The sequence below is a fragment of the Caulobacter sp. 602-2 genome (assembly GCF_011043625.1).
Lineage (GTDB): Bacteria > Pseudomonadota > Alphaproteobacteria > Caulobacterales > Caulobacteraceae > Caulobacter.
Genome location: NZ_JAAKGT010000013.1, coordinates 53,755 through 109,255, shown reverse-complemented (window position 1 = coordinate 109,255; position 55,501 = coordinate 53,755). Strand labels below are relative to the sequence as shown.

52 protein-coding genes, 1 tRNA gene and 2 pseudogenes (1 of these 55 cut by a window edge) are annotated in these 55,501 nt (G+C 69.1%); 13 read left to right on the top strand and 42 right to left on the bottom strand.

Annotated features, from left to right (window positions below; all coding sequences use genetic code 11):
- Window positions 1-529: 529 nt before the first annotated feature.
- The 4 genes from G5B46_RS21160 to G5B46_RS21145 all read right to left on the bottom strand — a co-directional run bounded on the left by G5B46_RS21160 (window position 530) and on the right by G5B46_RS21145 (window position 4,548).
- The gene (locus G5B46_RS21160) at window positions 530-2,788 is read right to left on the bottom strand and encodes a TonB-dependent receptor (protein ID WP_165262155.1); all 2,259 of its coding nucleotides are present in this window, start codon (window positions 2,786-2,788) and stop codon (window positions 530-532) included.
- Between the two features lie 350 nt (window positions 2,789-3,138).
- A tRNA-Thr gene (locus G5B46_RS21155) sits at window positions 3,139-3,213 on the bottom strand.
- A gap of 87 nt (window positions 3,214-3,300) precedes the next feature.
- The gene (locus G5B46_RS21150) at window positions 3,301-4,080 is read right to left on the bottom strand and encodes a thioesterase family protein (protein ID WP_346764958.1); all 780 of its coding nucleotides are present in this window, start codon (window positions 4,078-4,080) and stop codon (window positions 3,301-3,303) included.
- 63 nt (window positions 4,081-4,143) lie between these two features.
- On the bottom strand, window positions 4,144-4,548 hold the full coding sequence (locus tag G5B46_RS21145; protein ID WP_165262151.1) for a VOC family protein: 405 nt from the start codon (window positions 4,546-4,548) through the stop codon (window positions 4,144-4,146).
- Window positions 4,549-4,644: 96 nt separating this feature from the next.
- On the opposite strand from G5B46_RS21145, the gene pcaF reads away from it, so the two are divergent.
- Window positions 4,645-5,841, top strand: a complete 1,197-nt coding sequence (gene pcaF / locus G5B46_RS21140; RefSeq protein WP_165262149.1) for a 3-oxoadipyl-CoA thiolase — start codon at window positions 4,645-4,647, stop codon at window positions 5,839-5,841.
- Window positions 5,842-6,016: 175 nt separating this feature from the next.
- Here pcaF and G5B46_RS21135 read toward each other — a convergent pair whose 3' ends face one another.
- From G5B46_RS21135 to fliL, 5 genes are read right to left on the bottom strand one after another with little or no spacing between them, the layout of a single operon-like run.
- Entirely contained in the window at window positions 6,017-8,890 is a 2,874-nt protein-coding gene (locus tag G5B46_RS21135; RefSeq protein WP_165262147.1) for an endoglucanase, read from the bottom strand.
- 18 nt (window positions 8,891-8,908) lie between these two features.
- Window positions 8,909-9,691, bottom strand: a complete 783-nt coding sequence (locus G5B46_RS21130; RefSeq protein WP_165262145.1) for a MotE family protein — start codon at window positions 9,689-9,691, stop codon at window positions 8,909-8,911.
- A complete protein-coding gene (locus tag G5B46_RS21125; protein ID WP_165262143.1) occupies window positions 9,688-10,302 on the bottom strand; it encodes a DUF6468 domain-containing protein in 615 nt (204 codons plus the stop codon). The genes G5B46_RS21130 and G5B46_RS21125 overlap by 4 nt, the downstream gene beginning before the upstream one ends.
- Window positions 10,299-11,453, bottom strand: a complete 1,155-nt coding sequence (gene fliM / locus G5B46_RS21120; RefSeq protein ID WP_058349208.1) for a flagellar motor switch protein FliM — start codon at window positions 11,451-11,453, stop codon at window positions 10,299-10,301. Before fliM ends, G5B46_RS21125 begins: the two co-directional genes overlap by 4 nt.
- Window positions 11,454-11,480: 27 nt before the next feature.
- Window positions 11,481-12,095, bottom strand: coding sequence for a flagellar basal body-associated protein FliL (gene fliL, locus G5B46_RS21115; RefSeq protein WP_165262141.1), 615 nt, complete (start codon window positions 12,093-12,095; stop codon window positions 11,481-11,483).
- A 222-nt stretch (window positions 12,096-12,317) separates the two neighbouring features.
- Between fliL and flgF the strand changes: the two genes are divergently transcribed.
- The 5 genes from flgF to G5B46_RS21090 all read left to right on the top strand — a co-directional run bounded on the left by flgF (window position 12,318) and on the right by G5B46_RS21090 (window position 15,974).
- The gene (gene flgF / locus G5B46_RS21110; protein WP_109099099.1) at window positions 12,318-13,055 is read left to right on the top strand and encodes a flagellar basal-body rod protein FlgF; all 738 of its coding nucleotides are present in this window, start codon (window positions 12,318-12,320) and stop codon (window positions 13,053-13,055) included.
- A gap of 13 nt (window positions 13,056-13,068) precedes the next feature.
- Window positions 13,069-13,857 (top strand): flagellar basal-body rod protein FlgG, encoded by a 789-nt coding sequence (gene flgG, locus G5B46_RS21105; protein ID WP_101712695.1) that lies wholly within the window; start codon window positions 13,069-13,071, stop codon window positions 13,855-13,857.
- A 4-nt stretch (window positions 13,858-13,861) separates the two neighbouring features.
- Complete coding sequence (gene flgA / locus G5B46_RS21100; RefSeq protein WP_165262139.1) at window positions 13,862-14,623, top strand: flagellar basal body P-ring formation chaperone FlgA; 762 nt, start codon at window positions 13,862-13,864, stop codon at window positions 14,621-14,623.
- Window positions 14,624-14,640: 17 nt separating this feature from the next.
- Window positions 14,641-15,372 carry a flagellar basal body L-ring protein FlgH gene (gene flgH, locus G5B46_RS21095; protein ID WP_116567427.1) on the top strand — a complete coding sequence of 244 codons (732 nt, stop codon included), beginning with the start codon at window positions 14,641-14,643 and terminating at the stop codon, window positions 15,370-15,372.
- Window positions 15,373-15,512: 140 nt separating this feature from the next.
- Window positions 15,513-15,974: a hypothetical protein gene (locus G5B46_RS21090; protein ID WP_165262137.1), complete on the top strand. Its 462-nt coding sequence runs from the start codon at window positions 15,513-15,515 to the stop codon at window positions 15,972-15,974.
- Between the two features lie 47 nt (window positions 15,975-16,021).
- Here the strand turns inward: G5B46_RS21090 and G5B46_RS21085 are convergent, their stop codons facing one another.
- The 12 genes and pseudogenes from G5B46_RS21085 to G5B46_RS21030 all read right to left on the bottom strand — a co-directional run bounded on the left by G5B46_RS21085 (window position 16,022) and on the right by G5B46_RS21030 (window position 28,615).
- Entirely contained in the window at window positions 16,022-17,533 is a 1,512-nt protein-coding gene (locus tag G5B46_RS21085) for an alpha/beta hydrolase (protein ID WP_165262135.1), read from the bottom strand.
- A gap of 206 nt (window positions 17,534-17,739) precedes the next feature.
- Window positions 17,740-19,659, bottom strand: coding sequence for a 1-deoxy-D-xylulose-5-phosphate synthase (gene dxs / locus G5B46_RS21080; protein WP_165262133.1), 1,920 nt, complete (start codon window positions 19,657-19,659; stop codon window positions 17,740-17,742).
- A gap of 17 nt (window positions 19,660-19,676) precedes the next feature.
- The gene (locus G5B46_RS21075; protein WP_058349198.1) at window positions 19,677-20,558 is read right to left on the bottom strand and encodes a polyprenyl synthetase family protein; all 882 of its coding nucleotides are present in this window, start codon (window positions 20,556-20,558) and stop codon (window positions 19,677-19,679) included.
- Window positions 20,555-20,917: a tRNA-binding protein gene (locus G5B46_RS21070; protein WP_101712702.1), complete on the bottom strand. Its 363-nt coding sequence runs from the start codon at window positions 20,915-20,917 to the stop codon at window positions 20,555-20,557. Before G5B46_RS21070 ends, G5B46_RS21075 begins: the two co-directional genes overlap by 4 nt.
- Window positions 20,917-21,171, bottom strand: coding sequence for an exodeoxyribonuclease VII small subunit (locus G5B46_RS21065; RefSeq protein ID WP_058349196.1), 255 nt, complete (start codon window positions 21,169-21,171; stop codon window positions 20,917-20,919). The genes G5B46_RS21070 and G5B46_RS21065 overlap by 1 nt, the downstream gene beginning before the upstream one ends.
- 65 nt (window positions 21,172-21,236) lie before the next feature.
- Entirely contained in the window at window positions 21,237-21,857 is a 621-nt protein-coding gene (locus G5B46_RS21060; RefSeq protein ID WP_165262131.1) for a histidine phosphatase family protein, read from the bottom strand.
- 41 nt (window positions 21,858-21,898) lie between these two features.
- Window positions 21,899-22,819 (bottom strand): histone deacetylase family protein, encoded by a 921-nt coding sequence (locus G5B46_RS21055; RefSeq protein WP_165262129.1) that lies wholly within the window; start codon window positions 22,817-22,819, stop codon window positions 21,899-21,901.
- 100 nt (window positions 22,820-22,919) lie between these two features.
- Window positions 22,920-23,032: pseudogene (locus G5B46_RS21050) on the bottom strand (hypothetical protein); the annotation flags it as partial.
- Between the two features lie 24 nt (window positions 23,033-23,056).
- Complete coding sequence (locus G5B46_RS21045; protein ID WP_165262127.1) at window positions 23,057-23,674, bottom strand: glutathione S-transferase; 618 nt, start codon at window positions 23,672-23,674, stop codon at window positions 23,057-23,059.
- 62 nt (window positions 23,675-23,736) lie between these two features.
- Window positions 23,737-25,020 carry a nucleoside transporter C-terminal domain-containing protein gene (locus tag G5B46_RS21040; protein WP_165262125.1) on the bottom strand — a complete coding sequence of 428 codons (1,284 nt, stop codon included), beginning with the start codon at window positions 25,018-25,020 and terminating at the stop codon, window positions 23,737-23,739.
- Window positions 25,021-25,286: 266 nt separating this feature from the next.
- Window positions 25,287-26,225, bottom strand: coding sequence for an EF-hand domain-containing protein (locus tag G5B46_RS24770; protein WP_165262123.1), 939 nt, complete (start codon window positions 26,223-26,225; stop codon window positions 25,287-25,289).
- A 320-nt stretch (window positions 26,226-26,545) separates the two neighbouring features.
- The gene (locus G5B46_RS21030; protein WP_165262121.1) at window positions 26,546-28,615 is read right to left on the bottom strand and encodes a S46 family peptidase; all 2,070 of its coding nucleotides are present in this window, start codon (window positions 28,613-28,615) and stop codon (window positions 26,546-26,548) included.
- Between the two features lie 237 nt (window positions 28,616-28,852).
- Here G5B46_RS21030 and G5B46_RS21025 point away from each other — a divergent pair, with 237 nt between their 5' ends.
- The 5 genes from G5B46_RS21025 to G5B46_RS21005 all read left to right on the top strand — a co-directional run bounded on the left by G5B46_RS21025 (window position 28,853) and on the right by G5B46_RS21005 (window position 34,395).
- On the top strand, window positions 28,853-29,995 hold the full coding sequence (locus tag G5B46_RS21025; protein ID WP_165262119.1) for an FtsX-like permease family protein: 1,143 nt from the start codon (window positions 28,853-28,855) through the stop codon (window positions 29,993-29,995).
- Window positions 29,996-30,033: 38 nt separating this feature from the next.
- Window positions 30,034-30,771, top strand: a complete 738-nt coding sequence (locus tag G5B46_RS21020) for an ABC transporter ATP-binding protein (protein ID WP_240903594.1) — start codon at window positions 30,034-30,036, stop codon at window positions 30,769-30,771.
- A 1-nt stretch (window position 30,772) separates the two neighbouring features.
- A complete protein-coding gene (locus tag G5B46_RS21015) occupies window positions 30,773-31,765 on the top strand; it encodes an HlyD family efflux transporter periplasmic adaptor subunit (protein ID WP_165262115.1) in 993 nt (330 codons plus the stop codon).
- 124 nt (window positions 31,766-31,889) lie between these two features.
- A complete protein-coding gene (locus G5B46_RS21010) occupies window positions 31,890-32,798 on the top strand; it encodes an SDR family NAD(P)-dependent oxidoreductase (protein WP_165262113.1) in 909 nt (302 codons plus the stop codon).
- 307 nt (window positions 32,799-33,105) lie between these two features.
- Window positions 33,106-34,395, top strand: a complete 1,290-nt coding sequence (locus tag G5B46_RS21005; RefSeq protein ID WP_165262111.1) for an outer membrane protein transport protein — start codon at window positions 33,106-33,108, stop codon at window positions 34,393-34,395.
- 774 nt (window positions 34,396-35,169) lie between these two features.
- Here the strand turns inward: G5B46_RS21005 and tgt are convergent.
- On the bottom strand, window positions 35,170-36,282 hold the full coding sequence (tgt, locus tag G5B46_RS21000; RefSeq protein WP_165262109.1) for a tRNA guanosine(34) transglycosylase Tgt: 1,113 nt from the start codon (window positions 36,280-36,282) through the stop codon (window positions 35,170-35,172).
- Window positions 36,283-37,377: a tRNA preQ1(34) S-adenosylmethionine ribosyltransferase-isomerase QueA gene (gene queA / locus G5B46_RS20995; protein WP_165262107.1), complete on the bottom strand. Its 1,095-nt coding sequence runs from the start codon at window positions 37,375-37,377 to the stop codon at window positions 36,283-36,285.
- A 149-nt stretch (window positions 37,378-37,526) separates the two neighbouring features.
- On the opposite strand from queA, the gene G5B46_RS20990 reads away from it, so the two are divergent.
- Window positions 37,527-38,507: an endonuclease/exonuclease/phosphatase family protein gene (locus tag G5B46_RS20990; RefSeq protein ID WP_165262105.1), complete on the top strand. Its 981-nt coding sequence runs from the start codon at window positions 37,527-37,529 to the stop codon at window positions 38,505-38,507.
- On the opposite strand, the gene G5B46_RS20985 is transcribed toward G5B46_RS20990, so the two are convergent.
- The 6 genes from G5B46_RS20985 to gyrA all read right to left on the bottom strand — a co-directional run bounded on the left by G5B46_RS20985 (window position 38,494) and on the right by gyrA (window position 45,201).
- Window positions 38,494-39,066 carry a phosphohydrolase gene (locus G5B46_RS20985; RefSeq protein WP_165262103.1) on the bottom strand — a complete coding sequence of 191 codons (573 nt, stop codon included), beginning with the start codon at window positions 39,064-39,066 and terminating at the stop codon, window positions 38,494-38,496. The two genes, G5B46_RS20990 and G5B46_RS20985, sit on opposite strands and share 14 nt — an antisense overlap.
- A 54-nt stretch (window positions 39,067-39,120) precedes the next feature.
- Entirely contained in the window at window positions 39,121-39,588 is a 468-nt protein-coding gene (locus G5B46_RS20980) for a peptidylprolyl isomerase (protein WP_165262101.1), read from the bottom strand.
- A gap of 96 nt (window positions 39,589-39,684) precedes the next feature.
- Window positions 39,685-40,566, bottom strand: coding sequence for a peptidylprolyl isomerase (locus tag G5B46_RS20975; protein ID WP_165262099.1), 882 nt, complete (start codon window positions 40,564-40,566; stop codon window positions 39,685-39,687).
- A 15-nt stretch (window positions 40,567-40,581) separates the two neighbouring features.
- Window positions 40,582-41,427, bottom strand: a complete 846-nt coding sequence (locus G5B46_RS20970; protein WP_165262097.1) for a peptidylprolyl isomerase — start codon at window positions 41,425-41,427, stop codon at window positions 40,582-40,584.
- Between the two features lie 506 nt (window positions 41,428-41,933).
- A complete protein-coding gene (gene coaD, locus G5B46_RS20965; protein ID WP_165262095.1) occupies window positions 41,934-42,422 on the bottom strand; it encodes a pantetheine-phosphate adenylyltransferase in 489 nt (162 codons plus the stop codon).
- Between the two features lie 22 nt (window positions 42,423-42,444).
- The gene (gyrA, locus tag G5B46_RS20960; RefSeq protein ID WP_165262093.1) at window positions 42,445-45,201 is read right to left on the bottom strand and encodes a DNA gyrase subunit A; all 2,757 of its coding nucleotides are present in this window, start codon (window positions 45,199-45,201) and stop codon (window positions 42,445-42,447) included.
- A 114-nt stretch (window positions 45,202-45,315) separates the two neighbouring features.
- On the opposite strand from gyrA, the gene G5B46_RS20955 reads away from it, so the two are divergent.
- Complete coding sequence (locus G5B46_RS20955) at window positions 45,316-45,840, top strand: superoxide dismutase family protein (RefSeq protein ID WP_165262091.1); 525 nt, start codon at window positions 45,316-45,318, stop codon at window positions 45,838-45,840.
- Between the two features lie 59 nt (window positions 45,841-45,899).
- Here G5B46_RS20955 and G5B46_RS24225 read toward each other — a convergent pair.
- The 13 genes and pseudogenes from G5B46_RS24225 to nagZ form a co-directional block, all read right to left on the bottom strand.
- Window positions 45,900-46,011 (bottom strand): annotated as a pseudogene (locus tag G5B46_RS24225) (hypothetical protein); the annotation flags it as partial.
- A gap of 71 nt (window positions 46,012-46,082) precedes the next feature.
- The gene (locus G5B46_RS20950) at window positions 46,083-47,993 is read right to left on the bottom strand and encodes a LysM peptidoglycan-binding domain-containing protein (RefSeq protein ID WP_165262089.1); all 1,911 of its coding nucleotides are present in this window, start codon (window positions 47,991-47,993) and stop codon (window positions 46,083-46,085) included.
- Between the two features lie 106 nt (window positions 47,994-48,099).
- Window positions 48,100-48,759 carry a protein-L-isoaspartate(D-aspartate) O-methyltransferase gene (locus G5B46_RS20945; protein ID WP_165262087.1) on the bottom strand — a complete coding sequence of 220 codons (660 nt, stop codon included), beginning with the start codon at window positions 48,757-48,759 and terminating at the stop codon, window positions 48,100-48,102.
- A complete protein-coding gene (surE, locus tag G5B46_RS20940; protein ID WP_165262085.1) occupies window positions 48,759-49,565 on the bottom strand; it encodes a 5'/3'-nucleotidase SurE in 807 nt (268 codons plus the stop codon). Before surE ends, G5B46_RS20945 begins: the two co-directional genes overlap by 1 nt.
- A complete protein-coding gene (gene serS / locus G5B46_RS20935; protein ID WP_165262083.1) occupies window positions 49,562-50,857 on the bottom strand; it encodes a serine--tRNA ligase in 1,296 nt (431 codons plus the stop codon). The genes surE and serS overlap by 4 nt, the downstream gene beginning before the upstream one ends.
- An 83-nt stretch (window positions 50,858-50,940) precedes the next feature.
- Window positions 50,941-51,234, bottom strand: coding sequence for a type II toxin-antitoxin system RelE/ParE family toxin (locus G5B46_RS20930; protein ID WP_165262081.1), 294 nt, complete (start codon window positions 51,232-51,234; stop codon window positions 50,941-50,943).
- Window positions 51,224-51,472, bottom strand: a complete 249-nt coding sequence (locus G5B46_RS20925; RefSeq protein ID WP_165262079.1) for a type II toxin-antitoxin system ParD family antitoxin — start codon at window positions 51,470-51,472, stop codon at window positions 51,224-51,226. Before G5B46_RS20925 ends, G5B46_RS20930 begins: the two co-directional genes overlap by 11 nt.
- A gap of 43 nt (window positions 51,473-51,515) precedes the next feature.
- The gene (tatC, locus tag G5B46_RS20920) at window positions 51,516-52,415 is read right to left on the bottom strand and encodes a twin-arginine translocase subunit TatC (protein ID WP_165262077.1); all 900 of its coding nucleotides are present in this window, start codon (window positions 52,413-52,415) and stop codon (window positions 51,516-51,518) included.
- Complete coding sequence (gene tatB / locus G5B46_RS20915) at window positions 52,412-52,984, bottom strand: Sec-independent protein translocase protein TatB (RefSeq protein WP_165262075.1); 573 nt, start codon at window positions 52,982-52,984, stop codon at window positions 52,412-52,414. The genes tatC and tatB overlap by 4 nt, the downstream gene beginning before the upstream one ends.
- Before the next feature lie 102 nt (window positions 52,985-53,086).
- Window positions 53,087-53,311, bottom strand: coding sequence for a twin-arginine translocase TatA/TatE family subunit (locus G5B46_RS20910; RefSeq protein ID WP_058349436.1), 225 nt, complete (start codon window positions 53,309-53,311; stop codon window positions 53,087-53,089).
- Window positions 53,312-53,447: 136 nt separating this feature from the next.
- Window positions 53,448-54,113: an SMC-Scp complex subunit ScpB gene (scpB, locus tag G5B46_RS20905; RefSeq protein ID WP_165262073.1), complete on the bottom strand. Its 666-nt coding sequence runs from the start codon at window positions 54,111-54,113 to the stop codon at window positions 53,448-53,450.
- A gap of 172 nt (window positions 54,114-54,285) precedes the next feature.
- Window positions 54,286-55,110 (bottom strand): ScpA family protein, encoded by an 825-nt coding sequence (locus G5B46_RS20900; protein WP_165262071.1) that lies wholly within the window; start codon window positions 55,108-55,110, stop codon window positions 54,286-54,288.
- Window positions 55,107-55,501, bottom strand: partial view of a beta-N-acetylhexosaminidase gene (nagZ, locus tag G5B46_RS20895; protein ID WP_165262069.1) — the end only. The gene runs 634 nt beyond the window's last position; only the last 395 of its 1,029 coding nucleotides appear in the window; its start codon lies beyond the right edge, outside the window; its stop codon occupies window positions 55,107-55,109. The genes G5B46_RS20900 and nagZ overlap by 4 nt, the downstream gene beginning before the upstream one ends.

Sequence of the window (55,501 nt, the reverse complement as noted above, 5' to 3'; positions counted from 1 at the left end):
AAAACCGGGGAGCGGCCCCACCGTTTAGCGCCCGGTGTCGGCGGAGGCGGCTATTTAAACCAGCGCCTCATTTTGTCAAACTCTATTTTCAACTTTCTTTTCCGAACCGCCCCGCCTCCGAGGAGGCCGAACCGCTCCGCGGCGCCGAATGGACTTCAGCGCCTCGGAAAGAAAAGAGAGCTTCGAATGAGCCCCCGAAGCGGCGGGCCGCGTCGGGAGGGCGGTGTTTATGCGGGAGCCCATTTTGAGTCAAGCGCACTGCAACGCGCTTTGACGATTTTCTTCGCAAACCGCCCGAAAAGCCCGCCGCATATGGGTGGCGGAAGTCCCCTCCCCTCGCCCGTGAACAGGCGCGGGACGGCGAGACGACTGAACAGGAGCTGGAAAATCGGGTCATCCGCCGGCCTCGGCGGGAATCGGCCGTCGAAACGACGCCGCTTCGGCGCGTCGCTCGCGCCGGAAATCATCGTCCGGGACGAATCCCGGATCCCCGGCGGCGCTTCGAAAAGCGCCGCCGGGACCGTCAGTCTTAGAATCGCTTCGTCACCTGCACGCCGTAGGTGCGCGGCTCGTTGACGAAGGCCGTCAGGTTGTTGAAGTCGATCGCGCCGATGACATTGGCCTCATCGGTCAGGTTGCGGACGTAGACCGCCGCTTCCAGGCCCTTGGCCGGGCTGCGCCAGCCGGCGCGGGCGCCGCCCTCGAAGCTGGTGTCCTGCATGAACTCGACCGACTCGTAGAGGAACAGGTTGAAGTCCTTCTGCAGGACCCAGTCCGTCGAGGCGAAGAGCTCGGTCCCGTTGCTCAGGCCATGCACGTAGTTCAGCGTGATGTTGGCCGTGTACTTGGGCGCCTGCGGGAACGGGTTGCCGTCGATGTTGGCGCGGCGCGTCGTCCCCACCGTCACGATCGGATCGGTCACGGTGCAGTTGGCGCCGCAGAAGGCGACCAGCAGGTCCTTGTCCTTGATCTCGGTGTGATTGTAGGCGAACCCGCCGGCCAGGCTGAAGCCGGCGCCCAGATAGACGTCGCCGTCGATCTCGAGGCCGTAGCCCACGCCCTTGTCGGCGTTGATCAGCTGGTTGAAGTTGCCCTCGCCGCCGATGGCCGTGAACTGCGGGTCGGAGACCTCGTAGTAGTAGGCCGTGGCGTTCAGGCGCGCGCGGCCTTCCCACAGGCGCGACTTCAGGCCGGCCTCGTACGACATCACGGTTTCCGAATTGGCGGCCGTGATCAGGTCGGACGAGGTGATGCGGCCCTGCAGCGAGGGACCGCGATAGCCCTTGGCCACGCGGGCGAAGACGTTGAGGTCGCCATTGACCTCATAGAGGGCGCTCAGATCCCAGCTGACCTGCTCGTCGCCGACCGAGCGACGCACGTCGAACAGCGGACGGGCCGTGCTGGTGCTGCCGGTGGGAATGATCCGGTCGCCCTGGAAGTCGCGGCTGTCTTCGGTGTAGCGCAGGCCGCCGGTGATCTTCAGGGCGTCGGTGACCTTGTAGTTGGCCTGGCCGAACACCGACCACGACTCCGAGCGCTGGACGACGTCGCCGATCACGGTCGGCGCCAGGCCGCCCGTGCCGTTGAAGGTGCCCGAGACGAGGTTGAAACGCTCGTCCCAGAAGAACGCGCCGACCTGCCAGCCGAAGCGGCCGTCGCCGTTCGAGGCCAGACGCACTTCGATGGTCTTCTGGTCCAGGTCGCTCGACAGGGTGCCGGTCTCGGAGTTGAACGGCGTCTTGTAGGGCGCGGTCGCCGCGGCCGAGGCCACGCCGCCATCGATGTCGCCGTCGCCCGACGAGCGGCCCTGATAGGCGCTGACCACGCCGGTCAGGGTGACCGGGCCGAAGTCATAGGCCGCCTGCAGGCTCTGCGAGGTGGTGTGCTGCTTCTGCGGGTTGTTGCGGCCGCCGTCGTAATAGACCGTGTCGCGGTCGAAGTTGCCGTTCAGCTCGTTGGAGCCCTTGGTCAGCACGTTGGCGCGGTTCAGCGTGCCCGTGCCGATGTAGTCGCGAGCCTGCAGGGTCAGCAGGGTCGACAGGCGCTCGGTCGGCTTGAAGGCCACGTGCACGCGGGCGGCGACGTCGTCAAAGCCGCCCAGGTCGTCGCCGTCGCCGGCGAACGAGGGATTGTAGGCGTTGTTGACCCAGTCGTCCCGGTGGTTCCACAGGCCCGCCACGCGCACCGACAGGGTGTCGCTGACCGGGATGGAGACGCCGGTCTCGGCGCGCACCGCGCCCAGGTTGCCGTAGGCCAGCGAGCCGAAGCCGCCGAAGTCGTCCGAAGGCTTGGCGGTGTCGATCTTGACCACGCCGGCCGGGGTGTTGCGGCCGAACAGCGTGCCCTGCGGGCCGCGCAGCACTTCAAGCTGCTCGACGTCGAACAGCGGGAAGCCCTTCAGGAAGACGTTTTCCAGCACCACGTCGTCGAGCACCACCGACACCGGCTGCGAGGCGTTGAAGTCGAAGTCCACATTGCCCAGGCCGCGGATGTAGAAGCGCGGGGCGTAGCGGCCGTTGGAGCTTTCGATCTGCAGGCTGGGCACGCGGGCCGACAGCGACAGCACGTCGCCGCCGCCGGCGGAGACCGCCGCCAGGGTCTTGCCGCCCAGGGCGGTCACGGCGAACGGCACGTCGCGGATGTTTTCGCTGCGGCGCTGGGCGGTGACGACGATCTCTTCGGTGATCGTGGCGTCGGCCGCCGGCGCCTGCTGGGCCAGGGCCGGAGCGCTGGCGAGCAGCGCAAGCCCGCTCACCGACAGAGCAAGCCAAGTGTGGCGATGGTTCATAGGTCTATCCCCTGTAATTTATAGGGGCGCTGCCTACGCCGCGACGTTACGCCAGCGCCATAAAAAACCGGCGCTATTGCTTGAATTTTTCACGACAACTGGACGTTGCCTAAAGAGGCTCCAGCTTGCACGCTGCATTTACTGGAGAAACCAGAGAAAGAATAACAGCAATATATGATCTTATTCCGCATCCATGGCGCAGCGATCTGGCCCGCCTGACCGGCAAGTAAGACATGACTTACCCGAACAACGATCCGTGAACGAACAAATACGGACGAAAGGCGCAGACGCGGCGTCGCCTTTGCGGGCGCCGGAGCAACCGATCCTGGACCTTCGAAGGGAGGGAGACGTGGTGCCGGTTGAGGGGATTGAACCCCCGACCTTCGGTTTACAAAACCGCTGCTCTACCGCTGAGCTAAACCGGCGCGCCGACGCATGTTCGCGAACGGGCGTTCTCCTTAGCCGCAGTCGACGGGGCGAGGCAATGCCCCCGCCCTTCGCCCCGGCAAGCTTCAGAGAAACACGGCCACCGTCTGGCGGGCGGCGATCAGCGGGGTTCCGTCCCGGCTCCACAGGGTCATGGCCTGGGCCGAATAGCCCTCGCGGATCGTCTCGGCCCGGCTGCTCATCAGTCGCCAGCCGTCGTCGTCGGGCGCATCGCCCAGCACGTCCATCGACCAGGTCATGGTCGAGATGGGCGCGAACTGGTCGAACACCGACAGGGCCGGCGGCGGCAACGCGTCGGCCAGGGCGACCATGGCCGCCAGCGAGCGGGCGGCCGCGTCGCGGTGACGGATCCACACCAGGAAGTCGGGCGGCCCGCCGCTCAAGGGCCGTCCGCCAGCCACGTAGCGGAACTCGAACTGGCGGGCGAAAGCGGGACCGGCCCCTTCGGGGATGAACAGCTCGCAGGCCTCGGGCGCGGGCGCGGCCGGCGCCGGCAGGTCGAGGTGATCGAGCCTGGAGGCGCGCTCGGCGCCGAAGGTCAACGTGCCGCGCGTGGCCAGGCCGCCCTCCCCCGTCAGGTCGACGCTGGCGAACAGCGCCGACTTGCCTTGGCGCAGCACCTCCACCTTTGCAGACAATTCGCCGGCCGCCGGGCCGACGAAGGCGAACTGGGCCGAACGCAGCGGCGGGGCCTGCGGCAGGCGGCGCGCGGCGGCTTCCAGGCACAGGGCCGCCGACAGGCCGCCATAGGTGGTGCGCCCCTGCTTCCAGTCGTCGCCCACGGTCGCGACCACCGTCTCGCCATCGATCCGCAGGGCGTCGATCAGTTCGCTGTAGCTGGGCACGGTGCTTGGTCTCCCACGCCTGGAGCGGCGCGCGACCGACATAGTCCTAATTCGAAACTGACGTCAATCTTCCCCGACGTTCAGTTGCCAGGACACGCCGAAGCGGTCCGACACCCACGCGAACCAGGGGCTGAACCCATAGTTTCCAGGCGGCATCAGCACCCCGCCGCCCTCGCCCAGCACCCCGGCCAGGCGATCGACCTCGGCCGCCGAGGCGCAGGTGACGAAGAACGAGAACGACGGCGTGAAGGTGAAAGCGTGCTTGATGAAGCTGTCGCTGCACATCACGCTCTGGCCGCCGATCGTGAAGCGGGCCGTCTTGATCGTACCCTGCGGCCCCGGGCCGGCAGGACCGTAGAGCTCGACCTCCTCGACCACGCTGCCTGGAAAAACCGAGACGTAGAAGTCCAGCGCGTCGGGGCCGACGCCGTCCTGGAACATCAGGAAGGGCTGCACGGTTGGGCTCATGCCCCCAGCCTAGTCCCCTACCCGCTCGTCGCAAGCGCATTGCGCTTCCCGCAAACGTTCGTTTGAATGTGCGCCGAACGCCGCCCCGGAGCCGCCATGACCGCCTATATCTGCGACGCCATCCGCACCCCGTTCGGCCGCTATGGCGGCGCGCTGGCCAAGGTGCGCGCCGACGACCTGGCGGCGATCCCGCTGAAGGCGCTGATGGCGCGCAACCCTGGCCTCGACTGGAGCGCGGTGGACGAGGTGGTCTACGGCAGCGCCAACCAGGCCGGCGAGGACAACCGCAATGTCGCGCGCATGGCCCTGCTGCTGGCGGGCCTGCCGCAGACCGTGCCCGGCGTCACCGTCAACCGGCTGTGCGCCTCGGGGCTGGAAGCCGTCGGCTACGCCGCCCGCGCCATCCTTTCGGGCCAGGCCGACCTGGTCATCGCCGGCGGCGTCGAGAGCATGAGCCGCGCGCCCTTCGTGATGGGCAAGGCCGACAGCGCCTTTTCCCGCAACGCCGAGATCTTCGACACCACGATCGGCTGGCGCTTCGTCAATCCGGCGATGCGCGCGGCCTATGGCGTCGATTCCATGCCCGAGACCGCCGAGAACGTCGCGACCGATTACGCCATCAGCCGCGCCGACCAGGACGCCTTCGCCCTGCGCAGCCAGCAGCGGGCGGCCGCCGCCATCAAGGCCGGCTTCTTCGACGGCGAGATCGCCCCGGTCGAGATCCCCGGCAAGGGCGGCCCCACGATCGTCGATCGCGACGAGCACCCGCGCGAGACCACGCTGGAGGCCCTGGCCAAGCTGAAGCCGATCGTCCGCGAGGGCGGCACGATCACCGCCGGCAACGCCTCGGGCGTCAACGACGGCGCCGCCGCCATCGTCCTGGCCTCGGAAGACGCGGTGAAGCGCCACGGCCTGACGCCTCGCGCCCGGGTGCTGGGCTACGCCACGGCCGGCGTCGCCCCGCGCGTCATGGGGATCGGTCCCGTGCCCGCCACCCAGCGCCTGCTGGCGCGCACCGGCCTCTCGATCGGCGACTTCGACGTGGTGGAGCTGAACGAGGCCTTCGCCGCCCAGGGCCTGGCGGTGCTGCGGCAGCTGGGCCTGCCCGACGACGGCGCGCACGTGAACCCCAACGGCGGGGCGATCGCACTGGGCCACCCGCTCGGCGCCTCGGGCGCGCGCCTGGCCCTGACGGCGCTGCGGCAGCTGGAGGCCGCCGGCGGCAAGCGGGCATTGGCGACGCTGTGCATCGGCGTGGGGCAAGGCGCGGCGCTGGCGATCGAGACCGTCTGATCCCTCTCCCCTTGCGGAAGAGGGTGGCCTCCGAAGGAGGTCGGGTGAGGGGTCGATAGGCCGGCCAGCTGCGACCGAGGCCCAGGCCGGGTGAAGTGCTCGAGATCTGAGAGACCCCTCATCCGTCGGCTAGCGCCGACACCTTCTCCCAAAAGGGGAGAAGGAAGGCCCGGTCCTAGACCTTCGGCGTCGCGGCCGCGCGGAAGCGGTCCTTCATCTTGGCCACCCAGCCGTTGAACACCTCGTTCTCGGCGGTCACGCGGCCAAAGTCGCTGCTGGAGGCCACGCCGTCGACGCCGGCCAGGGCCACCCGCAGGCCTTCGGGATTGCGGGCCGTGCCGATGAGGTTGGTGTAGCGCGTGCGCAGGCGGCCCAGCGAGGCGTCGTCGTCCGACAGGCTGAAGGCCACGGCGGCCCGCATCAGCTTGGCCTCGTCCGACGGCGACAGGCCGGCCGCGTTCTTGAAGCGGTCGCCCAGCGCGGCCTCGTACAGCTTGCCGGCCAGGGCCCAGTTGCGTTGCTTCCAGGCGATGTCGCCGCGGATGTCCTGGGCGTCCTTGCCCTTGTCGCCCTCGATCACCTCCAGGGCGTCGTCGTAGCGGCCCAGGGTCATCAGGGCGCGGGCGGTGGCCAGGCGGCGCTCGCTGTTGAGGGCCGGCGGCAGGATGGTGGTGCGGGTGTTGTTGATCGCCGCCAGCGCGTCCTCGGGCTTGCGGTCCATCAGGTAGATCCAGGCCAGGTCCGTGGCCACCTGGGCCTTGGGCACGCCGTTCAGGCGGTTGTCGACCTGGTACTTGAGCAGCTTGGCCGCCTCGTCCAGCAGGTCGACGTCAACCAGCCGGCGCACGAGGTTGCGGACCATCTGGTCGCCGTCGGCGCCGATCGGCGTCAGGTCCTGATAGTCGTAGAACAGGCCCACGGCCTGGATCGGCTGCATACCGTCGGCCAGGCCGTCGAGGAACAGGGTGCGGAAGGCGCCGTAGAGATCGTTCTGCAGAGCCACCGCCTGCGGCAGGTCCGGCAGCACCTTGTTGGCCGAGCGCAGCACTTCCAGCGCCTCGCGATAGCGGCCCTGGTCGATGTAGAGCTTGCCCAGCGCCCGCACGACGTCCAGTTCGACGCCGTCGCCGCGCCAGCGGAAGCGCAGCTGGTCCAGCGTCCTGGCGGCCTCGGCCGGCGAAATCTGGTTCTTCTCCAGGCGGATCTGGGTGGCGTGCAGCACGGCGGGCGTGGCGATGCGGTCGTTCGGCGCCTTGCCGATCGCCTGGAACATCTTCAGCGCCTTGTCCTTGCGCCCTTGCAGCTCGAAGGCCTTGGCCAGGGTCAGGCGCAGGTCCAACTGGTCGACGATCGGCAGCTTGGGCAGCTTCAGGGCCTGGTTGACCAGACGCTCGGCGCCGACCCCGTCGCCCGTGGCCGCGGCCGACTCGGCCTGGGCGCCCAGGAAGCGGGCCTGCCACACGGCCGGGAACAGGTTCATGGCCTGGGCGCCGCCTGCGAACTTGTTGCGGGCGTCCACCCACTGGCCCTGCTTGTAGGCGACATAGCCGCGCCATAGGGCGCTGGACGGGTCGTCCGACAGCACGGGCGAGGAGAAATCGGCCTCGGCCTCGGCCCAGCGGCCGGCCATGGCCTTGGCCGCGCCGCGCAGGCCGCGGAACTCGGCGTCGCCCAGCAGGCCCTGCTGCTTGCGGGCCGCGGCGTTCAGCACGCCGATCGCCTCGAACGACAGGTTCGAGCCGACCAGGAAACGGGCCAGGGCCATGCGGGCGGCGATGTCGCCCTGGCGGTCGGCCGGATCGACGGCGGCCACGGCCGCCTGCAGGGCGTTGTAGCGGGCCAGGAAGCCGCCCGAGCCGGTCTTGGGCCAGTGCTCCAGGTCGATGACAGCGGGCATGGCCGCCGGCTGCGGCGCGCCGGTCACGATCTCGGCTGCGCCCCCGCCGGCCCCGGCCGGCGACAGCACCAGGCCCTTGGGTCGGCCGATGCGGACGATGTCGCCCTCGGTCAGGATCTGCACGTCGCTGGCGAAGGCTTCGACGGCCAGACCCTGCGCCGACGGCAGCAGGGCCATCTCCACATACTCGCGGCGCGAGGCCAGCCCCTTGGAGGGGGCCAGGGCCGGGACCACGCCGATGCGGTCGCCCACGGCCGGATCGCTGACCCACACGGGACGGGCCGCGCCGGCCAGGTTGGCCGACAGGCTGGCGGGGGTGGCGGCTTCGTCGCGGGCCACCTTCACCGGATCGGGCTCGCGCTGCAGGCCGGCCCCCAGGGCCACGGTCCAGCTGTTGCCCTGCCCCTCGGCATAGACCGGCACGCCGGGCTTGGCCGAGATGCGCAGGGCCGAATAGTCGGCGCCGCGGAAGACCTGGATCTTGGTGTGGCTGGGCCCGGTCTGCGGCGTGCGGCCAAGGTCCAGGCGAACGGGCGCGTCGAACACCACCCAGACCGCCTCGCCGCGCTTGAACACGGCGGCCGCGGCCGGCGCGGCCCAGGTGGTCACGAACTGGGTCTGGCCGTCGGCCTTGTTGTAGGTCACGGCCACCACGCCGCTGGCGGGCGCGGGATTGGGACGGCGGGGATCGCGCGGAACGGGCGCGGGCGTCGCGGTCGCCGCGGCGGGCGCTCCGGCCTGCGGCGGCTTGGCGAAGACGTTGACGAAGTCGATGCCGTCGGCGCGCCCGACCCGCAGGTCGGCGTCGTCGGTCAGGGTCAGGACCAGTTCCAGCGCGCCGCCGACATGGCGGGCCTCGACCGTCTTCACCCAACGCGGCGGGGCGATGCGAAGGCTGGCCAGATTGGGATTGGCGTCGCGGCCGAAGCGCAGGATCGCCTGCTGGCCCTCGCGGCGCATCTTCATCACCGGAACGCGTCCGCTCCAGCGGAACTCCAGGCGCGAGAAGTCGGGGGCCTGGGCGACGCGAACGACCAGATCGCCCTGCACGGCCTGGGCCGCGGCGGGCGCGGCCGCCAGAACCGTGGGCGCGACGACGCCGGCGATGCAGATCGCCGCAACGCTCGCCTTCAACGCCCCCCGCAGGTTCATGAGCCCCCCAGCTTCCCCTTAGCCGGCCTTTTTCGGCGCGCCGGCGCCGGCCAGGGCCGGAGCCGCGGCCTGCTGGCCGCCGGCGGCGGGCGCCGCGGCGTTCTCGGCCACGGCGGCCTTGCCCTTGGCGATGGCGTCGCCCGAGAAGCGGCTGGCCAGGCGCTCGGTCAGCACCTTGGCGTCGGCGGGCGCCATGTTGGCCAGGATCATGGCCAGCGTCCGCTCCTTCATCTTCGCGGCGATCGGCAGGCGCACGCTGTCTTCCAGCACCGTCAGGCGCACGGCCGCATCCTTGGGCTTCATGGCCGAGAACACGGTGACCATGCGGTCGACCTCGGCGGCCTTCTGGCTGTCGGCCTGGCCCAGCAGGCCCTGGATCTCGCCCTTCATGCCGTTGAGGGTCTTCATCTTGGCGTCGAGCTTGGCCTCGGCGGCGGCCAGCAACTGCAGCTGGACGTCGATGTCCTGCTCGCGCTGGTCCAGCTGGCCGCGACGCTGGCCCAGGCTCTGCAGCACGCGCAGTTCGGCCGGCGACAGGCCCGCTTCCTTGGCAAGGTCCGTGGCCGACGGCGCGCAGATGCGCGGCGGGGCGGCCTTGGCGGCGGCGTCGCTCGACGCGCTCTCGGCCGAGGCGGCTTCCTCGCCCTTGGCGTCCTTCTTCTCGGCCTTGGCGCCCTCGGCGAAGGCCTTCGCCCCGCTCAGCAGGTCGGGAACCGACTTGGCGCCGGCCAGGGCGTTGACCGCCAGGACGCCGACGACGGCGACGCCGACGATCGGCAGGATGCGGGGAACGTTCTTCATCGACGGTCTCTGAATGGCGATCCGGGCCGCGACGCGGGGTCGGGGCCGTCGAACAGGTCATCATCCACCCGAGCCCGTGAACGGGGCGTTTCACGCGCGGGCGTGGGCGACGAAATAGGCGAGGAATTGGCGGCCGTCGCGGGACGCGAGGTCGCAGGGCCGGCGCCGCGGGCGCGAGCCTCGCGCTCCAGCATGGCTTCGAAGTCCTGTGCGTTCAGGCGGCGACCGCCGGCCGGGGCGGCTTCGGGCGCCGGCGGCGCGGCGAAATCACGCGGATCGCGGGCCGGACGCTGCGCCGGCTCGGGACGGGCCTCGATGCGCGGCGCGGCGGCGGCGCGGGTCATGCGCTCGTCCAGCTGCAGCGCCAGGGCCTTGGCCTTCTCGATGCGGTCGGCCAGGTATTCGGAAGCCTCGTCGGTCGCCGCGCGCAGGTCGGCCAGGCCCTGTTCGGCGCGCTGGGCGGCGTTGTCCAGGTCGGCCACGGCCTTGGCGAAGCCGCTCTGGGCGTCGCGCAGCGCCTTCAGCTTGCGCTCCAGGCGCCAGCCGAAGACCAGCGCCACCATCAGCAGCACCGCCAGAAGAACCTGCAGGGCGACCGAGATCAGGCTCATTTCAGTTTCTGAACCGCCTTCTTCGCCGCGGGCGTCAGCGGGGCGTCGGCCCGGATGGCGATGGAATGGTTACGGCGGCCCATCCGGCCGCGGGTAAGCGGAATCGACCCCGCCCGCAACTCCACCAGACTGTCGGGCGTGGCGTTCAGCATCAACGTGTCGCCGACCTGCAGGTTCAGCACCTTGGAAAGCGGCAGCTGCTGCTCGTCGAGCACGGCGCGCACCTCCATCTGGGTGGTCCAGAGCTCGGTGGCCAAGTGGCCTTCCCAGATGTTGTCGCGGCCGAACTTCTCACCCATGAACTGCTGCAGCAGCATCTTCCGGATGGGTTCCAGCGTGGCGTAGGGCAGCAGCAGCTCGATGCGGCCGCCGCGGTCTTCCATGTCGATCCGCAGCTTCACCAGGATCGCGGCGTTGGCCGGACGGGCGATGGCGGCGAAGCGCGGGTTGGTCTCCAGGCGGTCCAGGGTGAACGACACCGGATGCAGCGGCTCGAAGGCGGCCTTGGCGTCGTTCAGCACCACCTCGACCATCCGCTGCACCAGCACGCGTTCGATGGTGGTGTAGGGACGGCCCTCGATACGCATGGCCGCGGTGCCGCGACGGCCGCCCAGCAGCACGTCGACGATCGAGTAGATCAGGTTGGAGTCGACCGTCAGCAGGCCGTAGTTGTCCAGCTCCTCGGCCCGGAACACCGCCAGGATCGCCGGCAGCGGGATCGAGTTCAGGTAGTCGCCGAAGCGGATCGAGCTGATGTTGTCGAGGCTGACTTCGACGTTGTCGGAGGTGAAGTTGCGCAGGGACGTCGTCATCAACCGCACCAGGCGGTCGAAGACGATTTCCAGCATCGGCAGGCGCTCGTACGAGACCAGCGCCGAGTTGATGATGGCGCGGATGCCCGTGCGGTCGTCGCCGCCGTCGCCCGACAGGTCGAAGCCCAGCAGGCTGTCGATCTCGTCCTGGTTCAGGATCCGCTCGGATCCCATGCCGTCGCCGCCGCCGTCGTCCCAGCCGGCCATGCCGGCCATGCCGCCGCTGAAGTCGCCGAAGCTGTTGTTCAGCTCGCCGCCGCCCGAGGCGTCGAAGGTCCCCGGGGGGTTCTCCGCCGCCCATTGGGCCATCGCGGCCTGATCGTCGATCTCGTCTGCCATGATGGTTCGCCTCAGCCGGCCCGAAGGCTAGTTGATCAGCATCTCCTCGATCAGGACGGCGTTCACTTTCGAAGGCGCGGCCACCAGGTTCACCCGGCGCAGCAGCTCGGCGCGCAGCTGGTAGCTGCCCTGGCTGCCGGCCAGGTCCTCGGGACGCAGCTCGCGCAGGAAGGTCTGGAACATGTCGGTCAGGCGCGGAAGGTTGGGCGTCAGCGCCTCGGCCGTCTCCTCGTCGGGCAGCTCGAAGGTCAGCTTCAGCTTCAGGAAGGTCGACTTGCCGTCGGCCGACTGCATGTTCACGACGATGTCGGGCAGGGTGTAGAACACCACGCCGTCGGGGCCTTCCTTGACGACCGGCGCGCCGGCGCCGCCCTCGGCGGTCTTGGCGCCCTCGCCGCCCTCTTCCTTCTTCTTTTCCTTTTTCTTTTCCTTCTTCTCCTCGCCGTGGCCAGCTTCGCCCTCGGCGGCCGGCTTGGGCTTGAGCATGAAGAACGCAGCGGCCCCGCCGCCGCCCAGAACGAGCACGCCTGCGGCCGCCGCGATCAGGATGATCGGCGGCTTCTTCTTGGCGGGAGCTTCACCCTCGGCCGCGCCCTCTTCGCCTTCCGGGGCGGGAGCTTCCTTGGGGGGTTTCTTGGCCACGCGCAGGTTCCTTGAAATCTATGACCCGTACTCATGCGCGAGCATGGTTAACGATCTCTTTTGAAGGCCATTTGGTCGCAGGTCGAATCTGCCCGGCGGACTTCTGCAAAGCGCCAGCGTTAACCACCCTCCCCGCTGATTTTATTGCGATTTTCGAGTTGGCACGCGGCTTGCTTGCAGGGTTGCGGCGCATTTGTCGCGCCAAACTGCGAGTTAATCGTCATGGACAACGCGCTGTATGTGGGCCTTTCGCGGCAGATGACGCTCCGTCGTGAGCTGGACATCGTCGCGAACAACATCGCCAACGCGAACACCACCGGCTTCAAGGTCGAGGACCTGATGGTCCGCACCGAACCGGCCAAGCCCGCGCGCACCGCGGGCGGCCCGGCGCCGATCAAGTTCGTGCTGGACGACGGCGTGGTCCGCGACTTCACGCCCGGCGCCCTGAACCAGACGGGCGGGACCTTCGACCTGGCCATCGAGAACCAGGGGTTCTTCAAGGTCTCGACCGGCGAAGGCGAGCGCTACACCCGTGACGGCCGCTTCACCACCAACCCCGAAGGCGTCCTGACCACCCAGGAAGGCGCTCCGGTGCTGGACGACGGCGGCGGTCAGATCACCATCGACCCGGAACTTGGCCCCGTCAGCATCGGCCGTGACGGCATCGTCACCCAGGGCCAGGTGCGGGTGGGCAAGATCGGCGTCGCCCGCTTCTCCGACCTCGCCTCGCTGCGCAAGGACGGCGACAACCTCTATCGCAACGTCGGCAACGAGACCCCGCAGTCCGCCACCGACGCGATCATCCACCAAGGCATGCTGGAGGGGTCGAACGTCCAGCCCATCCAGCAGATCACCAAGCTCATCGAGGTCAGCCGCGCCTACGAGAGCATCGCCAAGATGATGGACCAGACCGCCGAACTCTCGCGCTCCGCCGTCGAGCGCATGGGCAAGGTCCAGTAAGGGATAACGAACAATGCAAGCTCTGCGCACCGCCGCGACCGGCATGTCGGCCCAACAGCTGAACGTCGAGGTCATCTCGAACAACATCGCCAACATGAACACCGTCGGCTTCAAGCGCCAACGGGCCGAGTTCCAGGACCTGCTGTACCAGACGATCGAGCGCGCCGGCGCCCAGTCGTCGAGCGACGGCAACGTGGTCCCGACCGGCGTTCAGGTCGGCGGCGGCGTCAAGGCCGGCTCGGTGTACCGCATCACCGAGCAGGGCACGCCGACCATGACCAACAACCCGCTGGACGTGGCCATCCAGGGCAAGGGCTACCTGCAGATCCTGCTGCCCTCGGGCGAGACCGCCTACACCCGCGCCGGCAACTTCTCGACCAACGACCAGGGCCAGATCGTCACCGAGGACGGCTACCTGGTCCAGCCGGGCATCACCATTCCCGAGAACGCCACCGGCATCACCATCGGCAAGACCGGCCTGGTGCAGGTCAATCTCGACGGCCAGACCGACGCCCAGACGGTGGGCCAGATCGAACTGGCCAACTTCATGAACGAAGGCGGCCTCGAGGCCATCGGCGACAACCTCTACCTGGAGACCGGCGCGTCCGGCGCGGCCAACATCGCCGCCCCCGGCCAGCCCGGCTTCGGCACCCTGCTGCAGAACTACACCGAAGCCTCGAACGTCGACGCCGTCAGCGAAATCACCTCGCTGATCGTCGCCCAGCGCGCCTACGAGATGAACTCCAAGGTCATCACCACGGCCGACCAGATGCTCCAGGCCACCTCGAACCTGCGGTCGTAAGCTCATGAAAACCCTGCTTCTCGCCGCCGCCGCCCTGCTGATCGCCGCCCCGGCCGCCTTCGCCGGCCAGCCGGTCAGCCTGCGCCAGGACACCACCGACGCCGACGGCGTCATCACGCTGGGCGAACTGTTCGACGGCGCCGGCTCGGCCGGTTCGATCGTCGTTGGCCGCCGCCTTGGTCCCAGCGCCGTGCTCGACGCCGCCCAGGTGCAGATGACCGCTCGCCGCGCCGGCCTCGAGTGGGCCAATCCGCAGGGCCTGCGCCGCATCATCATCCGCCAGGGCGCCGAAGGCGGCGGCCAGCTGGCCGGCGCTTCGGCCGCCGCTCCGCGCGGCAACGTGGAGGTTCTTGCCTACGCCCGCAGCCTGGCGGCCGGCGAGACCGTGCAGCCGCAGGATCTGGTCTGGATCAAGGTCGCCTCGGCGCCCTTCGACGCCCCGTCCGACGCCGACGCCATGATCGGCATGACCACCAAGCGCCCGCTGCGCGAGGGTTCCGCCGCCTCGATGCGCGACGTCGCCGCCGCCCAGGTCATCGCCAAGGGCGATGTTGTCGCAGTCACCTACGACTACGCCGGCGTGGCCCTCACCTTGCAAGGCAAGGCCATGAGCGCCGCCGCCGTCGGAGAAGCCGTCAGCGTGCAGAACACCGCCAGCAAGAAGATCATCGAAGCGGTGGCCACCGGCCCCGGTTCGGCCGCCGTCGGCCCCGAGGCGCAAGCCCTCAAGGCCCGTTCCAATTCCGTGCGCTACGCCGCCCGCTAAGAGAGCAAGAGACACCCATGCGCCCCGCCGCCTTCGTCGCCCTCGCCCTGCTCGCCCCGATCGCCGCCTGCTCGACCGTCACCGAAGCGGTGAAGGGCCCCGAACTGGCTCCCGTCGGCTATCCCGCCTCGCTCGCTCCCATGGCCCCGACCTATGTCTCGGCCCGTGAACCGGCCCCGCAGGCCGCCTCGGCCAACTCGCTGTGGCGCGTCGGCGCCCGCGCCTTCTTCAACGACCAGCGCGCCAGCCGCGTCGGCGACATCGTCACCGTGCTGATCGAGATCGACGACAGCGTCAGCACCTCCAACACCAGCAAGTCCTCGCGCACCTCGACGGGCAACGCCGGGGTCAGCAACTTCTTCGGCCTGGAATCCAGCCTGGGCAAGGTTCTGCCGGGCGGTTTCGACCCGGCCAACGCCGTGGGCACCAACTCGGCCTTCTCCAATTCGGGCGCCGGCAGCGTCAGCCGCTCGGAGAAGATCAACCTGACGGTCGCCGCGATCGTCGCCCAGGTCATGCCCAACGGCAACATGGTCATCCAGGGCACCCAGGAAGTGAAGACCAACAACGAACTGCGCCAGCTGACCGTGGCCGGCATCGTTCGCCCCGAAGACATCTCCTCGGCCAACACCATCAAGCACACCCAGATCGCCGAAGCCCGCATCAACTACGGCGGCCGCGGCGACATCAGCCGCGTGCAGAAGACCCCGGCCGGCCAGTCGCTGGTCGAGAAGTTCTCGCCGTTCTGATGATCTAGGGGTCGTTCCGGACAGGTCCGGACGACAGCGTACAATCGCCCCTCCTCCGCCGCCCCCAGGGTGAGCGGAGGCAGACCGGCAGAAACCGCCTAGGCGGCGAGGCGTTCTCCTGACGAAGGAGATCCGCCGCCATGTCTTCCCGCCTCGTCGCCGCCGCACTGCTCGCCGCCCTCGGGCTGGCCGGCTGCGCGCACGAGCAGGCGGCAAATCCCGCCTATGCCTGGGCCTATCTCAACGAGCCCGGCGAAGGTCCGAAACTGGCCTACGGCCGCCCCTCCAGCGACGAGGTGCTGCTGATGCTGGTCTGCCCCGCGCCGGGCGGGCCGGTCGAGGTCTCGGCCAGCGGGCTGGAAGGCGGAACCATAGGGCTGACCAGCCGCGACCGGACGTCGCACCTGGCCGCCAGAACCGTCGATGGCGGTGGAACCGGGAGCCTGTTGCTGGCCTCGGCGACCACGCGCGACCCTGCACTAGGCAATTTTCGCCGCACCGGCGATCTGGCAATCGTTAACGGCGACAAGCGCCACAGCATCGCCGCCAAGGCCGACGAGCGCCGCCGCGTGAAGGCGTTCTTCGAGGCATGCGGGGCTTAGGCCGGGCTTTCCCCTCACCGCTCGAGACCAGCTAGGCGGCGTCGCGATCAGGGCACCGGAACGCGGAATTTCGGCGGCGCGAGAACGACCTCGGCCGGCAGCCCTGTCATGTCTCCCGTTCGGAGATAGTCGATAAACCGATCCAGCACCTTCGGATCCTGGTCGGCCAGATCATAGATCGCCCCATGGCCGCCGCGCCTGACGACGACCAGACGGCTGTTCGGGAAATAGGGCTGGATCTCCCGCGAGTTTTCGATGGGCGTGGAGGTGTCCCAGTCTCCGTGGAGGAAGACCACCGGGATCGGGCTCATCGCCGGAAGTCGAAGCGCGTCCCCGACGTCCGGCGTGGGCCACAGCGAAACCGCGGCCATCGACGGCGCGAAACCCCAGGTTCCGAGGTATCGAACAGCGGGATCGTTGAAGAGGCGCCGGCCGCGGGCCTCCGAAACGTTCAGGCTGGTGTCGATCAAGGGGCCGATCAGCGCGGACGGCGTGGCCGCCAGGGGCCGCCGGCTGGCCGCGACCTCCTCGGCCCACGCCACGTACCGCCCCCGATGGATGTCGATGATACGCGCCGGCCATTCGGACGGGCGAGCGATGAGGCTCAGCCGGAAGTCCTCCGGGCCGAGCACGACGTCTTCGCCAGACTTGAGCCGGACGACGACCGGCGCGTTCTCGAGGCGAGCCAGGATCTCGTCGACGGCTTGCCGTAGGCCGCCCGGCGGAAGCGACGCCGCGAGGCGTGGATCGGCTTGCGCCTCCACAGCGATCCGCATCAGCGCCGCCCAGACGTGCGACGGCATGTCGTAGCCGTTGTCCAGCGGTTCGACGCCCGACAGGAGCGCTCGGCTGACCGTCTCTGGATGCAGCCGCATGACTGCGAAGCTCCACTGCGATCCGTAGCTGAGCCCGAAGAGGTTGATCCTGGCGTAGCCGAGCGCCCGACGCAGGTCGTTCAGGTCCTCGACGCACTCGACGACGGTATAGCCGGCGAGGTCATGATCAGGATAGCGGGCCAGCGCCCGGCGAACCACGGATGGAGCGGCCTTCAGTTCGTCATCCAGGCGCGCCGGCCGATCCAGCGGCTGGCCATCGGGATTGTAGTTGAAGCCCAGCCGCTCAGAGGCTCCCGATGCGCCTCGCTGGTCCATGACGACAACGTCGCCCGCACGCCGGAAACGAAGGACGTCGCCGCGCTGCCTGGCCGCGCCGAACCAGTCCAGCCCGGATCTTGTGAAGGCGTCGATATAGCTGTCGCCCGGGCCGCCCGGCAGCATGAACACCGGCGGCGTCGCCTGGGAAGCCGTTCCCTTGATCCGCATGTAGCGGACAGCGATCAGCCGGCCGCCAGGTCGGGCCCGGTTCTCCGGCACATAGATGTGGCCCAGCTCGTAGCGGACGACCGACAGGCCCGAGAGCAGATAGCGCGTGCTTGCCCTCACCTCGCCCGGGCGAGGCGGCTGGTCGACCGGCCGCCGCCCAGTGCAGCCTGCGATGAACAGCATCGCCACCAAGGCGAAAGCTGTCCGCCACCGCCTGATCCTCACATTCTTGTTCATGCAAGCCCCACACGGCGCGGGGTCAGCGCCGCCACACACGAGACCGGACGGCGCGCCCGAGCCTTGGCAGCCTACAGCAAGTTTTCCCGGCCGCGCGACGGGCTCGACCCAAGGTTAGCCGTGGCAAGGGCAGCCGAAGTTCAAAAAAGCAAAACGCCGCGACGGCGAGCGTCGCGGCGTTTGTTGTTTCACCCGGCTTGGCGGCTTTAAGCCCGCCGCCCCGCGGCGCTGACATTGTCCATGCCCAGCGCCGACAGCGCCCCGCGCAGGATGCCTTCGGCGTCGAGACCCGCCTCGGCGTACATCAGGTCGGGCTTGTCCTGGTCCTGGAACACGTCTGGCAGGCCCAGGGTGCGGATCTTCAGGCCGCGATCGAGCGCGCCGTGCTGGGCCAGGGCCTGCAGCACGAAGGCGCCGAAGCCGCCCATGGCGCCCTCTTCCACCGTGACGATGGCCTCGTGCTCGCGCGCCAGGCGCAGCAGCAGGTCAAGGTCCAGCGGCTTGGCGAAGCGGGCGTCGCAGACCGTGGCCGACAGGCCGCGCGCGGCCAGGAGGTCGGCGGCCTTCAGGCTTTCCGACAGGCGCGTGCCGAACGAGACGATGGCGACGCTGGTGCCTTCGCGGACGATGCGGCCCTTGCCGATCTCCAGCGGGTCGGCCGGCCCCGTGGGCAGCTCGACGCCAACGCCCTCGCCGCGCGGATAGCGGAAGGCGCTGGGGCGGTCGTCGATCTCGACGGCGGTGGCGACCATGCGGGCCAGTTCCAGCTCGTCGGCGGCGGCCATCAGCACCATGCCGGGCAGAGCGCCCATGAAGCCGATGTCGAAACTGCCGGCGTGCGTCGGGCCGTCGGCGCCGACCAGGCCGGCGCGGTCCATGGCGAAGCGCACCGGCAGGCGCTGGATGGCCACGTCGTGGACCACCTGGTCGTAGCCGCGCTGCAGGAAGGTCGAATAGATCGCCGCGAACGGCTTCATGCCGTCGGCGGCCAGGCCCGCGGCGAAGGTCACCGCGTGCTGCTCGGCGATGCCGACGTCGAAGGTGCGGGTCGGATAGGCCTTTTCGAACAGGTCCAGGCCCGTGCCCGAGGGCATCGCGGCGGTGATGGCGACGATCTTGTCGTCCTTGGCCGCCTGCTTGACCAGTTCCTGGGCGAACACCTTGGTGTAGCTGGGCGGGCCGGCGGCCGCCTTCTGCTGCTGGCCGGTGACCACGTCGAACTTGGCCACAGCGTGCAGCTTGTCGGCCGCGCCCTCGGCCGGGGCGTAGCCCTTGCCCTTCTGGGTGACGACGTGGACGAGGACCGGCTTTTCCTTGAATTCCCGGGCGTTCTTCAGCACCGAGACCAGGGCGTCCATGTCGTGGCCGTCGATCGGGCCCACATAGTGGAAGCCCAGCTCCTCGAAGAAGGTGCCGCCGGTGACCATGCCGCGGGCGTATTCCTCGGCCTTGCGGGCCGCGTCGCGGATCGGGGTCGGCAGCTTCTCGACCACCGTCTTGCCCAGCTTGCGCGCCTTGCGATAGGCGCCGCCCGAGACGAGGTTGGCGAGATAGGCGCTCATGCCGCCCACCGGCGGGGCGATCGACATGTCGTTGTCGTTGAGGATGACGGTCAGCTGGCGCGTGGCGTCGGTGGCCGCGTTCATCGCCTCATAGGCCATGCCCGCGCCCAGCGAGCCGTCGCCGATCACGGCCACGACGGCGTTGTCTTCGCCCTTGGCGTCGCGCGCGGCGCAGAAGCCCAGCGCCGCCGAGATCGAGGTGGCCGCGTGGGCCGCGCCGAACGGGTCGTATTCGCTTTCGGCCCGCTTTGTGAAGCCCGACAGGCCCCCGCCCTGGCGCAGCGTCTTGATGCGGTCGCGGCGGCCGGTGAGGATCTTGTGCGGATAGGCCTGGTGGCCGACATCCCAGATCAGGATGTCTTTCGGCGTCTCGTAGACGTGGTGCAAGGCCACGGTCAGCTCGACTACGCCCAGGCCCGCGCCCAGGTGGCCGCCGGTGACGGAGACCGCGTCGATCATCTCGGCGCGCACCTCCTGCGCCAGCTGTTTGAGCTCGGCGATCGACAGCCCGCGCGTCTGGGCGGGCGAGGAAACGGTGTCGAGAAGAGGAGTTTGCGTCGGCATGTCTGTAAAGAGCGCGGTCAGTTGCGGCGGTCCAGCACGAAATCAACGCTTTCGCGCAGATGATCGGCCCTGTCGCCAAAGATATCGAGGTGAGCCTTGGTCTGCGCGGCCAGAAGCTCCACGCGCTCCTTGGCGGCGTCCAGGCCCAGAAGGGTGACGTAGTTGGCCTTGCCCTTGGCGGCGTCCTTGCCGGCGGCCTTGCCCAGCAGGGCTGCGTCGCCCTCGGCGTCGAGAATGTCGTCGACGATCTGGTAGGCCAGGCCCAGGTCCTGGGCGAAGCCCATCAGCGCGGCGCGCTCGGCTTCCTTGGCCCGGCCGATGATCAGCGGGATTTCGAAGGCGAAGGCGATCAGGGCGCCGGTCTTCAGGCGCTGCATGCGCGCCACCGCGCCCAGGTCGTCGCGAACGCCCAGCAGATCGATCATCTGGCCGCCGCACATGCCGCGCGCGCCCGAGGCGATGGCCAGCTTGCGCACCAGTTCCGAACGGACGTGGCCGTCGTCGTGGGTGTCGGGGTGGGCCATGATCTCGAAGGCGGCCGTCTGCAGCGAGTCGCCGGCCAGGATGGCGGTGGCCTCGTCGTACTGCACGTGCACGGTCGGACGGCCGCGACGCATGTCGTCGTCGTCCATGGCCGGCAGGTCGTCGTGCACCAGGCTGTAGGCGTGGATGCACTCCAGCGCGCAGGCCGCGCGCAGCACCGGCCGCTCGGGCAGGTCGAACATCTTGCCGGTTTCCAGCGCGAAGAACGGCCGCAGGCGCTTGCCCGGGCCCAGCGCCGCGTAGCGCATGGCCTCGGTCAGGCGGCTTTCGGGCCCGTCGGCGCGCGGCAGCAGCTCGTCGAGCGCCACGGTGACGATGTCGGCCGCCTGGGCGATGCGCTTGCCAAGGTCGCTCAAAACAGCTTTCCCCCGTTGGGCGCCGCGCGATCCACCGTCACGAGGACGACTTCGCCCTCGTCGTCGGGAAAGCCCAGGCACAGGACTTCCGACATGAACGGGCCGATCTGACGCGGCTTGAAGTTCACCACCGCCGCCACCCGGCGTCCGACCAGCTGGTCAGTCGTGTAGTGGCGGGTCACCTGGGCCGACGAACGCTTTACGCCGAACGTCGGTCCGAAATCGATCGCCAGCTTGTAGGCCGGCTTGCGGGCCTCGGGGAAGGCCTCGGCCGAAACGATCGTGCCGACTCGGATGTCCACGCGCTCGAAATCCTCGAACGCGATCGTCGGCGACAGTTTCGGCGAGGCCTGGCCCATCAGGAGAACTCGGCCGGCTCGACGCCCGCGGCGCCGCCCTGGCCCAGGACGATCTTCTCGACCTTCAGGCGCGCGGCCTCGAGCTTCTTTTCGCAGTGCGCCTTCAGGGCCGCCCCGCGCTCGTAGATGTCGATGGAGCGTTCCAGCGGCGCCTGGCCCGATTCCAGTTCAGACACGATCTTCTCGAGCTCGGCCAAGGCCTGTTCGAAGCTCAGGGCCGAGAGGTCGTGCACGGGAGAAGCGGCGTCGGTCATTTCTACTCCAAGGAGAAGCTGGCACCCTAGTTGGCGTGGGGCCGGCGGGCAACGGCTGTGAAAGGTCAGGCGCGCTCGAAGCGCTTGACGCACCAGTACTGGAAGCCCTGGTCGAGCGTCTTCTTCAGGCCCCGCGCCTGCAGGGCGTTGCCGATCATCACGTTGAAGAAGCCGTGGGCCACCAGCAGCACGTCCCGGCCGTCCTGCGACAGGGCGATCAGGGCGTCGGCGGCGGCTTCGGCGCGGGCCTCGGCCTGCTTGCGGCTCTCCTGGCCCATGTGATGATCGAAGAACCACCACCAGAAGCGGGCGAAGAAGCCCCACTTCTTGGGCGACAGCTTGATCCAGCTGGGCCACGGCGGCGGCGGCAGCGGCGCCTCGATGAACATCGCGTCGCGCGGGAAGTCGCGGCCGCCGGCCACGGCCTGGGCGGTCTCGATCGAGCGCCGGCGAGTCGACGAAACGATCACCTGCGAACGCGCGGCGATCTCCAGCAGGCAGTCCGGCGGGGTCTGGCCGGGCAGCAGGCCGCCCTCCTCGTAGCGCGCCCACCAGTCGCCATAGGTCCTGGCGTCGAAGCGCACCTTGCGCGAAAGGGCCGGTTCGCCGTGGCGGGCCAGGACGATGGCCCCAGGCGGGCGGACCACGCTCGAGGCGGTCTGGTCGGCGGTCGGTGCGTCGGCCATTTTCCTCGGCGACCCGGCGGCCGCTGACGCGGGACCGGGCCTCATCCTTCCTGAAGCGCTCTGACATGCGCCTTGGCCGAACGGCCGAGCGCTTCGAGGTCGTACCCGCCCTCGAGCGAGGAGACAATACGCCCTCTGGCCCGATGGTCGGCCACCGACACGATCGCCCTTGTGGCCCAGGCGAAGTCCTCGCTGCGAAGGCTTTGCGAGGCCAGCGGATCGCGCTCGTGGGCGTCGAATCCGGCCGAGACCAGCACGAGGTCCGGAGCAAAAGCGTCGACTCGCTCCATCAGCCCCTCGAACGCCCGCCGCCAGGATTCGCGCGGCGCGCCGGGCGCCAGCGTGGCGTTGACGATGTTGCCGACGCCCGTTTCCGACGGATCGCCGGTGCCGGGATAGAGCGGCGACTGGTGGATCGAGGCCACCATCACCGTCGGGTCGTTCTCGAACGCGGCCTGGCTGCCGTTGCCGTGATGGACGTCGAAATCGACGATGGCCACGCGCGAGAGGCCGCTGGCCTGGGCCACGCGGGCGGCGATCGCGACGTTGGAGAACACGCAAAAGCCCATGGCGATGGCCGGCTCGGCGTGATGCCCCGGCGGCCGCACCGCGCAGAAGGCCCGCCTGCCCTGCCCCGCCGCCACCTGCCGCACGGCCGCGACAACCGCTCCTGCGGCGCGACGCGCGGCGGCCAGGCTGCCGGTCGACAGCACCGTATCGGGGTCCAGCGCATGGATCCCCGCGTGCGGCGCGGCGGCGAAGATCGAATCGACGAACGCGGCCGGATGCACGCGCCGCAGGTCGGCCGGATCGACCATCGGCGCCTCTAAGGGCTCGAGATCGAGGCCCGCCTCGTCCTCCAGCGCGTCGATCACCGCCTGCAGCCGCGCGGGACTCTCCACGTGCCCGGGACCCGGCCGGTGGTCGAGCATGTCGGCATGGGTGAACAGCGAGACGGCCATGGAACGAGGTTATGCCAGATGCGCCGAGCGAGCCAAGCGGGGCTGGGGGCTGTTCATCGGCTCCCAACCAACGGTCGTCATCCCGGAAAGCGCGTAGCGCTTATCCGGGACCCAGGGGACTGGGCGCTGCAGGTAGATCCTCCGCCCCGGCGCCGGCCGATGCGGTGCGGCCGCCCCTGGGTCCCGGCTCTGCGCTTCGCTTCGGCCGGGATGACGAACCTGGGATGCGCCCCTCCCCTAAACCCCCGCCTTCGCCGCCGGCCGGGCGTTCATCTCGTCCAGCCAGCGCTTGACGTGCACCAGCTCCGGATCGGGCCGGAACCTGGCCATCCGCGCGAAGTCGATGCCCGTCACGGCCAGGATGTCGGCGATGGTCACCCGGTCGCCGGCGATGAACGGGCTCTCCGCCAGCCTGCGGTCCAGCACCTTCACCCCCTTCTCGGCGGACGCGCGGTTGCTGGCGGCCACTTCCGGGATCTGGGTCTCGATCGCCGCCAGGGCCGGATGGCTGTGGCGCACGGTCAGCATCAGCGGCGTGGCCACCAGCATCTCGGCGCGCCTGGCCCACATCTCGATCACCGCGACCTCGCGCGGGTCGACGCCGAACAGGTTGGGCTCGGGATAGACGCTTTCCAGATAGCGGCAGATGGCCACCGACTCGGTGATCGTGGTCCCGTCGTCCATCTCCAGGGCGGGCACGTTGGGCAGCCCCGTCCTGGCCAGGTAGTCGGGCGTGCGGTGCTGACCCGTGAAGATGTCGACCTCGACGATCTCGACGTCCTCGATCCCCTTCTCGGCCATGAACCACCGCACCCGCCGGGGATTGGGCGCACGCCGGCTGTCATAGAGCTTCAACGAAAAATCCTCCCGGTTTTGGCCGGGAGGATCGTTGGTTTTCGCTGCGGAAGGAAAGGGCCTTACAGCCCGAACAGCACCCGCGGCATCAGGCCGATCAGCGAGCCGGTCAGGCAGGTGGCCAGGAAACCGGCCATCATCGCCTTCCACACCAGGCTCAGCACTTCCTGGCGACGCTGGGGCACCAGCACCGAGAAGCCGGCGACGTTCATGCCCACCGAGCCGATGTTGGCGAAGCCGCACAGGGCGTAGGTCATGATCATCCGCGAGCGCTCGTCGAGGCTGGCCGCGCCGGTCTTGGCCATCTGGATGAAGGCGGTGAACTCGGTGAGGATCAGCTTGGTGCCCAGGAGGCCGCCGGCGCTGCCGGCTTCCTTCCAGGGGATGCCCATCGACCAGGCCAGCGGCGAGAAGATCACGCCCAGGCCGCGGGTCAGGCTCAGCGGCTGGCCGCCGATGGCCGGCAGCATGGCCAGGAACTTGTCGAGCATGGTGGCGAGCGCCACGAAGACGATCAGGGTCGCGCCGACGTTCAACGCGATCTGCAGGCCGTCGGTGGTGCCCTTCATGACGGCGTCGATTGAGCTGCCGTAGGTCTTGTCCTCGGCGGCCAGGTCCAGGTCGCCGCCCTTTTCCATCGGATCCGACGGCACCACGATGCGGGCCAGCAGCACGCCGGCCGGGGCCGAGATGATCGAGGCGGTCAGCACGTGGGCGGCGGCGTTGGGCAGCACGTCGGCCAGGATGGTGGCGTAGGCCACCATGGTCGAGCCGGACACGCAGGCCATGCCGACCGTGATCAGCATGAAGAGTTCCGAGCGGGAGAGCTTGTCGAGATAGGCGCGGATGAAGATCGGGCCTTCGATCTGGCCCATGAAGATGGTGGCGGCGGTGGCCAGGGCCGGCGGGCCGCGCAGGCCCAGCGTCTTCTGGAACACGAAGCCGAAGCCCTGGGCGGCCCACTTCAGGATCTTCCAGTGCCACAGCAGCGCCGACAGGGCGCAGACCACCAGGATCACCGGCATCACGCGGAAGGCGAAGATGAAGCCCGCGCCCGGGTTGCTGACCGGATAGGGCTGGTCGCCGCCGGCCAGGAAGCCGAACACGAACGCCGTGCCGGCCTGGGTGGAGGCGCCGAGGCCCTCGACCGCGCCGTTGACGCCGCGCAGCATCTGCTGGGCCTGCGGCAGGCCGAACAGCAGCACCACCAGGCCGACCTGGATGATCAGGGCGCCGATGGCCAGCACCCACGGGAAGCGCTTGCGGTTTTCGGAGACGAGCCAGCAGAGGCCCAGGGTGAGCGCCAGACCCGCGAGGGCCTGAACGTTCTCAGGACGGAAAAGCAAGACGGCAGAACCTTGAATTGTGAAGCGACGCCCCCGCGACGCCGACCAAGGGGCCAGTTTGTCCAACACAAGCGCGCCGGGCGCAAGCGGCTTGCTTAACCTTCGGCGTCGCGGGGGCGCGTGCTCGTTCGGCGAACAGTTGGCCGCTCACCTGAAGCACGCCTCAAGCTCGTCATCCCGGCCGAAGCCAAGCGCCTATCCGGGATGACGATCTGAGCGGTGGATGGGGAAATGGCCGCAAAGCCCTTGCTCCGCAGCCATTATCCCTACGCCGCGATGCTCACCGACGAGGCCGAGCTGACGCCCTCCCCGCTGGCGGCGCTGCTCGTGGCGGCGTCGGCCAGTTGCTGCAGCAGCTTCTGCATCATGTCGGACGCCAGGGACGAGCTCGACAGCGTGCTGGCGAGGGTCGAGGTCGTGTCGGCGGAATCCGAGGCCTGCTTCAGCATGTCCGCGAACTCCTGGCCCGACAGGCCCCCGTCGCCGTCCGTGTCCGCCGCCGAGATCAGGTCGGAGGCGGCGCTGGCCGCATCGGTGCTGTCGGTGTTGGCCGCGGCCAGTTCGGCGGCCGAGATCGTGCCGTCCTGGTTGGTGTCGAGGCTGTCGAACACCTGGCTGACGCCGCCGCCTCCGCCGGCCCCGCCGGCGCCGCCTTCACCACCGCCCGACGGCGGAGGTCCGGGCGGCGGACCGCCCATTCCGCCCGGGCCGCCGGGGCCGCCCGAGGCCTGGGCCAGGGCCGCGAACTCGCCGCCGGTCAGCACCCCGTCGCCATCGCTGTCGCCGTCCGAAATCAGGCTGCTGACCGCCGAGGAGACGTCGTCCGACTCGCCGAGCGCGTTGGTCAGGGCCGAGGTCAATTCGTCGGTCGAAAGCGCGCCGTCGGCGTCGGTGTCGAGGCTCTCGAAGATCCCCTGCCCGCCGCCCATGCCCTGGGGACCGCCCATGCCCGGCATGCCGCCTTCCTGCATCGAAAGCAGCGAGCCCAGGGTTTCAGAGCTGAAATTCTCGCCGCTCGAGCCCTGCGAGCTCATGGGCGGCGGAGGCGGCGGCGGCGGCTCGCCGCTGCCGACCTGCATTTGTTGCCCAGCGGACGCGCCGCTGGATGACGAGGCGGCGCTGGCCGCCGACGTCGTCTGGGAGCCGCGCATCGACTGCAGCAATTGCTGCATGATCGAGGTGCTGCTCAGGCTGGAAACGCTCAAGGCGATGTCTCCTGGAACCGGTGATGCGCATCAAGGCGCGGGCGTTACGCGCGCCCTTGCCCTGGGCGCACGCCGGATCCAGCGAAAAACATTCCACATTTCGGGATGTTACGGCGCTGAAATGCGAGCTTCTCCAGTCCTTCTCCCCTTGCGGGAGAAGGTGGCGGCCGCAGGCCGACGGATGAGGGGTCGCGCTAACGAAAAACGCCGCGACAGCGGATCGGCTGTCGCGGCGTCTTGCTTTTGAGAGACCCCTCACCCGATCCCCGCTTTCGCGGGGACCACCCTCTCCCTCAAGGGGAGAGGGACGAGGGAAAGGATCACTTCCCGGCCAGTTCCTTCACCAGGGCGTCGCGGCCATAGACCTTGGTCAGCGCCTCGGTGATGGCGGCAGTCGAGACCACGACGGTGCGGTTGATCGAGCCGTCATAGCCGAAGGCGCCGCCCAGCGAGTGGATGTTGCCGTCGAAGGCCGCGCCGATCACCCGGCCCTTGGCGTCGATCACCGGCGAGCCGGAATTGCCGCCGATGATGTCGTTGGTGGTGACGTAGTCGTAGACCGTCTTGAGGTTCAACTTGTCCTTGGCGGCGATCCAGCGCGGGGCGGCCTCGAAGGGCTCGGCGCCGGTGACGCGGTCGTAGAAGCCGGCGAAGTCGGTGAACGGGGTGATCGTGCGGCCGCGATGGGTCCAGCCGGCGACCTTGCCGTACGACAGGCGCAAGGAGAAGGTGGCGTCCGGATAGACGCTGTCGCCCAGCACCGCGAAGCGGGCCTTGGCGATGCGCTCGGCCGCCGCGTCGGTCGGGGCGGTGACGCTGGCCTCATAGGCCTTGCGCAGCTCACGGCCCTGGCCTTCGGTCTTCAGCACGAACTGGATCATCGGATCGTCCGAGGCCTGGATGGCGGCCAGCCCCCCGTCCCACAGCGCCTTGCGCACGGCCGGGTCGGCCAGCTTGCTGCCGGCGACCAGACGGGCCGACAGACCCTCGGGGCTTTCCTTGCCCAGCAGCAGCTTCACGGCCGGGGCGTCGGCGGTCAGGTACTCGCGGGTCTTCAGCAGCCAGTGCTCGAGATAGAGGCGCTCCAGCGGCGCATCGACCGGACGCACGTCCAGCAGGCGCTTTTCCAGCAGCGGCAGGCGGGTGTCGGCATATTCCGGCAGGCGCTCGGCCGCCGGCTTGGCGCGTTCCTGGGCGCCGCGCACCAGGGTGCGGGCGTAGCCGTAGAGGTCCGAACCGCCGCCGGCGGCGCTTTCCAGCTGGCGCATCGGCACGAACTGGTCGGCCACGGCCAGCTGGGCCTTGTCGATCTCGGCCCACGGGTCGCCGATCTCGGCCGACAGCTTCGGATCGGCCGCCACCTTGGTCTTCAGGTCGGTCTCGGCGGCGCGCTTGGCGTCCATGAACGTCTTGTCGTTCAGCACGAACTGCTGGCCGAAGAACACCTTGTAGCTGTTCTCGACCCCGGCCAGCGGCTGGTTGGCGATGCGCTTGTTCTCTTCGGACTGCTCGCCGAACTGGATCAGGCGGCCGCGCATCTCCGAGCGCTGCAGCTGGCCGATCGGGATGACCAGATCGCGGTTGGTCTCCAGCTGCGAGACGGTCAGCTGGCGCTGGGTGGTGCCCGGGTTGCCGGCCACGAAGGTCGGCTCGCCCTCGACCGGAGCGGTCGCGCGCCAGGTCAGGTGGTTGGGGGTCACGGCCGGCTTGCCGTCCTCGTACAGGCGCAGGAAGGCGCTATCGAGGTTGAAGCGCGGGAAGTTGAAGTTGTCCGGATCGCCGCCGAAGAAGGCCGTGGCGTATTCCGGCGCGAACACCAGGCGCACGTCGGCGTAGCGGCGGTACTTGTAAACCTTGTACTGGCCGCCGCGGTAGAAGCTGATGGTCTGGCAGCGCAGGGTCTTGTCCTGGCCGCAGGCGGCCAGTTCGGCGGTGGCGAAGGACGCGTCGCGCGCCTTGACGAAGTCCTGGCCGGTCTTGCCCGCGCCGGCGGCCTTGACCTGGTCGGTGACGTCGGTGATCGACAGCAGCACCTCGGCCTGCATGCCCGCGCACTTCAGTTCCTCTTCGCGCGCGCCGGTCAGGAAGCCGTCCTTGACGTAGTCCTTGCCTTCGCTCGACAGCGCCTGGGTGCAGTCGGCCACGCAGTGGTTGTTGGTCAGCACAAGGCCCTGCTTGGAGACCACCGAGGCCGAGCAGCCCGTCGTCAGGCGCACGGCCGAGGCGCGCACGGTGTCGAGCCACTTCTGGTCGATGTCGACGCCGTAGGTCTGCTTGACCTTGGCCGAGGGGAAGTTGTCGAAGGTCCACATGCCCTCGTCGGCCTGGGCCGCGCCGGCGGCGGCGAACGAGAGAACCAGGGCCGAGGCGGCCAGCGTCAAAGTCTTCATGAGTCGTCCTTGCACGGCGCAACGCCGTCGTGGCGTACAATGTAACAGCCATAGCCAAGCCAGGCCGGCAGAGCCACCCCTGTTTCGCCACGGCCGTTTCGGCGGTCGGGCTCTCGACGCAACAAACGTGCGCCGCGATCACATTCCGTCGAAGAGTTCCGTCTTACCCCGATTTAACTTGGCCTAAGCGGGTCTGCGCTGCTCTTGTGCAACCGTTGATTGGGGGAGCGTGTCGGCATGTCGCTGGCGTTGGCCACACTGTTGTACGAATGGCGGCGATACCTGGCGGCGATCATCGCGCTGGCCTTCTCGGGCCTGCTGGTGCTCGCCCAGGTCGGCATGTTCACCGGCATCGGCAAGGCCTTCACCGCCACCATCGACCGCTCGCCGGCCGACATCATGGTGCTGGGTCCCAAGGCCGAAAGCCTGATGAACGGCGGCAACGGACTGCCGCGCCGGGTCATGGCCCAGATGTACATGCACCCCGAGGTGGTCGAGGTCGCCGACCTCGACGGCGGCGGCGGCCTTTGGACCAACGATCCGCCCCCCGGCAAGAAGCGCGTGCGCGAGTGGATCCAGACCTCGGCGGTCGACACCCGCAGCGACGCGGTGACCTGGCCGCGCGACTACAACGAGAATATCCGCGTAGCGCTGCTGGAGCCCTATTCGGTCGCGATCGACCGCACGGGCATGGCCAAGCTGGGCATCCAGAAGCTGGGCGACCGCGCCGCCATCAACGGCAAGACGGTCTATGTCCGCTACATCCTCGACGGCTATCCGAACATGATGCAGCCGACCATCGTGGTCTCGCGCGACACCCTGCGCCTGCTGGGCCAGGCCTCGACCGGCAGCCGCGTCGGCCCGCTGATGGTGCGCATCCGCGATCCGGCCCGCGCCGAGATCGTCCGCGACCAGCTGAACGCCACCTCCGACAAGGCCTATCGCGCCTGGACCCGGGCCGAGCTGTCGGAAGCCAACGACGGCGCGATGATGAAGGAGAGCTTCATCGGCATCATGCTGGGCTTCTCGGTGTTCCTGGGCCTGTTGATCGGCGTGGGCATCACCTCCCAGACCCTGCGCGGCGCGATCCTGGCCAACATCAAGGAGTTCGCCTCCCTGCGGGCGCTGGGCGTGTCGATGGGCTCGCTACGGATGATCGTCATCGAGCTGGGCTTCTGGACCGGCGTCGCGGGCCTGGCGGCCACCGCCGTGCTGGTCGGCGCCGTCGCGCAGCTGGCCAAGATGGGCGGCCTGCCGATGAGCTTCCCGATCCCCATGGTGATCGCCTCGGCCGGGTTCCTGATGCTGATCGCCATCGTCTCGGGCCTGCTGGCCCTGGGCATCCTCAAGAAGAGCCAACCGGCGGATCTGCTGCGATGAGCCAATCCCCCTCCCCCCTCGTCCCGGACCAGTCTTCGATGGGCAAGACGGCGATCGTCGCCAAGGGCCTGCAGAAGCGCTTCAAGACCGGCCGCACCTATATCGAGGTGCTCAAATCGGTCGACTTCGACGCCCTGCACGGCGACGTGACCATGGTCATGGGCCCGTCGGGCTCGGGCAAGTCGACCCTGGTGGCCTGCCTTTCGGGCCTGCTGCGGCCCGACGAGGGCCGGGTCAAGGCCATGGGCCAGGAGATCTGGTCGCTGCCGTCCGGCCGGATCGACAAGTTCCGCCTCGACAACTGCGGCTTCATCTTCCAGGGCTTCAACCTGTTCCCCGCCCTCACCGCCCTGCAGCAGGTCACCACCGTGCTGAAGTACCAGGGCTACGACGTGGCCGAGGCCAGGCGCATGGCCATGGTCGCGCTCGACGAGGTGGGCCTGGGCCACCGGGTCAACCAGCGCCCGTCCGAGCTGTCGGGCGGCGAGAAACAGCGCGTGGCCATCGCCCGCGCCCTGGCCAAGCAGCCCCGCCTGCTGTTCGCCGACGAGCCGACCTCGGCCCTCGACGGCGAGAACGGCCAGATCGTCACCCGCCTGCTGCAGCGGGCGGCCAAGGAGCATGGGGCGGCCGTGATCTGCGTGACCCACGACCACCGCATGGAATCCTTCGCCGACCGCGTCATCCACATCGAGGACGGCCGCATCCTCGACGACCGCCGCGTCACGTCGCAGCCCGCGCCCGCCGCGGCCGACCGTCCTCTCATCGGAGCCTGAGATGCCCGCCCTGTTCCGTCGCCGCCGCTTCTGGCTGATCTCCGTCGGCGCCCTCGCCATCCTGGGCGGAGGCGTCTGGTACAGCGGCCAGGCCAAGGCCAAGAAGGTCGAGGCCGCCAAGGTCGCCGCCGCCACGCCCGCCACCCCGTACGGCGCCGTCGCCGACGGCAAGGCCGACGTCGAGGGCGGGGTGATCTCGGTCGCCGCCCGCCGCCAGGGCATCGTCAGCGAGGTCTACGTCCAGGAGGGCGACACCGTCCGCAAGGGCCAGCCGCTGGCCAAGCAGGAGGACGACGACGTCCGCCTGGCCGCCGAGACCGCCGCGGCCAACCTCGCCCAGGCCCGCGCCCAGATCCGCGTGCTGGAGGTGCGCAAGGCCACCGCCCAGCGCGAGTTCACCCGCCTGCAGGGCCTGACCGCCTCGAACTTCGTGGCCGGCCAGCGCCTCGACCAGGCCCGCGACGCCATCGCCGGCGCCGACGCCGAGCTCGAGGCCCAGCGCGCCATGGTGGCCACCTTCGCCGCCCAGCTGAACCAGGCCCGCTACAACCAGGAACTGACGGTCATCCGCGCCCCGGCCGACGGCCGCATCGCCCGCCGCTACGCCAATCCGGGCTCGGGCGCCTCGACCCTGAACGTCACCTCGATGTTCGACCTCGAGCCGGCCACGGCCCGCATCGTCCGCGCCGAGATCAGCGAGTCGGCCATTCCGTTCGTCGCCATCGGCCAGTCGGTCGAGATCATCCCCGAGGCCGACCAGAAGAAGACCTACACCGGCAAGGTCCTGCGCCGCGCCGCCGTGTTCGGGGCCCGCAAGCTGCAGTCGGACGATCCTTCCGAGCGCACCGACGCCCGCGTGGTCGAGGTGGTGGTCAGCGCCGACGACACCCCCTTCCTGATCGGCCAGCGCGTGCTGGTGAAGTTCATGAAGCCTGGCCAGGTCGCCGGCGCCAAGCGCACCGGCCCGCAGGCCGCCGATCCGCCCAAGACCTGATCGCGGCCGAGGGGAGGCCCCGCCTCCCCTTCCCGCCCCACACCCCTTCCCGCCCTTGACGCCCCCTCCTCCCGGTCGCACAAACGCGTCAAACCAAACGCGCGTTTGAGGGAGATCTACGGGCATGGCGGACGACATTCGCTTCGACGGTCAGGTGGCCATCGTCACGGGCGCGGGCGGGGGCCTCGGCCGCCAGCACGCCCTGGAACTGGCCCGTCGCGGCGCCAAGGTGGTGGTCAACGACCTGGGCGGCAGCGTCGACGGCTCGGGCGGCTCGTCCGACGCGGCCAAGGCCGTGGTGGCCGAGATCGAGGCCTTCGGCGGTCAGGCGATCGCCCACGGCGCCTCGGTGACCGACGACGCCGGCGTCGCCGACCTGGTCAAGACCACCATCGACACCTGGGGCCGCATCGACATCCTCGTCGCCAACGCCGGCATCCTGCGCGACAAGACCCTGAGCAAGATGGAGCTGGCCGACTTCGAGGCGGTCATGCAGGTGCACGTCTTCGGCACCTTCAAGCCGATCAAGGCCGTGTGGGACATCATGAAGGCCCAGAACTACGGCCGCATCGTCGTCACCACCTCGTCGTCGGGCATGTACGGCAACTTCGGCCAGTCCAACTACGGCGCGGCCAAGATGGCGGTGCTGGGCCTGATGAACACGCTGAAGCTCGAAGGCGCCAAGAACAACGTCAAGATCAACGCCATCAGCCCGGTCGCGGCCACCCGCATGACCGAGGGCCTGATGCCGCCCGAGATCCTGGCCAAGCTGAACCCCGAATACGTCACCCCCGGCGTCGTCTACCTGGTGTCGGAAGACGCCCCCACCGGCGCGATCCTGACCGCCGGGGCCGGCGTCTTCGCCCTGGCCCGGATCTTCGAGACCGAGGGCGTCTATCTGGGCGAAGGCGGCCTGTCGGCCGAAGAGGTTCGCGACAGCTGGGAGGCCATCACCGCCGAGCCCGGCCAGCAGGCCTATTTCAACGGCGGCGAGCAGGGCCAGAAGTTCTTCCGCAAGTTGGCCGGCGGCTGATCCAAAGGTCGCGGGCGCCGGAACATCCGCGCCCGCGATCGCCACAATTGACGTAAATTACAAAAATCTGCACCTGCGAGAATTGAGGCGAATACAAGTCTTTACCTAAGGGAAGCCTCGCGTTTTGACATAACGCTGAATGAATAGAGGCTAAAAAGGCACGATTTCTTTGACGCCGAGAACAAAATTCACCGTTACGCGAATAAATAGCAACGGTTTTTGAAAAAGTGCGTTAGAGCCGGCGGCAACCTCCAGCATCGCAAGGTGTTGGATGGACCTAACCTCCCCAAGAAGGTCTGTCAGTCACATGGCTCTCTCGCGTAAAGTCCTCGCCGCCGGTGCGGCCCTCGCCGCCCTCGCCGCCGCTTCGCAAGCCTCCGCCTCGGGCTTCTATCTGCAGGAACAATCGGCCCGCGGCGCCGGCCGCGCCTATTCGGGCGAAGTCGCCGACAGCGGCGCCGCCAGCCTGTGGTGGAACCCCGCCGCCATCGCCGGCGTCGAGCACGCCGAAGTCTACGGCGGCCTGCACGCCGTGCTGGTGAACTCCAAGGTCGCCAACAAGGGCTCCACCATCACCCGTCCGGTTCCGATCACCACCCCGGTGGGCGGCACGGGCACGGCCACCGACGTCATCAATGACGGCGTGGTGCCCAACTTCGCCGGCGCCTGGCGCCTGAACGACAAGATCGTCGTCGGCCTGTCGATGGCCGCGCCGTACAACTTCACCACCGAGTACGAAGCCAACAGCTGGGCTCGCTACGACGCCATCAAGTCGCGCCTGACCACGGCCGACCTGCAGGCCACCCTGGCCTACCGCGTCAACGACAAGCTCGACCTGGGCGTGGGCATCAGCGGCGTCTACGCCGACGCCGAACTGTCGAACGCCCTGCCGAACGCCTCGCCGCTGCAGGCCGACGGCCGCCAGGAACTGACCGGCGACGGCTGGGGCTACGGCTGGACCGTGGGCGCCCAGTTCCACGCCACCCCGGCCCTGACCTTCGGCGCCAGCTACCGTTCGAAGACCGAGCACACCCTGAAGGGCGACGTGGCGGTCTCGGGCATCCTGGCCCCGCTGCCGACCACGGCCAACCGCACGGTCGCTGGTGAAGCCACCATCACCACCCCGTGGATGGCCAGCCTCGGCGCCCGCTGGGCCGTGACCCCGAAGACCACCCTGAACGCCCAGGTCAGCCGCGTCGGCTGGAGCGAGTTCGACGCCATCCGCGTCACCTTCGCCGGCGGCGGCTCGGTCAGCGAGCAGGACTACAAGGACATCACCACGGTGGCCCTTGGCGTCGATCACCAGCTGACCCCGCGCCTGACCCTGCGCGGCGGCGTCCAGAAGGACCCGACCCCGACCCCGGACGAAGGCCGCACCGCCCGCGTTCCGGACGGCGACCGCATGCTCTACGCCGTCGGCGCCACCTGGGCCGCCAAGCCGAACCTGAACCTCGACATCGCCGCGACCTACATCTCGTTCGACGATTCCGAGATCCACCGCACCGACGCCACGGCCACCGGTTCGTCGGTGACCCTGAACGGCCTGGCCACCGGCCACGCCACGGTCCTGTCGACCGGCGTCCGCTGGACGTTCTGAGCCTTCTAGGTTCCTGAACACGGAAAGGCCGCCTGGATCGCTCCAGGCGGCCTTTTTGTTTTGCCCCCCCCGGGGGAGGTTCCTGGTTATGGGGATAGAGCAGCGTGGGTCCCCGGCGTTCAGCGAAAAGTCCTGAACGTGATCAACCACTTGCAACTTTCTCAGCCTCCCCAATCAGACGCGGTGAATCCCGCCGCATAATCAACGTGTCCCGTCGCAGGGAGAGGGCGCAAGGATCCGGCCCGAAGCGTGCGGCGGTGATGCGATCGAGCGGGGCTGAAGGCGCGGCGTGAGCCGGGCCTGAAGGCATAAATGAGGATGGGGGACGTAAACCCGTCCATCGGGGGCTTGCCTGACTAGGCTCCCGCCCGCCCAAGGGTCCGCGCCGCCATGCACGCCTGGCCGCCAAGAAACGGGGCGCACTGCATGGGGAAGGGGTAAAAGGCGGAAGAGGCCTGCGCGCCCCGGCCTGAGGAACAACGATCGCGCGGGGCGTTCCAGCTTCGTCGAAACGGTACCTAGAACTCACACATCCGGGCGAGGCCCGGACGCCCCGCGCCCTCTCCATCAACTTCCGTGGTTTCCACGAGAGGCTGAGAAGCCGTGCGTCCTTCGAGGCTCGCCTTCGGCTCGCACCTCAGGATGAGGAGCTTGACTTCCTCATCCTGAGGCGCCCGCGCAGCGGGCCTCGAAGGACGCAAGGCGCCAGCCAAGATCCTCCCCCTCTGGGGGAGGTGGTCCGGAGGACCGGAGGGGGTCTCGCCGACGGCGAGCCTAGCCCTTCTGCCGGGCCGCGAAATCCCGGCGGAACTGTTCGAACCGCCCCTGCGCGATCGCATCCCGCATCGCCGCCGTCAGGGCCTGGAAGAAGGCGATGTTGTGCCACGACAGCAGCACCTGCCCCAGGATCTCCTCGGCCTTGAACAGGTGGCGCAGATAGGCCTTGGAATAGTCGCGGCTGGCCGGGCAGTCGCTGGTCTCGTCCAGAGGGCTCTCGTCCTCGGCGAAGCGGGCGTTCTTGATGTTGATCGCCCCATCCCAGGTCCAGGCCTGGCCGTGGCGGCCCGAGCGGGTCGGCAGCACGCAGTCGAACATGTCGACGCCGCGATAGACGGCTTCCACCAGGTCGATCGGCTTGCCCACGCCCATCAGGTAGCGCGGCCGGTCGGCGGGCAAGAGGCCCGGCGCGTAGTCCAGCACCTCGCACATCGCCTCGTGCCCCTCGCCGACCGCCAGGCCGCCGATGGCGTAGCCGTCGAAGCCGATCTCCTGCAGGCGCTCGGACGACTCGCGGCGCAGGTTCTCGAAGGTCGAGCCCTGCTGGATGCCGAACAAGGCCTGCGTATCGCGCGTGCCGAACGCGGTCTTGGAGCGCAGGCCCCAGCGCGCCGACAGCTCCATGCCCTCGCGCGCCCTCTTCTCTTCCGCCGGCCAGGCCACGCATTCGTCCAGTTGCATGACGATATCGCTACCCAGCAGGTCGGCCTGGATCTCCATCGACCGCTCGGGGGAAAGCACGTGCTTGGTCCCGTCGATGTGGCTCGCGAAGGTGACGGCCTCTTCGGTGACCTTGCTGATCCCCGACAGGCTCATCACCTGGAAGCCGCCGCTGTCGGTCAGGATCGGCTTGTCCCAGCGCATGAACTTGTGCAGCCCGCCCAGGCGCTTCACCCGCTCGGCCGTCGGCCGCAGCATCAGGTGATAGGTGTTGCCCAGGATGATGTCGGCGCCCGTGTCCTTGACCTGGTCGACCGTCAGGGCCTTCACCGTCGCGGCCGTGCCCACCGGCATGAAGGCCGGCGTGCGGATGTCGCCGCGCGGGGTCTTCAGCACGCCCGTGCGGGCCTTGCCGTCAGTGGCTTTGATCTCGAAGGGGAAAGCGGCCATCTAGACGGTCTCGGTTTCGGCGCGGAACAGCAGCGAGCCGTCGCCATAGGAATAGAAGCGGTAGCCCGTCGATATGGCGTGCTCGTAGGCCTCGCGCATCGTCTTGCGGCCGGCGAACGCGCTGACCAGCATGAACAGGGTCGACTTGGGCAGGTGGAAGTTGGTCATCAGCACGTCGACCGCCCGGAAGCGGTAGCCCGGCGTGATGAAGATCGCCGTCTCGTCGGCGAACGGCCGCACCACGCCGTCCTCGCCCGTGGCGCTCTCGATCAGACGCAGGGACGTGGTGCCCACGCACACGATGCGGCCGCCGGCCGCGTGCACGGCGTTGAGGGCGTCGGCGGTCTGGGCGGTGACCTCGCCGAACTCGGCGTGCATCTTGTGCTCGGAGACCTCGTCGGTCTTCACCGGCAGGAAGGTGCCCGCGCCGACGTGCAGGGTCACGAAGTGCAGGGAAACGCCCTTGGCCTTCAGCGCCTCCAGCAGCTGCGGAGTGAAGTGCAGGCCCGCCGTCGGCGCGGCCACCGAGCCGTCCTCGCGGGCGTAGACGGTCTGGTAGTCGGCGCGGTCGCGGTCGTCCTCGGCCCGCTTGGCGGCGATATAGGGCGGCAGCGGCATCATGCCGTGCCGGGCGATGCCGACGTCGAGCTCGGGCCCGGACAGGTCGAAGGCCAGAACCACCTCGCCGCCCTCGTGCTTCTCGACGACGGTGGCGTCCAGGCGCTCCTCGGCGCCCTCGGCGGCGAAGGCCACGCGGTCGCCGGCCTTCAGCCGCTTGCCCGGGCGCATGAAGGCGCTCCAGCGGTCGGGCGCGATGCGGCGGTGCAGGGTCGCCTCGACGGCCACGGGCGTGCCGTCCGCGCCGCCGGTCGTGCGGCCCTCGCGCAGGCCCGACAGGCGCGCGGGGATCACCCGGGTGTCGTTGAACACCAAGGCGTCGCCGGGACGCAGGAAATCGGGCAGGTCGCGGACGATGCGGTCCTCGAGGCCCTGCCCCGGGCGCACGACGAGGAAGCGCGCGCTGTCGCGCGGTTCGGCCGGGCGCAGGGCGATGCTGTCGTCGGGAAGATGGAAGTCGAAGTCGGAAAGGCGCATGGGCCGGCTTCAAGGCCACGAAGGGGGCGCAAGGTCAAGGCGCGGCGCGGCCGCATGGGCGCCGCGCGGCTGCGCAATCGCCCTTCCCGCGGCCTTCGAACCGACGCCGGCTTACACGACCGTCGCCTGGCCGTGCTAAGGGGCGAGCCATGCAGCTGATCTTGCACCTCGCCCGACTGTTCTTCCGCGGCACGGCCCTGGCGCTGGTCCTGCTGGCCCTGGCCCTGGGCCTGGCGGGCCTCGGCGGCGCCTTCAGCGATCGGCTGGACGTGGCCAACCATTTCGCACCGGTCTGGCTGGTCCTGGGCCTGGCCGGCGCGCTTCTGGGGGCGATCGTCTCGCGCCGCGGCGAGCGCTGGGCGATCGTGGCCATGGGCGCTCTGGCGATCCTGGCCCACGGCGGCCTGATGGCCCCGGAGCTGATCGCGGCCCAGACCCGCAAGCTCGATCCGGGCCCTGCGACGCTGAAGGTCATGCAGTTCAACGTCTGGGCCTCGAACGACGACCCCAGCCAGGCGCTGGAATGGGTTCTGGCCGAGGACCCCGACATCCTGTTCGTCGAGGAAGGCGGCGGCGAGGCCTGGCCGCTGATCAGCCACCTGCGCCGGCTCTATCCCTTCGTCGTCTCCTGCGTCGGCACGAACCGTCCGTGCGACAGCTGGATCTTCAGCAAGAAGCGCATGGTCGCCCGGGGCGGGATCTATGACCGCGAGCGGCCGCTGTCGGTCGCCTGGGCCACTCTGGCCGATCCGAAGGGGCCCTTCACGGTGGTCGCCACGCACTATGTCTGGCCGATCCCGGCCGGCGCCCAGCAGGCCCAGAGCCGCCGCCTGGCCGCGATGCTGGAGGGCTTCGACAAGAAGGCGATGATCGTCGCCGGCGACTTCAACTCCACGCCCTGGTCGTGGAGCCTGCGCCGGCAGGACAAGCGGTTCGGGCTGGAGCGCCGCACCCTGGCCCTGCCCTCCTGGCCGTCGGGCTCGTTCATCCGGCTGGTCAAGGCCCCCTTCCCGCTGATGCCGATCGACCACGTCTATGCGGGCCGGCAGTGGAAGACGGTCTCGGTGCGGCGCGGCCCGCACCTGGGCTCGGATCACCGGCCGGTGGTGATCACGCTCAAGCGGTCCTGAGGCTGTCGATCTCGGCGGCCAGGTTGCGGCGCGCCGGAGCGTCCAGCGCCTGGGCGAAGGCTGGATCGGGAAACAGCGTCGGCGCGGTCAGGAAGGCCTCCAGCACCCGCGCCCGGCCGGCGCGATAGACCTCGTCCGGCACGGCCGCGTACTCCTCGCGGATGGCCTGGGCGTAGGCGGCGTAGGCGGCGGGCTCGGCGCCCAGGATCGACAGGTCGATCGAGACCATCAGCGCCCCCAGCCGATCGCCGGCCTCGACCGTGTGGCCCTTGGTCAGCAGGATCAGGCGCTCGACCTCGGCGATGTCGGCCTCGGGCGCTCCGGCCGCGGCCAGGGCCTGGCGGGCCAGGTCGGCGCTGCGGGCCTCGTTGTCGGGACGAAGCGGATCGTAGACCGCATCGTGCCACCAGATCGCCTGGACCAGCAGGCCGCGCTCGCGATCGTCCAGGCCCGGCGTCGCCGCCAGCCTGGCCAGGCAGTCCTCGATGTGGACCAGCGTGTGATAGCGCCGGTGCGGCTCCAGATAGGCCTGGCGTGGCGGCTCGGGGCGAGCGGTCATGCGGTCTCCAAGGAAAAAGGGCCCCTCCGTTTCCGGAGGGGCCCTTTCCTGGACTTAGGCGTCGGCGGCGATCTTGGCGCTGACGATCTTGCCCGGCGCGCGCGGCGGCTCGCCCTTGGGCAGGCTGTCGACGTGGTCCATGCCGTCGGTGACCACGCCCCAGACGGTGTACTGCTTGTCGAGGAAGGTGGCGTCGTCGAAGCAGATGAAGAACTGGCTGTTGGCCGAGTTCGGATCGGGCGTGCGGGCCATCGAGCAGACGCCGCGGACGTGCGGCTCGGCCGAGAACTCGGCCTTCAGGTCGGGCTTGGACGAACCGCCGCGGCCGGTGCCGGTCGGGTCGCCGCCCTGGGCCATGAAGCCCGGGATCACGCGGTGGAACACCACGCCATCATAGAAGCCCTCGCGGACCAGTTCCTTGATCCGCTCGACGTGGCCCGGAGCCAGGTCGGGACGCAGCTTGATGGTGACCGGACCGGTCTCGAGCGTCAGGATCAGGGTGTTTTCGAGGTCAGCCGACATGGTCGTCCCTTCGGTACGGGGTTTGGCGAGCCGAGCCCGCCGGGAGAATTGAGTCTGGCGCTCTTTAGCCCGCCGCAAAGCGGCTGTGAACCGCCGTCACTGAACGCTGACGGGGACTTCCAGGTCGCAGACCGAAAAATCCGCGCCCTTGGCCCGCCGCACGGCGGCGATCTGGTTGCGGAACCACGGGCTGTTCGGGTCGATCACCCGCACCTTGGGCCGTTCGGCCTGCGGGATGTCCGACAGCAGGCGGACCTTGGTCATCTCGTCCTGCGGGTCGGGCACCGGCTCGCCGGTCTTGATGGCCCGCACCACCTCCAGGCCTGAGATCACCCGGCCAAAGGCGGTGTAGCGTTTGTCCAGCGACGGGTACGGCTGGCGCATCAGGAAGAACTGGCTGTTGGCGCTGTCGGGCGCGTCGTCGCGGGCCATGCCCAGCACGCCGGGGCAATAGGTCCCCCAGGCGGCGACCTTCTTGTCGCTGGTCATGCTGCTCCAGCTCAGGGCCTGGCTGACCACGGGCAGCGACTTCAGGAGGCCCACTTCCGTGCCGGCCGGCGAGGCGGCGACCACGAGCGGCAGGGCCTGGTCGCGGCGGAAGGTGAACTCGGCCTTCAGGTTGGGCTTGTCGCTGGCGCCCTGGCCGGTGTCTTCCGGGTCGCCGGTCTGGGCCATGAAGCGGTCGATGACCCGGAAGAAGGTGCGCCGGTCGTAGACGCCTTCGCGGGTCAGCTCCTGCAGGCGCGCCACGTGGGCGGGCGCGACCTCGGGGACCAGCTCGACGAGGATCCGGCCCTTGGTGCTGTCGATGACCATCACCGTCTCGGGCGCCGGCGTGCGCCAGTCGGTCTCGCGCGGGCCGGCGGGCGCTGCCACGGCGGCGGCCTTGGCTCGCTTTCCCTTTGGGGCGGCCTGCGCCGCCGGAACGACCGCCGCGGCGGCCAGGAGAGCGACGGCGGAGACGATCGGCAGGCGCATTCAGTCGACCTCGGCTTACTTGCTGACCTTCGCGGGTACTTCCACGTCGCAGATGTTGTAGCCGGCGCCAAGCTCGGCCTGCTTCTTCTTGACCAGTTCGACGAAGGCGGCGCTGCGGGTGTCCATCACCTGCACGGTCGGGCGCTTGTCGGCCGGGATGTCGGCCAGGACCTTCACGCTCAGCATCTTGTCCTGCGGATCGGGAACCGGCTCGCCGGCCTTGATGGCGCGCACCACATCCAGGCCCGACAGCACGCGGCCAAAGCCGGTGTAGACCTTCTCCAGCGACGGGTAGTGCTGGCGCATGAAGAAGAACTGGCTGTTGGCGCTGTTGGGGTCGCCGGCGCGGGCCATGCCCAGCACGCCGGGGCAGAAGTTGGCCCAGGTCTGCACCTTGCCGTCGGCCGTCATCGCCGCCAGCATCGAGGACTGGCTGGTCACGGCCAGCGGGCCGACGAAGCCGGTCTCCAGCGAGCCGATCTTGCCGGTCGGCGTGAACGAGCCGCCCGAGCCGGGGCGGCGGAAGGTGAACTCGGCCGTCAGGTCGGGCTTGTCCGAACCGCCGGTGCCGTCGTTCTTCGGGTCGCCCGTCTGGGCCATGAAGCTGTCGATGACGCGGAAGAAGGTCAGGCCGTCGTAGAAGCCGGCGCGGGCCAGCTCGCGCACGCGCTCGACGTGGCCGGGCGCGGCCTCGGGCACCAGCTCGGCGACGATGCGGCCCTTGTTGGTCTCGACGACCAGGACGTTCTCGGGGTCGGGCGTACGCCATTCGCCGCCCTGGGCGGCGACTTGAGCAGAGGCGGCCGAGGCCGAAACGAGCGCCAGGGCGGCGACGCCGAGAGCGCGGAACGCAGACTTCATGGATTTCCCCGAACAGATCTCGTCGCCCCGCGTAGAACGGGCGGAGCGGAACCACAAGCGTCGTCGATGATTTCGACGACTTGTGGGCGATCGCGACACCGAACCCTTCCTGGTTGCGGGTGTTGCGGCGCCGGCGCTGGCCCCCTCCGGCCCTCCGTCCAATACGCTCCCCCTGAAGGGGGAGCTGTCGGCGAAGCCGACTGAGGGGGAAAGGGATTGCTGCGCTGGGGCTGAACAGACCTCATCAGGAACTTCCCCCTCCGGCCCTTCGGGCCACCTCCCCCTTCAGGGGAGGGTCTTGATCGGCGAACCTCCCCTGAAGGGGAAGGCGATCGCGCAGCGATCGGTGGGGGGAGTTGGAGGAAAACGGCCAGCGCCCCGCAAGCTGAGAACTTCCCCCCACCGGCCTTCGGCCGCCTCCCCCACGGGGGAGGTTCCTTCGGGGTTGAGATCGCGGCGCCCTCTCCGCCCCTTCGGGCCGCCCCCCTAAGGGGAGGACCTTGAGGTCAGCGGGCCTTGATCTTGGCGATCAGGTCGGTGGCGACGCCCGGGCTGACGAACTTGCCGACTTCGCCGTCGAGCGAGGCGATTTCCTTGACCAGCTTGGAGGCGATGGCCTGGTGGCGCGGGTCGGCCATCAGGAAGACGGTCTCGATCTCGCGATCCATCTGCTGGTTCATCGCGGTCATCTGGAATTCGTACTCGAAGTCGGCCACGGCCCGCAGGCCGCGGACGATCATCTGGGCGCCGACCTCGCGGGCGAAGTGGATCAGCAGGCTGTCGAACGGCCGGACGTCGATCACGGCGCCGCCCAGGTGGGCGGTCTCGCGCTGCAGCATGGCGACCCGCTCGTCGAGCGAGAACAGGGGGTTCTTGCCGATGTTCACGGCTACCCCGATGACCAGCCGATCAACCAGCTTCACCGCCCGACCGATGATGTCGAGGTGGCCGTTGGTGACCGGGTCGAACGTCCCGGGATAGAGACCGATGCGCATGAAACCCCCTGCGTTTCCAGACTTACGGGGTCTCATCCGCCCCGCTTGCGTCGTCCTGTCCTTCGTCGCCGCCGGCCTCGGCCAGACGTTCGACGCTCACGACATGCTCGTCGGCCGCCGTGCGGAAGACGGTTACGCCCTGAGTATTCCGCGCTGCAACACGAATTTGCGCGACGGGGCACCGTATCAGCTGACCAGCGTCGGTCACCAGCAGGATTTGATCGCTCTCGTCGACGGGGAACGAGCCCACCAGCTTGCCGCCGCGCTTGGACAGGTCCTGGGCCGCCAGGCCCTGGCCGCCGCGGCCGGTGCGACGGAAATCATAGGCGCTGGTGCGCTTGCCGTAGCCTTCCGACGAGATCGTCAGGATGATCTCTTCGGCCGCGCCCAGTTCGGCGATGCGCTCGACCGTCAGGCTGGCCTCGCCGGCCTCTTCGTCGGTCTCCTCCGGCGCCGGGGCTTCCTCGCCCTCCTCGCCGTTGGCCGCGCGCAGCAAGGCGCGCTGGTGCTTGAGATAGGCGGCGCGCTCGGCCGGGGTGGCGTCGACGCTGCGCAGCACGGCCATCGAGATGACGGTGTCGCCCGAAGCCAGCTTCACGCCGCGAACGCCGGTGGAATCACGGCTGGCGAACACCCGCACCTCGTCGACCGAGAAGCGGATGCAGCGGCCGGCCGCCGTGGTCAGCAGCACGTCCTGGTCGCCGTTGCAGACCGCGACGCCGACGATGCCGTCGCCTTCGTCCAGCTTCATGGCGATCTTGCCGTTGCGGCGGACGTCGACGAAGTCGCTCAGCTTGTTGCGACGCACGCTGCCCGAGCGGGTGGCGAACATCACGTCCAGGCCGTCCCAGGTGGCCTCGTCCTCGGGCAGGGTCAGGATCGAGGTGATGGTCTCGCCCGGCTCGATCGGCAGCAGGTTGACGAACGCCTTGCCGCGCGAATTGGCGGCGCCCAGCGGCAGGCGCCACACCTTCATCTTGTAGACCTTGCCGCCCGAGGTGAAGAACAGCAGGGGCGCGTGGGTCGAGGCCGAGAACACGCGGGTGACGGCGTCCTCGTCCTTGGTGGCCATGCCGGACTTGCCTTTGCCGCCCCGGTGCTGGGTGCGGTAGTTGGCCAGCGGGGTGCGCTTGACGTAGCCGCCCATGGTGACGGTGATCACCATGTCCTCGCGGACGATCAGGTCCTCGTCTTCCACGTCGGCGTCGCCGTCGACGATCTGGCTGCGGCGCGGGATGGCGAACTTGTCCTTCACCTCGACCAACTCTTCGCGGACCACGGCCATGATGTTGGCGCGGTCGGAGAGCAGCTCGAGATAGCCGCGGATGGCTTCGGCGAGGGCCTCGGCCTCGTTGCCGATCTCGTCACGGCCAAGGCCGGTCAGGCGCGACAGGGTCAGGGCCAGGATGGCGCGCGCCTGCTCGTCGGTCAGGCGGATGAAGCCGCCGTCTTCCTGCACCGAGCGCGGGTCGGCGATCAGCTCGACCAGGGGCAGCATATCGCCCATCGGCCAGGCCTTGGCCACCAGGCGCTCGCGCGCCTCGGCCGGGTCCTTGGACGAGCGGATGATGTGGATGAACTCGTCGATATTGGCCACCGCGATGGCCAGGCCGACCAGCACGTGGCCGCGGTCGCGGGCCTTGCCCAGCTCGAACTTGGTGCGGCGGACAACGACTTCCTCGCGGAACTCGACGAACACTTCCAGGAGCTTGCGCAGGCCCATCTGCTCGGGACGGCCGCGGTTCAGGGCCAGCATGTTGACGCCGAACGAGCTTTGCAGCGCCGTGAAGCGATAGAGCTGGTTGAGGATCACCTCGCCCGAGGCGTCGCGCTTGAGCTCGACCACGATGCGCATGCCGTCGCGGTTGGACTCGTCGCGGATGTCGGCGACGCCCTCGATCTTCTTGTCGCGGACCAGCTCGGCGATGTGCTCGACGAGGTTGGCCTTGTTCACCTGATACGGGATCTCGGTGATGATGATGGCTTCGCGGCCGGTGCGGATCTCGTCGACGCTGGCCACGCCGCGCATCACGACCGAGCCGCGGCCGGTGAGCAGCGCGTTGCGCGGCGGCGAGCGGCCGATGATCTCGCCGCCGGTCGGGAAGTCCGGACCGGGCACGAGGTCGAGCAGTTGGTCGGTGGTGACCTCGGGCTCGTCGATCAGCAGCAGGCAGGCGTCGATGACTTCGCCCAGATTGTGCGGCGGAATGTTGGTGGCCATGCCGACGGCGATGCCGCCCGCGCCGTTGACCAGCAGGTTGGGGATCCGCGACGGCAGGACGGTGGGTTCCTGCTCCTTGCCGTCGTAGTTGTCGGCGAAGTCGACCGTGTTCTTGTCGAGGTCGGCCAGCAGCGACATGGCCGGCGGCGCCATGCGGCACTCGGTGTATCGCATGGCGGCGGGCATATCGCCGTCGACCGAGCCGAAGTTGCCCTGGCCGTCGATGAGCACCAGGCCCATCGAGAACGACTGCGTCATGCGCACCAGGGTGAAGTAGATCGAGGCGTCGCCGTGCGGGTGATACTTACCCATGACGTCACCGACGACGCGGGCCGACTTGACGTACGGGCGCTCGGGCGTCTGGCCCTGCTCGTGCATCGAGAACAGCACCCGGCGGTGCACCGGCTTGAGGCCGTCGCGCGCGTCCGGAAGGGCGCGGCTGACGATGACGCTCATCGCGTAGTCGAGGTACGAACGGCGCAGTTCGTCCTCGATGTTGATCGGGGCGATGTCTCCGCGCGGCCCTTCGGGAGGCAGAGTGTTTTGATCGTCGCTCAAGGGGATTTTTCGCCGTCAGAATCGAACACGGAACAGTCGGAAACAGTTAGCATTCTGACACGGACGGCGCCACCTTCGCCGCCCCAACGTTCCTAAGCGAACCGGAGCAGTTTCATGCGTCTGACCGCCCTCTTCCTCGCCGCCGGCCTCGCGGCCGCCACCACGGCCTCGGCCGCCGATGCGCCCGCTGTCGCGACCGCCGAGATCAAGGGCGCCGACGGCAAGACCATCGGAACCGGGACGATCACCGAAGCTCCGCACGGCGTGCTGCTGAAGATCGAGGCCAAGGGCCTGACGCCCGGCTGGCACGGCCTGCACTTCCACGAGAAGGGCGACTGCGGCACGCCCGACTTCAAGTCGGCCGGCGCTCACGTGCACACGACCACCACGGTGGTCCACGGCCTGCTGAACCCGAACGGCAACGACAACGGCGACCTGCCCAACCTCTACGCCGCCGCCGACGGCGTGGCGGTGACCGAGGTGTTCTCGCCCCTGGTGTCGCTGAAGGGCGCGGGCGGCCGCCCCGCCCTGCTGGACGCCGACGGCTCGGCCATCGTCATCCACGCCAGCCCCGACGACCACACCAGCCAGCCGATCGGCGGCGCCGGCGCGCGCAGCGCATGCGGGGTGGTGAAGTAGGCCAGGCTCTGCCGCCCCTCGCCTGCCCCACATGCGTCATCCCGGAAAGCCCGCAGGGCTTATCCGGGACCCAGGGGACCGGGCGTTGTGCGCAACCTTTTCCCCAGACGGACGCCGGCGCACTGCGGTGGCCCCTGGGTCCCGGCTCTCCGCTACGCTACGGCCGGGATGACGAAGTTTGAGCCAAAGAAAAAGGCCTCCGGGGCGTCCCGGAGGCCTTTTGCATATCCAGCGAGAGAACCCTAGCGCGGCAGCACCAGGCCCGGATCGATCGGCTTGGCCTTGTCCTTCGGGGTCGGGGCGTAGCGGACCTCGAAGTGCAGCTGGGGCTCGTTGACGCCGCCGGTCTGGCCGACCGTGCCGAGCTGTTCGCCCTGGCCGACCTGCTGGCGCATCTTCACGTCGGTGGTGGCCAGGTGGGCGTAGGCCGTGACCCAGCCGTCGGCGTGCTTGACCAGCACGAGGTTGCCGAAGCCCGGCACCTGGTTGCCGGCGTAGACCACCTCGCCCGAGGCGGCGGCCTTGACCGGCGCGCCGGCCGAGGCGCGGATGTTGAGGCCGTCGTTGCGCTGGCCCGTGCCCTTGGGGCCGAAGTCCGAGATGGTCTCGCCGCGCACCGGCCAGACGAAGCGGCCACGGCCGGCGGCCGTGATCTCGGCCTCGGTCGGCGGGGCGCTGCTCTCGATGATCGGACGCGACGGGGCCGGCGGCGGGGTGATCGGCTGGGCCGAGACCGGCGCGCTGGGACGCGGATAGCTGGAGGACGAGCCCGACGGCGTGTACGGGCGCGGGCTGGACGGCAGGCCGCTGGTCGACGGCCCGGGGGCCGGCGAGGCGCCGATCGGCGCCTGGGCGGTCGTGGTCGGAGCCGGGGTCGAGGGACGCGGCGCGGGCGTGGTCACCGTCGTGCGGACCGGGCCGCGGTCCTTGTAGCCGTCGGGCAGGACGACCTTCTGGCCCTTCTTCACCGACGCGCCGGTGCGCAGGTTGTTCTCCTTGGCCAGCGCCGAGACGCTGACGTTGAAGCGCTTGGCGATGCCGGCCAGGGTGTCGCCGCTTTCGGCCACATAGGCCTTGTCGGTGGTGGCCGGGCCTTTGAGCTTCTGGCCCGGACGGATCACGTACGGGGCCTTCAGGTCGTTGTCCTCGACCAGGTCCTTGCGGGTGGTGCCAAGATCGCGGGCGATCGAGTCGATGGCGTCGCCCGACTTCACGGTGTGGATCTTCGGCTTGCCCGCGACCTCGATCACCTTGCCGGTGATGCTGACGGTCGTGGTGGTGGTCGCGGCGGGCGTGGGCTCGTCGTCGACCACGGGGCGCGACGGCGGCGGGGCCGCGGCCGGGCGCGAACCGATCGGCGGGGCCGAGGCGGTCGGCGTGCGGGTCGGCGCGGGCGCGGCCCCGGCCAGGGTGGACGAGCCGCCCGGAACGGGCTGCATCACCGTGGTCTTGGACGGACCCTTGTCCTTGTAGCCTTCCGGCAGGCGGATCTTCTGGCCGGCGCGGATCGAGGCGCCGGTCGACAGGTCGTTCTCCTCGGCCAGGGCGGCCGGGGTGACGCCGAAGCGGCGCGAGATGGCGCTGAGGGTGTCGCCGCTCTCGACGACATAGGCTTTGGCCTTGGTCGAGGGGCCCTTCAGCTTCTGCCCCGGCTTCAGGCGATAGGGCTCTTCCAGGTCGTTCAGCTTGGCCAGCTCGACGCGCGAGATGCCCATCTTGCGGCCGATGGCGTCGAGGCCGTCGCCCGACTGGACGGTGTAGGTCTGCGGGCCGCCGCTGACGTCGACGACCTTGCCGCCGGTGGTGGTCACCACGACCGGACGCATGGCCGGCGCCTGTTGCACGGGAGCCGGCGCCGGGATCGGACGGCTGTCGGCCGGCGGCGGGGGCGGCGGCGGAATGTCGGAGGGCACGGGTGCCAGCGGCTGGCTGGACACCGCGCCGGCGGCGACCGGCGCGGTCACCGGCGGGGCGTCGTCCTCAGGCGGCTGGGCGGCCGGCGGCGGGGTCTGAGCGGCGGGCGGAGCCTGGACGAGCGGCGGGCTGACGCCGGCGTCGGCGCGGGTGGGATACTGGGCGCCGGTCGTCTCGCAGGCCGCGAGCGTTCCAGCCGTCAGCGCGATCACCGCCGCTTGCGTCCACAACTGCCTCATGACCTCTCCTTTCCTCGCGGAGCCTTCAAGCTCGCCGCCGCAAGGGTGAATCAAACCTTAACCAAACACGCGCGACGTCACCGAACCTGTGGACGCCAGGCCCGCTCTACTCGCGGGCGACGCCTTCCAGGATCGGGACGAAACGCACGTCGCACAGGGCTTCGACCGTGAAGCCCCCCTTCCCGTCGCCGGCATAGCGGCGGAGGCTCTGGACCGGCCCACGTCCAACGGGCGCGACGAGCACGCCGTTGGGCTTGAGCTGGGCCAGGAGCCCCTTAGGCTCTTCCTGCGCCGCAGCCGTGACCATAATACGGTCAAAAGGCGCCTGCTCGCGCCAGCCTTCCCAGCCGTCGCCGAACTTGGTGATGACGTTGGTCAGGCCCAGGGTCGCAAAGCGCGCCTCGGCCTCCTTCATCAGGGTGCGATAGCGCTCGACCGTATAGACGAGGCGCGACACCCGGCTGAGGATCGCCGTCTGGTAGCCCGAGCCGGTGCCGATCTCGAGCACGCGACAGCGCGGCTCGACCGTCAGGGCCTGGGTCATCAGGCCGACGATGAACGGCTGGCTGATGGTCTGGCCGCAGGCGATCGGCAGGGCCGAATCCTCCCACGACCGCTCCTTGAAGAGGTCGGGCGTGAACAGGTCGCGCGGGGTCTTCTCGATCGCCGACAGCACGCCGGGATCGGTCACCCCCTGGGCGCGCAGGGCGTCGAGCAGCCGCTTCAGCAGCGCTTCTGGCGTTTCCGGGCGCTTGGCGCTCGCCATCACAGGCCAGGCTCCGGCTTGGAGGCGAGTTTGGGCGGCGCCCCGCCCAGCACGCCCTTGAGGGCCGCGACGGTGGCGTTGTGCGTCAGGTCGATATGCAGGGGCGTCACCGAGATGCGCCCTTCGTAAACGGCCTTCAGATCGGTGCCCTCCGGCGGATTGGACGGCTTGGCGGTGAAGCCCGTCCAGTAGTAGTCGCGACCGCGCAGGTCGGTCCGCTTTTCAATGCGCCGCAAGTGCGAGTCGCGGAAGCCTTGCCGGGTCACTTCCACGGCATCGACGCGCTCGGGCGGGATCGGCGGGAAGTTGACGTTCATCACCACGTCCGACGGCCAGCCCACTTCCAGAAGGCGGCGCACGATGCCCGGCGCGAAATGCTCGGCCGTTTCCCAGTGGGCGACGACCTCGTCGGCGAAATAGGTCATGGCCTGCGACAGGGCGATGGACGGAACGCCCAGCACCATGCCTTCGATGGCGCCGGCCACGGTGCCCGACAGGGTGACGTCCTCGGCCAGGTTCTGGCCGCGGTTGACGCCCGACAGGACCAGGTCGGGCCGCGCGCCCTGCACCAGTTCCTGGAACGCCAGCGCCACGCAGTCGGTAGGGGTGCCTTCGACGGCGAACCGACGCTCGCTGATCTTCCTCACGCGCAGCGGGTCGGCCAGGGTCAGGGCGCGGCTGGCGCCCGACTGCTCGTATTCCGGCGCGACGACCCAGACGTCGTCCGACAGGGCCGCGGCGATGCGCTCCAGGGACGCAAGCCCCGGAGCGTGAATGCCATCGTCGTTGGTGAGGAGGATCCTCACGCAGCGCCCCCGATGTGGGTCAGGCCGCCCATGTAGGGCTGCAGCACGGCCGGGATGGCGATGCGGCCGGCTTCGTCCTGGTAGTTCTCGAGCACGGCCACCAGGGTGCGGCCGACGGCCAGGCCCGAGCCGTTCAGGGTGTGGACGTAGTGCGTGCCCTTCTCGCCGGCCTTCTTGTAGCGGGCGTCCATGCGGCGGGCCTGGAAGTCGCCGCAGTTGGAGCACGAGCTGATCTCGCGATAGGTCGCCTGGCTGGGCAGCCAGACTTCCAGGTCGTAGGTCTTGCGGGCGCCGAAGCCCATGTCGCCCTTGCACAGCAGCATGGTGCGGAACGGCAGCTCCAGCTTCTTCAGCACGGCCTCGGCGCACTCGACCATGCGCTCGTGCTCGGCTTCAGACTGGTCGGGCGTCGTGACCGAGACCAGCTCGACCTTCTGGAACTGGTGCTGGCGGATCATGCCGCGGGTGTCGCGGCCCGAGGCGCCGGCCTCCGAACGGAAGCAGTAGGTCAGGGCCGTGAGGCGCAGCGGCAGCTCTTCCTCGCCGGTGATCTGCTCGCGCACGAGGTTGGTCAGGGAGACCTCGGCGGTGGGGATCAGCCAGTGGTCGCCCGTGGTGCGGAACAGATCCTCGGCGAACTTGGGCAGTTGGCCCGTGCCGAACAGAGCGTCGTCCTTGACCAGCACCGGCGGGCTGACCTCGGTGTAGCCGTGCTCGACCGTCTGCAGGTCGAGCATGAACTGGCCGAGCGCGCGTTCGAGCCGGGCGATCTCCTTCTTGAGCACCACGAAGCGCGCGCCGCTCATGCGGGCGGCGGCCTCGAAATCCATGCCGCCCAGGGCCGCGCCCAGGTCGACGTGATCCTTGGGAGCGTTCAGGCGGCCGGCCGGCAGCTTGGCGGCGTCGCCCCAGCGGCGCTGCTCGACATTGCCCGCCTCGTCCTCGCCTTCGGGCACTTCGGCGGCGGGAATGTTGGGCAAGGACGCCAGCAGGTCCTTCAGCTTGGCGCCGACGAGATGCTCTTCTTCCGAGGCCTCGGCCATGCGGCCCTTGAGCGCCTCGACCTCGGCCATCAGGCGGGCGGCTTCGGCCTCGTCCTTCTTGGCCTTGGCCATGCCGATCAGCTTGGAGCTCTCGTTGCGCTTGGCCTGGGCTTCCTGCAGGGCGGTCTGGGCCGCGCGCAGCTGGGCGTCGAGCTTGACGGCTTCCGACGCCGCGCCCGACCGCCCCTTGGCCGACCAGGCGGCTTCATAGGCTTCGGTATTTTCGCGGATGGCCTTGATGTCGTGCATCGGAATGAGCTCGGCAGGAAGTCGTTAAGAAACGCCCTTCTCTAAGGCGCGTCGGCAAGGGCGCCAACCTTTTCGCGCGGCGTTCAGCCGACGGGATCGACACTCCAATCCTCGTGAGCATGCCGAACACGCAGCACACGCACGTCGTGACCGTCCAGCATGTAGACGATGATGTGCGCCTTGTAGGAATGGACGCGAACCGGAGGCGTAATGTCGGAGCGTTCGGGAGCGGCCCGAGGAAAGGCTTCCAGGAAGCCGAAGACCTCTTCAAGGCCCGCGTGATAGCGCTCGGCCTGCTGCCGGCCCAAAGCGCGTACGCCTTCGATATAGATATCGACGAGATCGTCCCTGGCTCGGCGGCTGAGCCTATAGGCCAAGTGCGCAGGCCCGCGCCCGGGCGATATCGAGGATCTCGGACATGCCATGCTCGCTGTCGCCGGACGCCAAGGCCTCGTCAACCAGCACCTGCATGGCCTGGATCTTGGCGTGGCGCGCCCGATCACGCTCGATCAGGTCCCGCACATAGTCTGCGGGCGTGTCGTAGCGATCGGTTCGGGCCTGCTCCTCGACCCAATCCTTGTCCGCTTTCGACAAAGAGACGTTCATCGTCGCCATGACGTCAGCCTGGGACCGACGGTCTGGATTGTCAAACGACAGCCTAGACCGCCACGACGTCCGTGCTCTCCTCGGCCTCGCGCTTGGCGCGGCCGCGCTCGATGATCCAGACGCACCAGATGCCGATCTCGTAGAGCAGGCACATGGGGATCGCCAGGGTCAGCTGGCTGATGGGATCGGGCGGGGTCAGGATGGCGGCGGCGATGAACACGCCGACGATGGCGTAGCGACGGCCCGCGCGCAGCATCTTGGAGTCGATGATGCCCGCCATGCCCAGAAGCGACACGACCACCGGCAGTTGGAAGCACAGGCCGAAGGCCAGCAGCAGCGACGTCACCAGGGTCAGGTAGTCCGAAACCTTGGGCAGCAGCTCGACCGAGATGCCCGCGCCGAAGATCTGCTGGTTCATCGAGAACCAGACGATGAACGGCAGCATCACGTAGTAGACCAGCGCCGCGCCCATCAGGAACAGCACCGGCGAGGCGACCAGGAACGGCAGGAAGGCCTTGCGCTCGTTCTTGTAGAGACCCGGCGCGACGAAACGATAGAGCTGCCAGGCCAGCACCGGGAAGGTGACGACCACGGCGCCGAACGCCGACAGCTTCAGCTTGGTGAAGAACTGCTCCAGCAGCGCGGTGAACACGAACTTCTGGTGCGCCACGTCGACCGGCGCGTCCTTGAGGCCAACCAGCACCATGATCAGGTCGAAGGGGTTGTGGTGCGCGCCGTTCTTGCTGGCCGCGACCATGCCGGCGGCCACCTCGAACGGGTGGATCAGGAACAGGAAGAGCTGGGTCGAGAACGCGAAGCAGACGCCGAAGCCGACGAACAGCGCCACGACGCAGACGATCAGCCGCGAGCGCAGTTCGGTCAGGTGCTCGAGCAGCGGGGCGCGCGAGGCCTCGATCTCGTCTTCGGGATCATGTCCGATCGAATTGGTCACGAAACGATGTCCGAGCTGGAGGCGGCGGCCTTGGCGGCGCGCTTGCGGGCAGGCTTGGCGGCGACGCCGACATCCTTGGAGGCGGCCTTGGCGCGCGGCTTCTTGGCGACGATCTCGACGGTCGGCTCGGCGACGGCCTTGGGCGCGCGCTTGCGGGCCGGCTTGGCCGGCGGCTCCAGCGTCGCGGCCGCATCGGCCTGCGGCTCGGCGACCGGCTCGGGATTGTGGGCGGCGTAAGGATGGGCCTGCACCGAACCGCTGTTCAGGCTGGCGTCGATGTCGGCGAACACCTGGTCGACGCCGGCGTCCTTGGCCTCGTCGACAGCGCTCTGCACCGGATTGGCGTACTGGCCGGCGCGCATGGCCTCGACCTCGCGGCGAAGCTCGTCGAGCTCCGACTGGCGGGCCATCTCGTCGAAGCTGGCGCGGAACTCATTGGCCATGCCGCGGATCTTGCCGACGAACTGGCCCAGCTTGCGCAGAAGAACAGGCAGATCCTTGGGGCCGACCACGATCAGGGCGACCGCGGCGATGACCAGGAGTTCTGCGCCGCCGATATCAGGAAGCATGCAACCGCCTCAGACCGGCCCGGCTCTCCGCGGAGGGCCTGGGCCGCGCAGTATGAAAAACGCGGCCGCGCCCTCGTTTCGGAAGGCGCGGCTAGACTGACCTTACGACTTGCGCAGGTCTTCCTTCTCGGCCTCGGTGCGCGGCAGGGCGCCGGTCGACTTGTTGTCGGCCACTTCCTGGCTGCTGTCGTCCTTCAGGCCGTCCTTGAACGCCTTGATGCCCTTGGCGGCGTCACCCATGATCCCGGACAGCTTGCCGCGACCGCCGAAAAGCAGGGCGACGACCGCGATCACGATCACCCAGTGAATCCAGCTCATGCTACCCATAACGGCGGTGCTCCTTGCGACAGCGGCGCTTTAGCCGCTGCGGCGTGTCGTTACAATGTCTCAGATAATATAGGCGTCCGCGTGGCGTGGAGCCAAGCGGAACGGAATGCGGCGATTGCGCCCCGGCCAAGACAGGCTAGGCCTTGTCGCTTCCCTCCAGTTCGCCGAGGAAATCCTGTGCGAATTCCGGGGTCTCGCCCTCGTCGAGCGGATCCTCGCCCTCGTCGTCGCGCAGCCCCAGCGGATCGGGAACGGTGAAGCCCGGCGGCAGGTTGAGGTCGAGCAGGCCCGCGGCCTTCATCTCGGCCACGCCCGGCAGGTCACCCAGATTCGCCAGGCCGTAGTGCTCGAGGAAGGCGTCGGTGGTGCCGAAGGTCACAGGCCGGCCCGGCGTGCGGCGCCGCCCCCGCATGCGGATCAGGCCCAGCTCCAGCAGCACGTCCAGCGTGCCGCGGCTGGCCTGCACGCCACGCACGGCCTCGATCTCGGCTCGGGTCACGGGCTGGTGGTAGGCGACGATGGCCAGGGTTTCCTGGGCGGCCTTGGACAGGCGCCGCGGCTCCTCGCGCTCCTCGGTCATCAGGAAGGCAAGGTCGGCGGCGGTCTGGAAACGCCAGCGGCCGGCCACCTCGACGAGCTCGATCCCCCGCCCGCCCCAGGTCAGCCGCAGGTCGGCGATCCCCTGGCGGATGTCGGCGCCGTCGGGCAGGCGCTTGGCCAGATCCTGGACGCTCAGCGGCTCGGCCGCCGCGAACAACAGGGCCTCGATGCAGCGTTCGGTGAAGATGGGGTCGAGGGTCATGCGCTGTGCGGGCCGATGACGAGGAACCTCCCCCCGTGGGGGAGGCGATCGCGCAGCGATCGGTGGGGGGACGTAGCTTGGAAATTCGCCGGCGCCGAAGAGGCTGAAAACTCCCCCCCACCGGCCTTCGGCCGCCTCCCCCACGGGGGGAGGTTCCTGGAAGCGGCCAACATCACAACAGCCCCTCCCCGCCATCGGTCCGGGTGCGCAGGTAGATCTCCTCGAACGCGCCCATCTGGCGGACGGTCAGCGCGCCCTCCTTGGCCAGCTCCAGGCTGGCCGACAGGGTCGAGGCCAGGTAGCTGGCGGGCGTTGGGCCTTCGGGGTCTTCCTCCCAGCGTTCGACGGGGGCGACGCCGGACAGGGCGGTCCACTCCTCCATCCTCGGCAGGAAGGTGCGCAGGCGGTCGCGGGCGTCTTCCAGCGGATAGGCCTGGGGCGGACGCGGGGCGTAGTGGCGACCGTGCTCGCGCTTTCGCTGGCTGATATAGGCGCTCATCAGCGCGTAGAGATCGCCCTCGAAGCGGGTCGAGGAGACGATCTTCACCGCGTCCGGATCGCCGCGCATGAAGACCTCGCGCTTGAGCTGGGGCCGCTCCTTCAGCGCTTCGACCGAACGGCGCATGGCGTCCAGCTTGGCCAGGCGAAAGGCCAGTTGGGCGGCCATCTCCTCGGCCGGCGGCTCCTCGGCCTTGGGGCGCTCGGGCTTGGGCAGCAGCAGGCGCGATTTCAGGTAGGCCAGCCAGGCGGCCATCACCAGGTAGTCGGCGGCCAGCGAGAAGCGCACCCGGCGGGCCTGCTGCACGAAGGCTAGGTACTGCTCGGCCAGGCGGGTGATCGACAGCTGCAGCAGGTCGACCTTCTGGTTTCGCGCCAGGGCCAGCAGAACGTGCAGCGGCCCTTCGTAGCCATCGATGTCGATGACCAGGGCCGCGCCGTCTTCGGCCGCCTCCCGGGCGGCCGCGAAGTCGAATGTGGGCTGAAAGCCCGTGCTCACCCGGCGTACCGGCCGTCGAAGGCGGCGTCGAAGCGGGCGCGGGCCTCGGCGGGATCGAAGGGTTCGGGAACCTTGACCAGACGCCCCATGACCGCCTGGGCGCGGCGGCGGGCTTCCTTGGACAGCTTGCCGACGCCGGCCATCACGGCCTTCATCTCGTCCATGTCGCCGTTGCAGTGCAGGACGACGTCGCAGCCGGCCGACAGGCTGTCCTTGGCGCGCTGCTTGAAGTCGCCCGACAGCGCCTTCATCGACAGGTCGTCGCTCATCAGCAGGCCGTCAAAGCCCAGCGAGCCGCGGATGATCTGCTTGATGGCCTTCTTGGAGGTGGTCGCCGGACGGCGGCGATCGATGGCCGTGTAGACAACGTGGGCGGTCATCGCCATCGGCA

Coding starts and splice junctions, on each gene's coding strand:
- G5B46_RS21160 (WP_165262155.1), bottom strand. CDS start 2,788: ATGAACCATCGCCACACTTGGCTTGCTCTGTCGGTGAGCGGGCTTGCG.
- G5B46_RS21145 (WP_165262151.1), bottom strand. CDS start 4,548: ATGAGCCCAACCGTGCAGCCCTTCCTGATGTTCCAGGACGGCGTCGGC.
- pcaF (WP_165262149.1), top strand. CDS start 4,645: ATGACCGCCTATATCTGCGACGCCATCCGCACCCCGTTCGGCCGCTAT.
- G5B46_RS21135 (WP_165262147.1), bottom strand. CDS start 8,890: ATGAACCTGCGGGGGGCGTTGAAGGCGAGCGTTGCGGCGATCTGCATC.
- G5B46_RS21130 (WP_165262145.1), bottom strand. CDS start 9,691: ATGAAGAACGTTCCCCGCATCCTGCCGATCGTCGGCGTCGCCGTCGTC.
- G5B46_RS21125 (WP_165262143.1), bottom strand. CDS start 10,302: ATGAGCCTGATCTCGGTCGCCCTGCAGGTTCTTCTGGCGGTGCTGCTG.
- fliM (WP_058349208.1), bottom strand. CDS start 11,453: ATGGCAGACGAGATCGACGATCAGGCCGCGATGGCCCAATGGGCGGCG.
- flgF (WP_109099099.1), top strand. CDS start 12,318: ATGGACAACGCGCTGTATGTGGGCCTTTCGCGGCAGATGACGCTCCGT.
- flgG (WP_101712695.1), top strand. CDS start 13,069: ATGCAAGCTCTGCGCACCGCCGCGACCGGCATGTCGGCCCAACAGCTG.
- flgA (WP_165262139.1), top strand. CDS start 13,862: ATGAAAACCCTGCTTCTCGCCGCCGCCGCCCTGCTGATCGCCGCCCCG.
- flgH (WP_116567427.1), top strand. CDS start 14,641: ATGCGCCCCGCCGCCTTCGTCGCCCTCGCCCTGCTCGCCCCGATCGCC.
- G5B46_RS21090 (WP_165262137.1), top strand. CDS start 15,513: ATGTCTTCCCGCCTCGTCGCCGCCGCACTGCTCGCCGCCCTCGGGCTG.
- G5B46_RS21085 (WP_165262135.1), bottom strand. CDS start 17,533: ATGAACAAGAATGTGAGGATCAGGCGGTGGCGGACAGCTTTCGCCTTG.
- dxs (WP_165262133.1), bottom strand. CDS start 19,659: ATGCCGACGCAAACTCCTCTTCTCGACACCGTTTCCTCGCCCGCCCAG.
- G5B46_RS21070 (WP_101712702.1), bottom strand. CDS start 20,917: ATGGGCCAGGCCTCGCCGAAACTGTCGCCGACGATCGCGTTCGAGGAT.
- G5B46_RS21065 (WP_058349196.1), bottom strand. CDS start 21,171: ATGACCGACGCCGCTTCTCCCGTGCACGACCTCTCGGCCCTGAGCTTC.
- G5B46_RS21060 (WP_165262131.1), bottom strand. CDS start 21,857: ATGGCCGACGCACCGACCGCCGACCAGACCGCCTCGAGCGTGGTCCGC.
- G5B46_RS21055 (WP_165262129.1), bottom strand. CDS start 22,819: ATGGCCGTCTCGCTGTTCACCCATGCCGACATGCTCGACCACCGGCCG.
- G5B46_RS21030 (WP_165262121.1), bottom strand. CDS start 28,615: ATGAAGACTTTGACGCTGGCCGCCTCGGCCCTGGTTCTCTCGTTCGCC.
- G5B46_RS21025 (WP_165262119.1), top strand. CDS start 28,853: ATGTCGCTGGCGTTGGCCACACTGTTGTACGAATGGCGGCGATACCTG.
- G5B46_RS21020 (WP_240903594.1), top strand. CDS start 30,034: ATGGGCAAGACGGCGATCGTCGCCAAGGGCCTGCAGAAGCGCTTCAAG.
- G5B46_RS21015 (WP_165262115.1), top strand. CDS start 30,773: ATGCCCGCCCTGTTCCGTCGCCGCCGCTTCTGGCTGATCTCCGTCGGC.
- G5B46_RS21010 (WP_165262113.1), top strand. CDS start 31,890: ATGGCGGACGACATTCGCTTCGACGGTCAGGTGGCCATCGTCACGGGC.
- G5B46_RS21005 (WP_165262111.1), top strand. CDS start 33,106: ATGGCTCTCTCGCGTAAAGTCCTCGCCGCCGGTGCGGCCCTCGCCGCC.
- tgt (WP_165262109.1), bottom strand. CDS start 36,282: ATGGCCGCTTTCCCCTTCGAGATCAAAGCCACTGACGGCAAGGCCCGC.
- queA (WP_165262107.1), bottom strand. CDS start 37,377: ATGCGCCTTTCCGACTTCGACTTCCATCTTCCCGACGACAGCATCGCC.
- G5B46_RS20990 (WP_165262105.1), top strand. CDS start 37,527: ATGCAGCTGATCTTGCACCTCGCCCGACTGTTCTTCCGCGGCACGGCC.
- G5B46_RS20985 (WP_165262103.1), bottom strand. CDS start 39,066: ATGACCGCTCGCCCCGAGCCGCCACGCCAGGCCTATCTGGAGCCGCAC.
- G5B46_RS20980 (WP_165262101.1), bottom strand. CDS start 39,588: ATGTCGGCTGACCTCGAAAACACCCTGATCCTGACGCTCGAGACCGGT.
- G5B46_RS20975 (WP_165262099.1), bottom strand. CDS start 40,566: ATGCGCCTGCCGATCGTCTCCGCCGTCGCTCTCCTGGCCGCCGCGGCG.
- G5B46_RS20970 (WP_165262097.1), bottom strand. CDS start 41,427: ATGAAGTCTGCGTTCCGCGCTCTCGGCGTCGCCGCCCTGGCGCTCGTT.
- coaD (WP_165262095.1), bottom strand. CDS start 42,422: ATGCGCATCGGTCTCTATCCCGGGACGTTCGACCCGGTCACCAACGGC.
- G5B46_RS20955 (WP_165262091.1), top strand. CDS start 45,316: ATGCGTCTGACCGCCCTCTTCCTCGCCGCCGGCCTCGCGGCCGCCACC.
- G5B46_RS20950 (WP_165262089.1), bottom strand. CDS start 47,993: ATGAGGCAGTTGTGGACGCAAGCGGCGGTGATCGCGCTGACGGCTGGA.
- G5B46_RS20945 (WP_165262087.1), bottom strand. CDS start 48,759: ATGGCGAGCGCCAAGCGCCCGGAAACGCCAGAAGCGCTGCTGAAGCGG.
- serS (WP_165262083.1), bottom strand. CDS start 50,857: ATGCACGACATCAAGGCCATCCGCGAAAATACCGAAGCCTATGAAGCC.
- G5B46_RS20925 (WP_165262079.1), bottom strand. CDS start 51,472: ATGGCGACGATGAACGTCTCTTTGTCGAAAGCGGACAAGGATTGGGTC.
- tatB (WP_165262075.1), bottom strand. CDS start 52,984: ATGCTTCCTGATATCGGCGGCGCAGAACTCCTGGTCATCGCCGCGGTC.
- G5B46_RS20910 (WP_058349436.1), bottom strand. CDS start 53,311: ATGGGTAGCATGAGCTGGATTCACTGGGTGATCGTGATCGCGGTCGTC.
- scpB (WP_165262073.1), bottom strand. CDS start 54,113: ATGACCCTCGACCCCATCTTCACCGAACGCTGCATCGAGGCCCTGTTG.